47 protein-coding genes and 1 tRNA gene are annotated in these 44519 nt (G+C 57.9%); 27 read left to right on the plus strand and 21 right to left on the minus strand.

The window, feature by feature from the left end; genetic code table 11:
- Nucleotides 1–70: 70 nt before the first annotated feature.
- From ACI48D_RS08625 to ACI48D_RS08650, 6 genes are all read right to left on the minus strand, one after another.
- Nucleotides 71–1063, minus strand: coding sequence for a hypothetical protein (locus ACI48D_RS08625; protein ID WP_435570810.1), 993 nt, complete (start codon nt 1061–1063; stop codon nt 71–73).
- On the minus strand, nt 1060–1932 hold the full coding sequence (locus tag ACI48D_RS08630) for an ABC transporter ATP-binding protein (RefSeq protein WP_435570811.1): 873 nt from the start codon (nt 1930–1932) through the stop codon (nt 1060–1062). The genes ACI48D_RS08625 and ACI48D_RS08630 overlap by 4 nt, the downstream gene beginning before the upstream one ends.
- Nucleotides 1929–2309: a GntR family transcriptional regulator gene (locus ACI48D_RS08635; protein WP_435570812.1), complete on the minus strand. Its 381-nt coding sequence runs from the start codon at nt 2307–2309 to the stop codon at nt 1929–1931. The genes ACI48D_RS08630 and ACI48D_RS08635 overlap by 4 nt, the downstream gene beginning before the upstream one ends.
- A gap of 168 nt (nt 2310–2477) precedes the next feature.
- Nucleotides 2478–3242, minus strand: coding sequence for a UDP-2,3-diacylglucosamine diphosphatase (locus ACI48D_RS08640; RefSeq protein ID WP_435570813.1), 765 nt, complete (start codon nt 3240–3242; stop codon nt 2478–2480).
- 51 nt (nt 3243–3293) lie between these two features.
- Entirely contained in the window at nt 3294–3785 is a 492-nt protein-coding gene (locus tag ACI48D_RS08645) for a peptidylprolyl isomerase (RefSeq protein ID WP_435570814.1), read from the minus strand.
- A 52-nt stretch (nt 3786–3837) separates the two neighbouring features.
- Nucleotides 3838–4431, minus strand: a complete 594-nt coding sequence (locus ACI48D_RS08650; RefSeq protein WP_435570815.1) for a peptidylprolyl isomerase — start codon at nt 4429–4431, stop codon at nt 3838–3840.
- Between the two features lie 250 nt (nt 4432–4681).
- Here ACI48D_RS08650 and cysS point away from each other — a divergent pair, with 250 nt between their 5' ends.
- The 7 genes from cysS to ACI48D_RS08685 all read left to right on the plus strand — a co-directional run bounded on the left by cysS (nt 4682) and on the right by ACI48D_RS08685 (nt 12240).
- Complete coding sequence (cysS, locus tag ACI48D_RS08655; RefSeq protein WP_435570816.1) at nt 4682–6079, plus strand: cysteine--tRNA ligase; 1398 nt, start codon at nt 4682–4684, stop codon at nt 6077–6079.
- 15 nt (nt 6080–6094) lie between these two features.
- Nucleotides 6095–6751: a DNA-3-methyladenine glycosylase family protein gene (locus ACI48D_RS08660; protein WP_435570817.1), complete on the plus strand. Its 657-nt coding sequence runs from the start codon at nt 6095–6097 to the stop codon at nt 6749–6751.
- Between the two features lie 59 nt (nt 6752–6810).
- Nucleotides 6811–7788 carry an acetyl-CoA carboxylase carboxyltransferase subunit alpha gene (locus ACI48D_RS08665; protein WP_435570818.1) on the plus strand — a complete coding sequence of 326 codons (978 nt, stop codon included), beginning with the start codon at nt 6811–6813 and terminating at the stop codon, nt 7786–7788.
- A gap of 8 nt (nt 7789–7796) precedes the next feature.
- Nucleotides 7797–9194, plus strand: a complete 1398-nt coding sequence (gene tilS, locus ACI48D_RS08670) for a tRNA lysidine(34) synthetase TilS (RefSeq protein WP_435570819.1) — start codon at nt 7797–7799, stop codon at nt 9192–9194.
- Nucleotides 9195–9323: 129 nt separating this feature from the next.
- The gene (locus ACI48D_RS08675; RefSeq protein ID WP_435570820.1) at nt 9324–10571 is read left to right on the plus strand and encodes an aspartate kinase; all 1248 of its coding nucleotides are present in this window, start codon (nt 9324–9326) and stop codon (nt 10569–10571) included.
- Between the two features lie 101 nt (nt 10572–10672).
- Nucleotides 10673–10766 (plus strand) — tRNA-Ser (locus ACI48D_RS08680).
- A 223-nt stretch (nt 10767–10989) separates the two neighbouring features.
- On the plus strand, nt 10990–12240 hold the full coding sequence (locus ACI48D_RS08685; protein ID WP_435570821.1) for a tyrosine-type recombinase/integrase: 1251 nt from the start codon (nt 10990–10992) through the stop codon (nt 12238–12240).
- 522 nt (nt 12241–12762) lie between these two features.
- Here ACI48D_RS08685 and ACI48D_RS08690 read toward each other — a convergent pair.
- Nucleotides 12763–13236 (minus strand): hypothetical protein, encoded by a 474-nt coding sequence (locus ACI48D_RS08690; RefSeq protein ID WP_435570822.1) that lies wholly within the window; start codon nt 13234–13236, stop codon nt 12763–12765.
- A 550-nt stretch (nt 13237–13786) separates the two neighbouring features.
- Here ACI48D_RS08690 and ACI48D_RS08695 point away from each other — a divergent pair.
- Entirely contained in the window at nt 13787–14617 is an 831-nt protein-coding gene (locus ACI48D_RS08695; RefSeq protein WP_435570823.1) for a DUF932 domain-containing protein, read from the plus strand.
- A gap of 139 nt (nt 14618–14756) precedes the next feature.
- Complete coding sequence (locus ACI48D_RS08700) at nt 14757–15011, plus strand: hypothetical protein (protein WP_435570824.1); 255 nt, start codon at nt 14757–14759, stop codon at nt 15009–15011.
- 653 nt (nt 15012–15664) lie between these two features.
- Here ACI48D_RS08700 and ACI48D_RS08705 read toward each other — a convergent pair.
- From ACI48D_RS08705 to ACI48D_RS08720, 4 genes are read right to left on the minus strand one after another with little or no spacing between them, the layout of a single operon-like run.
- Entirely contained in the window at nt 15665–15802 is a 138-nt protein-coding gene (locus ACI48D_RS08705; RefSeq protein WP_435570825.1) for a hypothetical protein, read from the minus strand.
- A gap of 19 nt (nt 15803–15821) precedes the next feature.
- On the minus strand, nt 15822–16304 hold the full coding sequence (locus tag ACI48D_RS08710; protein WP_435570826.1) for a hypothetical protein: 483 nt from the start codon (nt 16302–16304) through the stop codon (nt 15822–15824).
- Nucleotides 16304–17023, minus strand: a complete 720-nt coding sequence (locus ACI48D_RS08715) for a hypothetical protein (protein WP_435570827.1) — start codon at nt 17021–17023, stop codon at nt 16304–16306. Before ACI48D_RS08715 ends, ACI48D_RS08710 begins: the two co-directional genes overlap by 1 nt.
- A 10-nt stretch (nt 17024–17033) precedes the next feature.
- Entirely contained in the window at nt 17034–17438 is a 405-nt protein-coding gene (locus ACI48D_RS08720; RefSeq protein WP_435570828.1) for a hypothetical protein, read from the minus strand.
- Between the two features lie 388 nt (nt 17439–17826).
- Between ACI48D_RS08720 and ACI48D_RS08725 the strand changes: the two genes are divergently transcribed.
- The 18 genes from ACI48D_RS08725 (at nt 17827) to ACI48D_RS08810 (ending at nt 31297) form a co-directional block, all read left to right on the plus strand.
- A complete protein-coding gene (locus ACI48D_RS08725; RefSeq protein WP_435570829.1) occupies nt 17827–18189 on the plus strand; it encodes a plasmid mobilization protein in 363 nt (120 codons plus the stop codon).
- The gene (locus ACI48D_RS08730) at nt 18179–21436 is read left to right on the plus strand and encodes an LPD7 domain-containing protein (RefSeq protein ID WP_435570855.1); all 3258 of its coding nucleotides are present in this window, start codon (nt 18179–18181) and stop codon (nt 21434–21436) included. The genes ACI48D_RS08725 and ACI48D_RS08730 overlap by 11 nt, the downstream gene beginning before the upstream one ends.
- Before the next feature lie 683 nt (nt 21437–22119).
- Nucleotides 22120–22278, plus strand: a complete 159-nt coding sequence (locus ACI48D_RS08735) for a tyrosine-type recombinase/integrase (protein WP_435570856.1) — start codon at nt 22120–22122, stop codon at nt 22276–22278.
- A 17-nt stretch (nt 22279–22295) separates the two neighbouring features.
- On the plus strand, nt 22296–23222 hold the full coding sequence (locus ACI48D_RS08740) for a hypothetical protein (protein WP_435570830.1): 927 nt from the start codon (nt 22296–22298) through the stop codon (nt 23220–23222).
- Between the two features lie 912 nt (nt 23223–24134).
- Nucleotides 24135–24722, plus strand: a complete 588-nt coding sequence (locus ACI48D_RS08745; RefSeq protein WP_435570831.1) for a hypothetical protein — start codon at nt 24135–24137, stop codon at nt 24720–24722.
- A 14-nt stretch (nt 24723–24736) separates the two neighbouring features.
- Nucleotides 24737–24946 (plus strand): hypothetical protein, encoded by a 210-nt coding sequence (locus ACI48D_RS08750; protein ID WP_435570832.1) that lies wholly within the window; start codon nt 24737–24739, stop codon nt 24944–24946.
- Between the two features lie 37 nt (nt 24947–24983).
- Nucleotides 24984–25751: a hypothetical protein gene (locus tag ACI48D_RS08755; protein ID WP_435570833.1), complete on the plus strand. Its 768-nt coding sequence runs from the start codon at nt 24984–24986 to the stop codon at nt 25749–25751.
- 21 nt (nt 25752–25772) lie between these two features.
- A complete protein-coding gene (locus ACI48D_RS08760) occupies nt 25773–26375 on the plus strand; it encodes a hypothetical protein (protein WP_435570834.1) in 603 nt (200 codons plus the stop codon).
- 14 nt (nt 26376–26389) lie between these two features.
- Nucleotides 26390–26851 (plus strand): hypothetical protein, encoded by a 462-nt coding sequence (locus ACI48D_RS08765; RefSeq protein WP_435570835.1) that lies wholly within the window; start codon nt 26390–26392, stop codon nt 26849–26851.
- A 246-nt stretch (nt 26852–27097) separates the two neighbouring features.
- Entirely contained in the window at nt 27098–27412 is a 315-nt protein-coding gene (locus tag ACI48D_RS08770; RefSeq protein WP_435570836.1) for a hypothetical protein, read from the plus strand.
- 277 nt (nt 27413–27689) lie between these two features.
- Entirely contained in the window at nt 27690–28289 is a 600-nt protein-coding gene (locus ACI48D_RS08775; protein ID WP_435570837.1) for a flagellar basal body-associated FliL family protein, read from the plus strand.
- Nucleotides 28290–28309: 20 nt separating this feature from the next.
- Nucleotides 28310–28744 carry a hypothetical protein gene (locus tag ACI48D_RS08780; protein ID WP_435570838.1) on the plus strand — a complete coding sequence of 145 codons (435 nt, stop codon included), beginning with the start codon at nt 28310–28312 and terminating at the stop codon, nt 28742–28744.
- Between the two features lie 89 nt (nt 28745–28833).
- The gene (locus ACI48D_RS08785; RefSeq protein WP_435570839.1) at nt 28834–29055 is read left to right on the plus strand and encodes a hypothetical protein; all 222 of its coding nucleotides are present in this window, start codon (nt 28834–28836) and stop codon (nt 29053–29055) included.
- 416 nt (nt 29056–29471) lie between these two features.
- Nucleotides 29472–29684 (plus strand): hypothetical protein, encoded by a 213-nt coding sequence (locus tag ACI48D_RS08790; protein WP_435570840.1) that lies wholly within the window; start codon nt 29472–29474, stop codon nt 29682–29684.
- A 33-nt stretch (nt 29685–29717) separates the two neighbouring features.
- Nucleotides 29718–30071, plus strand: a complete 354-nt coding sequence (locus ACI48D_RS08795) for a hypothetical protein (protein ID WP_435570841.1) — start codon at nt 29718–29720, stop codon at nt 30069–30071.
- Nucleotides 30072–30090: 19 nt separating this feature from the next.
- Nucleotides 30091–30504 (plus strand): hypothetical protein, encoded by a 414-nt coding sequence (locus ACI48D_RS08800; RefSeq protein WP_435570842.1) that lies wholly within the window; start codon nt 30091–30093, stop codon nt 30502–30504.
- A 25-nt stretch (nt 30505–30529) separates the two neighbouring features.
- Nucleotides 30530–30958 carry a hypothetical protein gene (locus ACI48D_RS08805; RefSeq protein WP_435570843.1) on the plus strand — a complete coding sequence of 143 codons (429 nt, stop codon included), beginning with the start codon at nt 30530–30532 and terminating at the stop codon, nt 30956–30958.
- A 12-nt stretch (nt 30959–30970) separates the two neighbouring features.
- On the plus strand, nt 30971–31297 hold the full coding sequence (locus tag ACI48D_RS08810) for a hypothetical protein (RefSeq protein WP_435570844.1): 327 nt from the start codon (nt 30971–30973) through the stop codon (nt 31295–31297).
- Between the two features lie 68 nt (nt 31298–31365).
- Here the strand turns inward: ACI48D_RS08810 and ACI48D_RS08815 are convergent, their stop codons facing one another.
- From ACI48D_RS08815 to ACI48D_RS08860, 10 genes are all read right to left on the minus strand, one after another.
- Nucleotides 31366–33048 carry an LPD7 domain-containing protein gene (locus ACI48D_RS08815; protein ID WP_435570845.1) on the minus strand — a complete coding sequence of 561 codons (1683 nt, stop codon included), beginning with the start codon at nt 33046–33048 and terminating at the stop codon, nt 31366–31368.
- A 14-nt stretch (nt 33049–33062) separates the two neighbouring features.
- Nucleotides 33063–34955: a type IV secretory system conjugative DNA transfer family protein gene (locus ACI48D_RS08820; RefSeq protein ID WP_435570846.1), complete on the minus strand. Its 1893-nt coding sequence runs from the start codon at nt 34953–34955 to the stop codon at nt 33063–33065.
- Nucleotides 34948–36003 carry a P-type DNA transfer ATPase VirB11 gene (gene virB11 / locus ACI48D_RS08825; protein WP_435570847.1) on the minus strand — a complete coding sequence of 352 codons (1056 nt, stop codon included), beginning with the start codon at nt 36001–36003 and terminating at the stop codon, nt 34948–34950. Before virB11 ends, ACI48D_RS08820 begins: the two co-directional genes overlap by 8 nt.
- The gene (virB10, locus tag ACI48D_RS08830) at nt 35984–37285 is read right to left on the minus strand and encodes a type IV secretion system protein VirB10 (protein ID WP_435570848.1); all 1302 of its coding nucleotides are present in this window, start codon (nt 37283–37285) and stop codon (nt 35984–35986) included. Before virB10 ends, virB11 begins: the two co-directional genes overlap by 20 nt.
- On the minus strand, nt 37285–38145 hold the full coding sequence (locus ACI48D_RS08835; RefSeq protein ID WP_435570849.1) for a TrbG/VirB9 family P-type conjugative transfer protein: 861 nt from the start codon (nt 38143–38145) through the stop codon (nt 37285–37287). The genes virB10 and ACI48D_RS08835 overlap by 1 nt, the downstream gene beginning before the upstream one ends.
- Nucleotides 38142–38960 carry a virB8 family protein gene (locus tag ACI48D_RS08840; protein WP_435570850.1) on the minus strand — a complete coding sequence of 273 codons (819 nt, stop codon included), beginning with the start codon at nt 38958–38960 and terminating at the stop codon, nt 38142–38144. Before ACI48D_RS08840 ends, ACI48D_RS08835 begins: the two co-directional genes overlap by 4 nt.
- A gap of 138 nt (nt 38961–39098) precedes the next feature.
- On the minus strand, nt 39099–39929 hold the full coding sequence (locus ACI48D_RS08845) for a type IV secretion system protein (protein ID WP_435570851.1): 831 nt from the start codon (nt 39927–39929) through the stop codon (nt 39099–39101).
- Nucleotides 39930–40072: 143 nt separating this feature from the next.
- Entirely contained in the window at nt 40073–40741 is a 669-nt protein-coding gene (virB5, locus tag ACI48D_RS08850; RefSeq protein WP_435570852.1) for a P-type DNA transfer protein VirB5, read from the minus strand.
- A gap of 233 nt (nt 40742–40974) precedes the next feature.
- Nucleotides 40975–42180 carry an IS701 family transposase gene (locus ACI48D_RS08855; protein WP_435570853.1) on the minus strand — a complete coding sequence of 402 codons (1206 nt, stop codon included), beginning with the start codon at nt 42178–42180 and terminating at the stop codon, nt 40975–40977.
- Between the two features lie 74 nt (nt 42181–42254).
- Entirely contained in the window at nt 42255–44369 is a 2115-nt protein-coding gene (locus tag ACI48D_RS08860) for a transporter (protein WP_435570854.1), read from the minus strand.
- Between the last annotated feature and the right edge of the window lie 150 nt (nt 44370–44519).

Below are 44519 nucleotides of genomic sequence, written 5' to 3' on the forward strand. Positions count from 1 at the left end.
GGCGCCGGCGCCGCCGCTCCACAGTGCCAGGGCCAGCAGCGGGAAGGAGAGGGCGGTGCGCATGCCTGCCTCAGCCCTCGTCGCGCCAGCGGCGCAGGCGGATCGCGCCGAAGATCATGGCGGCGCCGAACAGTGCGCCGATCCAGGCCCTGGCCGTGGCAAGGGTCATCCAGGAAGCCGCGAACAGGGCCTGCATGTCGGGGCCGTGCGCGTTCTGGTGCATTTCCGGTGGGATGCCGTGGGTAAAGCTGAACCAGATCCCGGGCACGATACCGGCGAGCAGGCGGGCCACGACTTCCTGGGCGACCGGCATGATGTTCAGGGGCGTGCCGGAGAAGTTCTCCAGCGTGTAGCTGATCCACTTTATCAGCAGCAGGGCGATCAGTGGCACCCCGATGGCCCACAGGAAGGGCTTGGTCTTGGCCCAGCTCGACACCAGCAGCAGCCAGCCGATGGTCGGCAGCGCCCACACCACGTAGACCGGCAGCAGGGCGATCAGGCGCAAGGGCTGGAGGTACAGGTCCGGCTGGACGGCGATGGCGCCGGCCATGTTAATACCGCCGACCGCCAGCCCGATGCAGCCGATCAGCAGCAGGGCCAGCGAGGCGGCGACCGCCAGCCCGATGGTGATGACGGGCGCCACGCACAGGGCGGTGATGGCCTTCGACAGCACGGTCACGCCATCCGAGAGCGGCAGCGACTTCCAGAACAGGATGCTGCGGTCGCGGCGCTCGTCGTACAGCGCGCCGAGGCAGTAGAAGAACACGACGGCGACCAGGATCAGGAACAAGGGCGCGCCGGCCACGATGTACATGCCGCTGGCGATCTTCGCCATCATCGCCCGGGCTTCGCCTGGCATCGCGGCGGCAAACGCGCCGTGGCTCATGGTCTGGCCGTTGATGTGGACGAAGCCGGGCGTGCCGTGCGCGGCCAGGCCGTAGAGCATCGAGCCGCCGACGAGCAGCACCAGCAGTGCCGCCACGATCGCCGGCGCCCAGAACATCGATCCCTTGTGCTCCCAGAATTCGCGGCGGAGCAGCCATTTCATGGTCATGGCATTCATGCGTAAGTTCCTTTCATGGTCGCCACGAACAGGTCGGCGACGCTGGGGTTGCGGGTTTCGCCGAGGGCGGCCAGCTGCTGGCGCGAGGCGCCGCCGGGCGCGCCCGAATCGAACAGCATCACAGCCTTGCCGAACACGGTGCGGCGGTCGATCGGCTGCAGCGCGTTGGCGGCGCTGATCTTGTCGTGCGAGACCATCACCTCGACGTAGCGCTCGCCGATCTCGTCCATCGAGGCGGCCAGCACGATCTTGCCGTCGCGGATGAACATCAGGTCGGTCAGGATGTGCTCGACTTCCTCGACCTGGTGGGTGGTGATGACGATGGTCTTGTGCTCGTCAAAATAGTCTTCCAGCAGGTTCTGGTAGAACTGCTTGCGGTAGATGATGTCCAGGCCCAGCGTGGGCTCGTCCAGCACCAGCAGCTTGGCGTCGATGGCCATCACCAGCGCCAGGTGCAGCTGCACGATCATGCCCTTCGACATCTCCTTGACCTTCATGCTCGGCTTCAGCTTGGTATTCGCGATGTAGCGCTCGGCCTTCTCGCGGTTGAAGCGCGGATGCACGCCCTGCACGAAGTCGATCGCATCCTTCACGCGCATCCAGCGCGGCAGGATCGCGACGTCGGCGATGAAGCAGACGTCCTGCATCAGGTCGTCGCGCTGGGTGCGCGGATCGAAGCCCAGCACGCTCAATTGGCCGTCGAAGGGAATCAGGCCCAGCGCCGCCTTCAGGGTGGTGGTCTTGCCCGAACCGTTCGGGCCGATCAGGCCGACGATGCGACCGGCGGGGATCTCGAAGTCGATGCCGTCGACGGCGACGCGCTTGCCGTAACGCTTCGCCAGGCCCCTGGCGGAAAGGACGGTGCTCATTTCTGGCCTCCGTTTCCGCGGCCCGGTGGCTGGTCGCGCATCAACAGGTCGACATTCAGGCCGAGGCGGCGGATCCGTTCCAGCATCGCCGGCCATTCCTCGCGCAGGAAGCGTTCGCGCTCGCTTGCCAGCAGTTTTTCGCTGGCGCCTTCAGTGACATACATGCCGATCCCCCTTCGTTTTTCCACTAAGTTGTCGTCGACCAGTTCCTGGTAAGCCTTCGAAACCGTGATCGGGTTCAGCTGGTACTCGGCGGCAACCTGGCGCACCGAGGGCAGCGGGTCGCCGGCCTTGAGCGCGCCGTCGAGCATCATGCCGATCACTTTCTCCTTCAATTGCCGATAGATCGGCGAGTTGTCATTCCAGCCGATGGTCATTGCCGGCTCCTCTTCGTTGCGGTGCAGATTGGTTAACCATGCCTGCCTCTTCGTTGATGGATGTTGCGTTGGTGAGGTATTGCTGTGGTGGTGTAGTAAAGTACAACACCAGGCTTCAAAGTGTCAACACAGAATGCGAACGGGCTGGTTCAGGGGGAGGGAAGGTGCCTACAATGCCTGGCCGTCGAGGCCATGGCGGGTGATGCGGCCGTCCGCATCGATCGCGATCCAGCCGCCGCGCGGAGCTTCGGCGTCGAGCTCCCAGTCGGGCAGCACGTAGCGGCGGCGGCCGCTGACGGGATCGTGGTGCAGGGCGGGGCGGTGGGTGTGGCCGTGGAGGATGATGTCGGTACCGCTGGCCTCATGCAGGGCGCTCACGGCATCCGTGGTGACGTCCATGATCTCGTAGGACTTTTCGCCGTGCGCCTGGCGGCTGCCTTCGCGCAGTCCGGCGATGATGGCCTTGCGCTGTGCCAGCGGCATGGCGAGGAATTGCTGCTGCCAGGCCGGGTCGCGCACCTGGGCGCGGAAGGCCATGTAGTTGAGGTCGCCCGTGCACTGGGCGTCGCCGTGCGTGAGTGTCATGGCTTGCTTGCCGATGACGACGACGTGCGGGTCCGGCAGCAGGCTCAGTCTGGCGGCGCGGGCGAAGTCCTGGCCGACCAGGAAGTCGCGGTTGCCTGCCATCCAGTACACGGCCACGCCGGCATCGGAGAGGGCGCGCAGGGCGTCGACGATGCGCTGGTGGAAGGGCGTGGCGAGGTCGTCGTCGCCGGCCCAGTATTCGAAGATGTCGCCGAGCAGGTAGAGCGCCTCGGCCTTTGACGCGCGCTCGGCCAGGAAGCGGAAGAATGCCTCGGCCGTGCGTGGATGCGATTCCTGCAGGTGCAGGTCGGAAATGAAAAGCGCAAGCGTGCGCGTGGGACTGTTCATCGGATTAACGGTGGACGGGTCCCACGCGCCTTGCTTGAGTGACTTGCTTAATTAGACGATTTCGGCTTTCTCGATGATCACTGCCTCGGTCGGCACGTCCGAGTGCATGCCCGAGCGGCCGGTCTTGACGGTGTTGATCTGGTCGACCACGTCCTGGCCTTCGACGACCTTGCCGAACACGGCATAGCCCCAGCCGTCCTGGCCCGGGTAGTTCAGGAAGTCGTTGTTCTTGGTGTTGATGAAGAACTGGGCCGAGGCCGAGTGCGGGGCCATGGTGCGGGCCATCGCAACGGTGTACTTGTCGTTCTTCAGGCCGTTCTTGGCTTCGTTCTCGACGGTCTTGTCGGCCGGCTTTTGCGACATGTTCGGCTCGAAGCCGCCGCCCTGGATCATGAAGTCCTTGATCACGCGGTGGAAGATCGTGTTGTTGAAGTGACCCTGGTTGACGTATTCCACGAAGTTGGCAACGGTCTTCGGCGCCTTCGCGTCGTCGAGTTCGATCTTGATGTTGCCCTTGTTGGTGGTCATGAGTACGGTCGTCATGGTGTTTTCCCTTGTCGCTTATTGTTAAAAATTCGGTTAAGAGTTCGCTATTTTACTTCGCTTTGACGATGGTCGCGGACTGGATCACGACAGGCTTCACCGGCACGTTCTCCATGCCGCGCACGTCGTCCACGAGCACGCCCTTGATCTTGTCGACCACTTCCTTGCCTTTCACGACCTTGCCGAACACCGTGTAGCCCGAGCCGTTCATGTTCGGGAAGTCCAGGCCCGGGTTGTCGACCACGTTGATGAAGAACTGCGAGGTGGCCGTATCCGGGTCCGATTCGCGCGCCATCGCGACGGTATAGGCAGCGTTCGACAAGCCATTGTTCGATTCGTTCTTGATCGGCGGACGGGTCTTGCGACCGTGCAGCTGGGCGTCCATGCCGCCGGCCTGGATCATGAAGCCGTCGATCACGCGGTGGAAGATCGTGCCTTTGTAGAATCCGGATTTGACGTACTGGAGGAAGTTGTCGACGGTCTTGGGCGCTTTTTCGTGGTCCAGTTCCAGCACGATCTCGCCCATCGAGGTTTTCAGCGAGACCTGCGGCTCGGCCGCCCAGGCCGCCGTCGACAGCAGGATGGCGCCGGCGGCGGCCGCAACGCGGGTCAGCAGGCGGGTGCGGGACGGGTTCATGATGTGCATCGTGGCTTCCTCTCTGTGGATACAACGCAAAGTGATGTCAAGGGTTTTGCAGAAAAATAAACCTGTGGCATATGCGGCCAGTCAGGATTTTATCAATGCTATACTTTGCGACGGACTGTTGATTTTATCAAACCACCATGCTTGGTAGCTTGAACAGTCCTGACGGTCGCGACTTGGGTCACTTTCCCTGCACGCTGCCCTGCAGCGATGCGTCCGAGCGTCAAGCTCCAACCATCCAGAACACCATCCGATGAGCCAATTAAAGATTTACAACACGCTCGCGCGTGACAAGCAGGTATTCGTTCCCCTCCAACCCGGCAAGATCAACATGTACGTGTGCGGGATGACGGTCTACGATTACTGCCACGTCGGTCACGCCCGGATGATGATGGCATTCGACGTCATCTACCGCTGGTTCAAGGCCTCGGGTTACGAGGTCAAGTATGTCCGCAACATCACCGACATCGACGACAAGATCATCAAGCGCGCGGTCGAGAACGGCGAGACCATGTCCCAGCTGACCACCCGCTTCATCAAGGCGATGGACGAGGACACTGCTGCTTTAGGGATCCTGCCGCCGGACTTCGCGCCGCGCGCCACCGAGCACGTGCCGCACATGCTGTCGATTATCGAAAAGCTCGAAGACAAGGGCCTGGCCTACCAGGGCGATGACGGCGACGTGAACTACGCCGTGCGCGAGTTTCCCGGCTACGGCAAGCTGTCCGGCAAGTCGCTGGACGACCTGCGCGCCGGCGAGCGCGTCGACATCAACACCGGCAAGCGCGACCCGCTCGACTTTGTGCTGTGGAAAGCCGGCAAGGATGCCGAGCCGGCGGAAGCCAAATGGGACTCGAGGTGGGGCATCGGCCGCCCGGGCTGGCACATCGAGTGCTCGGCCATGTCCTGCGCGCTGCTGGGCGAGCATTTCGACATCCACGGCGGCGGCGCCGACCTGCAGTTCCCGCACCACGAGAACGAGATCGCGCAATCGGAAGGCGCCTTCGGCCCGCCGATGGCCAACTACTGGATCCACAACGGCTTCGTGCGGGTCGATAACGAGAAGATGTCCAAATCGCTGGGCAATTTCTTCACGATCCGCGATGTGCTGAAGAAATACGATGCCGAAGTCATTCGCTTCTTCATCCTGCGTGCCCACTACCGCAGTCCGCTGAATTACTCGGATGCCCACATCGACGATGCCAAGGGCGCGCTGACCCGCCTGTACACGGCCCTGGCCGGTGTCGACCTCGGCAATGAAACGCCGGCGGTCGACTGGGACGAAGCGCACGCGCTCCGCTTCCGCGAAGCGATGGATGACGACTTCAATACCCCGCTGGCGGTGGCCGAGCTGTTCGACCTGGCCAGCGAAGTGAATCGTACAAAGTCGGTCACGGATGCGCGCCAGCTGAAGGCCCTGGCCGGCGTGCTGGGCCTGCTCGAGCGTTCGCCCCAGCAATTCCTGCAGGCCGGCACCCCGGGCGAAGGAGGCATGGACGAAGTGTCGATCGTCGACGCCATCGCGCGCCGCGCCGCCGCCAAGAAGGCACGCAACTTCGCCGAGGCCGATGCCATCCGCGCCGAATTGACGGCGGCCGGTATCGTGCTCGAAGACAAGCCCGACGGCACGACCAACTGGCGCCGCGCCTGAGGGCCTGGAACCGGAATGGCACTTTCCAAGGACCTCATGGGCGCGGCCCCGATATTGCCCGACGTTCCTCCCTACTGGGCGGAGGCGAAGGCCGAGCTCATGCGGCGAGACCGCATCATGAACAAGCTGATCCCGCAGTTCGACGAGATGCACCTGCGCGGCCATCCGGATCCGTTCACGACCCTGGCCCGCTCGATCGTCGGCCAGCAGGTCACGGTCAAGGCGGCGGAAGGCGCCTGGGGCAAGCTGCGCGAGCTGTGCCCGAAGATGACGCCTTCCCAGGTGATCAAGGCGGGTCCGGAGCAGCTGTCCGCCTGCGGCCTGTCCAAGCGCAAGACCGAATACATCCTCGACCTGGCCGACCATTTCAAGGCCAAGCGCGTGCATGCCGACCAGTGGTCGGAAATGGATGACGAAGCGGTGATCGCCGAACTGGTGCGAATCCGCGGCATCACCCGCTGGACAGCGGAGATGTTTTTGATATTTAATCTGCTCAGGCCGAACGTCCTGCCCCTCGACGATGCCGGCCTGATCCAGGGTATCAGCCAGAATTATTTCTCGGGCGAACCCGTCTCGCGCAGCGATGCGCGCGAGGTGGCGGCGAACTGGGAACCCTGGCGAACGGTTGCCACATGGTATTTATGGCGTAGTTTGGACCCGATTACGGGTTAAAATACGCCTTTGCTGCCGCAACCCAGCTGTGCGGGGCCACAAGAATAACCGGAGTTACGATGAGTAAAACAACTTTCCTCAGTTTTGAACAGCCGATCGCCGAGCTCGATTCCAAAATTGAAGAGCTTCGATTCGTGCAGGACGACTCGGCAGTCGACATCTCGGAAGAGATCGACCGCCTGGCCAAGAAGAGCCAGCAACTGACGAAAGACATCTATGCCAAGCTGACGCCATGGCAGGTCTCCCAGATCGCGCGCCACCCGCAACGTCCGTACACGATGGACTACGTGAACGCGATCTTCACCGACTTCCATGAGCTGCACGGCGACCGCAGCTTCGCCGACGACCAGTCCATCATCGGCGGCCTGGCCCGTTTCAACGGCCAGTCCTGCATGGTGATCGGCCACCAGAAGGGCCGCGACACGAAGGAACGCGCGATGCGCAACTTCGGCATGCCGAAACCCGAAGGCTATCGCAAGGCGATGCGCCTGATGAAGCTGGCCGAAAAGTTCAACCTGCCGATCTTCACCTTCGTGGATACGCCCGGCGCCTTCCCGGGCATCGACGCCGAAGAGCGCGGCCAGTCCGAAGCGATCGGCCATAACCTGTACGTCATGGCCGAGCTGAAAGTGCCGCTGATCGCCACCATCATCGGCGAAGGCGGTTCGGGCGGCGCGCTGGCGATCGCCGTCGGCGACGCCGTGCTGATGCTGCAGTACGCGACCTACTCGGTGATCTCGCCGGAAGGCTGCGCGTCGATCCTGTGGAAGACCTCGGAGCGCGCGGCCGAAGCCGCCGACGCCCTCGGCCTGACTGCCCACCGCCTGAAGGCCATCGGCCTGATCGACAAGATCGTCAGCGAACCGCTGGGCGGCGCCCACCGTGACCCGGCCCAGATGGCCCAGTCCCTGAAACGGGCGCTGGCCGACACCCTGCGCCAGTTCCAGGGCATGAAAACCAAGGATCTGCTGGAGGCCCGTCACGCCAAGCTGATGGCCTACGGCAAATTCAAGGAATTGACCCCGCGCGAAGAGTGAGTTCCCGCATGGCCGCCTCCGCGGCGGTTTCATTCGCGCAGGCGTTCGACGCACTGCGCGCAGAATATTCCCCATCCCGGCTCGCGGTCGCCCTCAGCGGCGGCCTCGATTCCATGGTGCTGCTGCACCTGGCCGGCGACGCCGCGCGCGCCGCCGGCCTGCCGCTGTTCGCCTTCCACGTGCACCACGGCCTGAGCCCGAATGCCGATGCCTGGCGCGCGCATTGCGCCGCTGCTTGTGCGGCACTCGGCGTGGCTTTCGACGATCGTGCGGTTACGGTCGAGAGGGGGAAAAGCGGGGTGGAAGCGGCGGCCCGCAAGCAGCGCTACGCCGCGCTGGGCGATATGTGCCGCACACACGGCGTGGACCTGCTGCTCACCGCCCACCACCTCGACGACCAGGCCGAAACCGTGCTGCTGCAGCTGCTGCGCGGCTCCGGCCCGGCCGGCCTGTCCGGCATGGAGGCATCGAACCGTGCGCCGACCCTGCTTGGCGACGCCCGGCTCGTGATGGCCCGGCCGCTGCTCGGCATCGCCCGCGCCGAACTCGAAGCGCTTGCGCAGGAGCGCCACATCGCCTGGGTCGAGGACGAATCCAACAGCGATCCGCGCTACGCCCGCAACGCCTTGCGCCACCAGGTGATGCCGGTGCTGGCCCAGGCCTTCCCGGGCTTCCAGCGCCGCCTCGCGCGCAGCGGCGCGCACGCGCAGTCCGCCCAGCGCCTGCTGGACGAACTGGCGGAACAGGACCTGGCCGCCTGCCTGGTGGACGATGCGATCGACCTGTCACGCCTGCGCCTGCTGAGCGCGGACCGCATCAACAACCTGCTGCGCCACTGGTTCTCGACACGGGGCCTAGGCATGCCGTCAACCGCCTGGCTGGAACAGATGGTGGCGCAGCTGCTGTCGGCGCGCGGCGATGCGCAGCCGCTGGTGTCGCATCCGGAAATCGACGCGCGTCGCCATCGCGACCGCCTGTATCTGGTGCCGAAGCAGCCGATGCTAGCCGGCCTGCGCGACCCGGACGACGAAGGCATCATCGTCCGGCATGCGCAGGCTTTCACCTGGCGCGGTGAAGCCAGCATCGCCTTTCCGGACTACGGCGGCGTGCTGCATTTCGATGTCGCCAGCCACGGGCTCGATCCGGCCTGGCTGAAGGGCAGAAGCCTGGAAATCGATTTCCGCAAAGGCGGGGAGCGGCTGAAGCTGGCGCCGAACCGCCCGACCCGCGGCCTGAAGCAATTGTTCCAGGCCGCCGACGTGCCGGTGTGGGAACGCTCGCGCCTGCCCATCGTCAGCAGCGGCTTCGATCTGCTGTTTGCCGCCGGGCTGGGAACGGATTGCCGCTTCGCCGCCGAAGGGGAAGGGCGCATCGCCCTGCGCTGGGAAGGAAGTGCTGCGGCATAATATGCCCTTTTCGCATTACCATATTCCGATTAGGTATAGGTTTCGCATATCAACGGCTTGTGATTTTGCACCGCAGCATGTAGAGTTTAAGACGCCTTCTAATTTTTACAAGCGGAAACCCCCACTGTCATGGCTTTAATAGTCCACAAATACGGCGGTACGTCGATGGGATCGACGGACCGCATCAAGAACGTCGCGGCCCGCGTCGCCAAATGGCACGATGCCGGCCACCAGATCGTCGTTGTCCCCTCGGCAATGTCCGGCGAGACCAACCGCCTGATCGGCCTGGCGAAAGAGATCATGGCGCAGCCGGATCCGCGCGAACTGGACATGATCGCCTCGACCGGTGAACAGGTTTCCGTCGGCCTACTGGCGATGGCGCTGCTGGCACGCGGCAAGGACGCCGTGTCCTACACCGGCTGGCAGGTGGGCATCCGCACCGACTCCGCCTTCACCAAGGCGCGCATCCAGTCGATCGACGACACCCGCGTGCGCGCCGACCTCGAAGCCGGCAAGATCGTGATCATCACGGGCTTCCAGGGCATGGACGAAGACGGCAATATCTCGACCCTGGGCCGCGGCGGCTCGGACACCTCGGCGGTGGCGATCGCGGCGGCCATGAAGGCCGACGAATGCCTGATCTACACCGACGTCGACGGCGTCTACACGACCGACCCGCGCGTGGTGGACGAGGCGCGGCGCCTGCAGAAGATCACCTTCGAGGAAATGCTGGAACTGGCGTCGCTGGGTTCGAAGGTGCTGCAGACCCGCTCCGTCGAATTCGCCGGCAACTACCGCGTTCCGACGCGCGTGCTGTCGTCGCTGACCGATCCCCTGATGCCGCTCGAGGAAGAAGCCAATTCTGGTACCCTGATTTCGTTTGAGGAAGAAAGCAATATGGAACAAGCCGTCATCTCCGGCATCGCCTTCCACCGCGATGAAGCCAAAATCACTGTCCTCGGCGTGCCGGACAAGCCGGGCGTCGCCTACCACATCCTCGGCCCGGTCTCGGAGGCGAACATCGAGGTCGACATGATCATACAGAATGTGTCGGTAGACGGTAAAACCGATTTCACGTTCACCGTGTCGCGCAACGACTACCAGCGCGCCCTGAGCGTGCTGGAAGCGAACAAGGCAGAACTGGGCTTCACCCGCCTGCTGGGCGACGCCAAGGTGTCGAAGGTGTCGGCGGTCGGCGTCGGCATGCGCAGCCACGTCGGCGTGGCCTCGCAGATGTTCCGCACGCTGGCGGAAGAGGGCATCAACATCATGATGATCTCGACCTCCGAGATCAAGATTTCTGTGCTGATCGACGAAAAATACATGGAGCTGGCGGTACGCGCCCTGCATAAAGCGTTTGATCTGGAGAAAGCTTAACTTTATCGCATATTTTTGGCTGCGCTTCCTTGACGAAATGGGGTGCGGCCATTAAGATGCTTGCACTCAGCGACAACGAGCAACACTGTTAAGAGCTGACTGGAGGCGTGGCCGAGTGGCCGAAGGCACTTCCCTGCTAAGGAAGCATACGGGCTTAAACCTGTATCGTGGGTTCGAATCCCACCGCCTCCGCCAGATTGTAGTTTGCTGAGCTTCAGCAAACGCCGAAAACCCCCGATTCTCATACTGAGGTCGGGGGTTTTTTGCGTCCGGCAGAGTCCGCTTGAGTCCGGCTGAGTCCATGTTTTTAAGGGTAGGGGTAAGGGTAGGCGGGAAGACCCTCTGCAACTTCTACCCTTAAAACCAGCCGGACCCCGCTCGTACCCCTTACGTCTGCAACCAGTCGAGAGGAGGTCGTATGCCACGGTTAGCCACACCACTCAGTGATGCCCAGGTCAAGCGCGCCAAAGCCGGCGCGAAGCTCGTCAAGCTGTTCGACGGTCACGGCCTTTACCTTGAAGTGCAACCTAGCGGTGCCAAATTCTGGCGGTTCCGGTACCGCCAAGCCAACGGGAAGGAAACCACGATTACTTTCGGGCCATATCCCGAGGTAAGCCTGGCGGACGCCAGGGACAAGCGTTCGGAGGCTCGACGCCTGCTTCTCGAAGGTATGGATCCCATCCAGAAACGAGAGCAGGCGCGACGGGAGAGTGTGCGCGCGATCGAATATACGTTCCGTAAAGTCGCGATGGAATGGCTCGAACTGAAGCAGAAGTCGTGGACGCCAGCCTATGCAACGAATGTCACGCGCCGCCTGGAAATGGATGTGTTTCCCGACATAGGCAGGCTTCCTATCGATGAGGTGACGCATCGTGATCTGATCGACGTCTTCCGCAAGACCGAAGCGCGTGGCGCGCACGAAATCGCGAAGCGCAACAAGGCGATTTGCCGGCAGATCTTCAGCTATGCGATTCAGACCGGCGTAGCAACGCGAAATCTACTGATCGACATGAACGATGTGCTGCAGCCTGTCTCAACTAACAATTTTCCTGCGATTGCTACCGACGAACTGCCGCAGTTCCTGGAGGTGCTGCGAAGTAACGAAGCTTGTATGCAGCCGATAACACGGATCGGCTTGCGACTGTTGATGTTGGTGTTCGTACGGACGAGTGAACTCATCGAAACTCCATGGAGTGAGATCGAAGAGGGCAAGGCTGACTGGACGATCCCGTGGTGTCGCATGAAACTGGGCAGGCGCCGGCTTAACCCGATCAAAAAAGATCATTTCGTGCCGCTTTCCCGGCAGTCGCTCGAGCTCTTGGCTCAGCTGCGAAAGATCACTGGAGGGGGCAAGTATCTCTTCCCCAATATGCGCGATCCTCAGCGGCCGATGAGCAATAACGCTTTTTTGAAAGCCATTGAAAGGATGGGCTATAAAGGCGATATGTCGGGGCATGGTTTCAGGGCGCTGGCGATGAGTACGATCAAGGAGAAGTTGGGGTATCGGCACGAAGTGGTAGACAGGCAGCTCGCCCATGTCCACGGAGATAAGATCGCGCGGGCGTATGATCGAGCTGAGTTTATCGATGAGAGACGGGTGATGATGCAGGATTGGGCTGACTACATTGACAGTCTAACTTTGCCCAAACGTAAGACCGGCATAGGCTGAATTGTTTGTAGGCTGTGAGAAGTTATTTGCAGCTATTCAAGGTATCGGAGGTGTAGGCAAATGCGTGCGGGACCTATACGATAATCTGCGTGGTCCAGTCGCGAAAGATACGCAGCTGGGGCATTTTCGCGGCCGCGAAACCCGCGTCCACGAAAACAGGGATGCCCCTCAAGCTCGCGCATCTGCGCTCGGTCGCTACGTGACTGGCCGCCCGGGGTGGCCACCCCTCAGGGCCACCGCTTGCCGAACCCGAAAAGCAACACCCGCGAAGCGCTGCGCGCTACGCAACCCCAACGCCAAGCGCTTGCGCGCTAGGCTAACCCTACGTCGGAGCGACCGCACGGGGCTGCCTAGAGCTTGAGTTGGTCGGCATCATGTGGGAATGGCGCTGGTCGACCGTATCCCGGCGCAACCGAGCGGCCCAGGCGAGTAAGCGTTTGTGAAGGCGGTTCGGCCAAACGCTCTCACGTCGATCCTCTTGAGCGCTCGACATGAATGTCTGCGTCGACTAAATCTGGCGGCTCAGGTCGGTCGCCCCGGCTCTAGGTTCTCTATTGCCTCATCGCCAGTCGTCGATTCCCCCTGTACTGGCGCCGAAGGGCGTGCCAAATCTTCCTCGCGAATTGGTCCTGTGACCGCCTGTACGAAGGCTTCACGAACGCGACGTGCAACGTCACCCCCGGCCCGACATTCCCTAGTGATGATCTCGTGGAGGTTTACGTTTGGGACAGCCAAGGCGAGGCGGAAAAGGTCGTCGTCGTTTTGCAACGGGTTCCAAACACTTGTGCGGGCATTCCGTTCGCTGCGATATAGAAGACCGCTCGGGTGCGGGAACGATCGGGGCATGTACATCAAATAAGTGATGCCGGCCGCTTTTGCCGCCAGTTCAAGTCGCTTTTGTTCAAGTAACTCAATCCGTTTTCGTTCGGAATAGGAAAGGGCTGTCATCTCCATTTTTTTCCTCGCTCGCGCCACTGCGCTCAGGTTAAAAATCATTTGTCTTTCGCCGCTGACTAGGCAGCGTAGCTATTCGGCGTCGCGCATGCCCATTACGAAAATCGAGTATCTCTCTAAGAATCCCCGGTAGGCATTTATCAAGTCACTAACTACTTCTAAGCCCGGCACTTCTATTGGTCCAGTCCATCAACGTCGCGGGCCGGACGCTCTTGAGGAGCGCCGCGAGGCCGGGGTGCCGCCCTGAACGGCCGGCAGGCCGCTAAAGAAAAAGATCGGCCCGCTGGCGCGCCCCTTCGATTTTTCATGCGCGCGTCGATTTGGTCTTCAGAGCCCGTTTTCAATCTTTCTAGTGCAGTCAAATATTCGGATAAGGCGGTTATGTCAAATATGTGGCGGGGAATTAGTGTATCAGGACGGTATAAAAAGAAGGCGAAAAGGTTAAGGTCATTCGACTATCGTCAACGATATTATTTAATTGGATATTAAAATTACCCTATAAGGTTGAGATTCAAGGAATTTAAAGAGTTTGGCTGAAGGCCTGTCGAGAATGACAAGCACTTTTATCTACTTAAGCTAAAGGAGATTTTCCATGGCACTCGCTACTCGTTTTGGACGTAATCACACTTCCATTCGTTCGCAAAATCCTCTCAGTAACGAAGAAATCAAAGCGGTCACGCCGTCCATTTTCGCAGCCGAGAAACATGGCAGCCGCTCGGAACGGTACACGTATATTCCGACGATCGAGGTTCTGGAAGGGCTGCGCCGTGAAGGGTTCCAGCCCTTTATGGCATGCCAGGCCCGTTGTCGGGACGAGGGGAAGCGTGAACATACAAAGCATATGTTGCGCCTGCGTCGTGCTGATCACATCGTCAGTGGCGAGGCTAACGAAATCATCTTGCTGAACAGCCATGACGGGACCAGCAGCTACCAAATGCTCGCCGGCACGTTCCGCTTTGTGTGCTGTAACGGCATGGTGTGCGGCGACACCCTCAACGACTTCCGCGTACCCCACAAAGGCAACATCGTGGACAACGTTATCGAAGGTGCCTTTCGCGTGGTCGAGGATTTCGAGTTGATTAACGGACAGGTCGACGGCATGAAATCGTTGACCCTGAACGACGCCGAACAACAGGCTTTTGCGCATTCTGCGCTGGCCCTTAAATACGACCCGGAGGCCGGCGGCGCACCGATCACCGAACAGCAGATCCTGGAGCCGAAGCGTCGCGAGGACGTCGGCAACGACCTTTGGCGGACCTTCAATCGGGTTCAGGAGCGCATGTTGCAGGGTGGGGTGCGTGGGCGCACAACAAACGGCCGCCGCGTGACCACGCGTCCCGTGACCGGAATCGACAGCGATATCAAGCTTAACCGTGCGCTGTGGGTCCTCGCCGAACATATGAAGAAGTTGAAAGCTGAATAGCGAGAAGGCGGAGGGGCTTGGGCCCCTCTTTGATGGAATATCGATCAACTTTCCAGTAATCGCACTTGGGGGCACCATGAGGATTTCAAGACTAGTCATTCCGCAGCGAACCGACGCGCTGATCGCGATCGCTACCCACATGAGCGCTCTGCCGATCGGCGTATTGACGGAAGCGAGGCGGGCCGAAATCGTGCGCAACCTGTTTGACCCGATGCTTTTGCTCATCGAGGCGCTGCAGCTGGCGTCTCAATCGGGGCCCGAGGAAGAGGCAGTGGTCATGCACTTCCTTGGCGCACTGCATGCGCAGTCGGAACTGACGAAACGCAACCAGTACGTCCAGCAGCTGCTCGGAAACCTGCAGGCTTATCGTCCGCCAGGGCATGCCGCAAGCTAGTTCAGCCGTAAGATTAGCGAAGGGCTCAAGGCGAGCCGGCATGATCAAAGCCGATCAAGGACTGGCCGGTCGGCAGGAAAAGGGGAGACACCTCACGCTCGTCTTTCCACCGGATGCTAACGGAAAGCGACCGCGGCAATATATCGGTAGAGATCCCATAAAGGTCCCAAAACCGCTTGACGCCCTAGATCGGACCGCTGAGCATGACTGGCTCCGCGAACGATTGCATCGCCTGAGTACCCAGTCGCTTACGGCGTCCCGGAACGTTTCCAAGGCATTCCGTGCGCTGGCAAACAAACGGTGTTAGGCCCATTCAGCGGCGCGCCTCAACCTTGCCGCCGTTCGCCTCAGCCACCCAGCGTTTGCGTAACGAGGTTAGGCACAGTCAAAAATTATCTGGTCGCGATCGCGTAACCAATGCTCGTCAGCCACAACAGCCAAAAAGCTGCTGCGAGATAATTCCACGGGCGCGGGATGCCGAACGCCGGCATTATGACATTGGCGCCGAATGAACCCGCACCGCACGCTACGCGAGCCGCTGTCTGTACACACCGGAAGACCGTTCTCATGATGACTCCTTTAGTGCGCGCCTGCGCGCGTGATGTCGCGTCGATCAGCCCCCGGCTGAATTGATTGTCACCGGTGACCAGGCCTCAGCGGCGCGTGAAAACGTCATCAAATACCTTGTCGTGCTTCTTCTGCACTTCTTTATCGTGACGGTCCAAGACGAGATAGCCCACGACCGACGAGAGCAAAGCGGCGATGATTGCCAAAAGTGCTGTCTTGCGCATGGTTCCCCCCAAGTAAGCGTTACTTGTACAGCATGACGCCCAGGACGATCATTGCCGCGACCATACCACCGATAACGGACTGCACAATTGCGATGGCCCAGCTTCCTGATCTGGATCGCTTGCAAGCTGCCTTGAGCTGCGCGGTATCCCCCATGATGGCCGAGGCCGACTTTTCAACTTCGCCATGTAGAGCGTCACGCGCCGCCCTGAAAATCTCCGCTTTGGCTTCCGTCGCGGCCTTGAGGGCTGCCGCCATGTGCGCTTGGTCGACGCGGCCAGCCAACTCATTCGCCGCAGTCAATATCTGCTGGTGGATACTCTCCAAGGCGCCGAGTTTGGCTTCGAGCTCGGCATTGCTTTGTGTCCATTGTTCCCGTGAAGTCGCGAGCAGGTCTGCTACAACGACCTCGTTCAACGCGACCAGAGCGAAAACGGGGTCACTGCTATCCAAGCGGATACCAGTCTTCTCAAAGATGGCCACCTGCAGCTGGTGAAGGTCCATTACCACTCGACTCTCTCAAGCTTGTTGAACACGTCCCGAACGACCGTATTCAGCCGGCTACGCTCCAGCAGGTTGAACTTCGGACTTTGCATGATTTCTTTTAGCGTCAGACGTTCCTTATTCATACGCCGGACGTCATCGCCGAAAGTATCACTCGTGCGGCCATGCAGAAGGATTACGCCTTTTACGTTACCAGCATGTTTTGCGAAAGCTTCCGATTCAACAAAATTGCCAGTATCACCCCAAGCCGCGTTTTCATTCAACCACAGTACCATCGGACACGAAGTTTGACGCGCCAGGGAAATAAAACCGGCTGTCGTATCCCGCAAGTTGTCACCTCCGCCTATAATCGTATGGACATAAACATTCTTGCCTGAATTTATTAGCATGCTTAGGAAATCGCTTTCCATTAGATATGACATCAAAGGCGAAAACGTATTTGCACCCGTATCAACGACGATGTTCTGTTTGCTCTCAAAGATCTCCAGCAACATACGGTCGAATAACTTTCGATCAATCGTTCGGTCTTTCCTCATCACGTCGACCGGTTTGACGCTTAGACCCTTATATGAATAGAAACTTGCGTTCTCTTGGTCGGCGTCATACCCGTCCATCGTTCCCGGTGCGATTTCTTCGATCCATTGCGCAAGCAGCGCAGACGCGAACGTTTTACCGATGCCGCCTTTGCCTTGCAGGTTGAAATGGACACTGTTTTTCATGGCATCTTTCCTAATGATTGTTTCCGGTCTTGTCGTGCTTGAATTGAGTCTGGTCCGCCTGATCTCTCTGTTCCTTGGCCAGTCTGCGTAACTTTTCAGCCTGCGATTCCGTTTTTCCGCTGTCGCTGTTTGTAGTAGTGCACCCTCGGTGGGTCGATGCGTGTACGCCGAGATTCTGAACAAGACCCGCCGGTATCAAACCCTCCTGGCTATTGCTCGAGACAGAGAGGTGGCGTTTTATGAATTTGCGAACATTTTCACGCGACACGATCACATCATTTTTTGCAAGCCAATCACGAATCTGCAAGTCTGTATAACCTCTCTGTTTCAACTCGCGGATATCGTTCTTGAACCTTTGCAACCTTGATCGTCTTTGGCGTGGTGCGGTATCGCGGGCAAAGGCTTCAGTATCCATGTTTCATTCTGGCAGGTTGTTGCATAACAGTTGTGCTGATGGGCACTAAGTGACGAGCATTGCTAGCAATTCATTTGCAAGCTCGTGCAACCTTGTGCAACCCTCGTGCAACCATAATAGGCTAATCAAGAAGAGTTAATATCGACTCGGCGCAAAGCCGGCATTGGATGCAACCATATGCAACCTAGAATGCAACCTTAGGAATAACGCGATTGACCGAGCTCAGGCACGATAGATATGTTAACCGAATCCCTTCGGGACCCGGTTAGCATATCCATGTGCCAAAGGGGACACCCCTTTGAAACCCCCGCGTCCTACGGACGTCGGGCGCCGGCCGGGAGCCGGCTCGGTGAAATTCGCGATGCGTCCGATATTGGAGGACTGTGACATGGCCCGAAAACCAAAAGGCGAAAGCCCACTGACCAAACCATATGGCTTCCGCTTGCCACAAGACGAAGCAGAAGACCTAGACGCCAGAATCGCGGCCTTCGGCGGCTCAGCATCGGAATTTCTTCGCGATTTCGTATTAAAGAGTCGCACGATTGTGATTGCAAAGCCTAAAGCCAGTCCAGAAAAGAAGAGGGTGCAGTTTGTCTTCAATAAGGTTGGCCGCAATCTGAATCAGATCGCCCACGTTCTCAATGCAGCGAACCTTACCAACCGACTGACAGATCAATTGTTCCGTCAGGCCGTCCAGGGTTTGGAGGACATCGCTATGTACCTAAAGGCAGCGCTTGATCATGCTGATTAGAGTGCGCGGCGGCCGAGGAGGGATTAAAGAATACCTTGAGAGCGGCCATAAACAGGGGCGAGAATTCCAGCGCGACGAGCTGGACGAGCGGATCATCCTATTTGGTGACCTGGAATTCACTCAGCAGCTTATCGATAGCGTTGAGAGTCAGGGGGATCGTTATCTGCACCTAACACTGTCCTTCAAAGAAGATGAGATCTCGAATGAGACCTTGCGGGCCATTAGTGAAGAATTCCGTCTATTCATGTTTTCTGCGTACATGGATGATGAGTATAATTTTTACGCCGAGGCACACCTACCGAAGATCAAGAGCTATGAAAGCCAGCTAACAGGCGAGGTTATCGAGCGGAAGCCGCATATCCACATCGTTATCCCAAAGGTCAATCTTCGCAGTGGTGGTGTGCTGAATCCGTTTGGGCTGCTGGAGCTCAGTAAAAGACATGTCGATGCATTTCAGGAACACATCAACAATATATATGGCCTAGCCAGCCCGAAAGACAACCGCCGCATCCATTTCACGGACATGAGCGATATGATCCAGCGATACAAGGAGTACGATAATTTCGCTGGGGTGAGTAAGGACCTGAAGAGAGCCATCCTTGATGCCGTCGTGGAGCGGAACGTTACCAGTTATGACGACTTCGAAAAGTTGGTCAGTGAGTTCGGTACGACGAGGATCCGTAACGCGGGTCGCGGTAACGAATACCTCAACGTGAAGCCGAACGGGGCGGCCAAGGGGGTGAATCTCAAGGACTACCCGTTCAGCCGGCAATTTATCGAGCTGCCTGCCGGCGAAAAGCAGCGCGTCCTGTCTGCCGAGATTCAGCGCAATTACGAGATCCAAGGCGAGGCGCGGAAGGACTCGACCAACATCGTGACCACCTTGGACGAGTGGCACCGGTTCCGCGCCAAGGAAATCAAGTATGTCAACAGCGGGAACAAGAAGCTGTACCGGGACTATCGCGCAGCGTCTCCAGAAGGGCGAGAACAGATCCTGTCCGCGCTTGCGGCCAGGTTCTATGACAAGTATCCAGAGCCTTGGATCGAGCCCGAGGCATTTGCCGGTAAGAATCCTTTTGATCCGCGCTACAAGTTCAAACAGCTGGCTGACGTTCCGACCCAGCTGCCGCTGTTCGACGAGGTAGTACGCGAGCCAAGCGATGAGCCACGGCAGCCTGTCGGTCGGGCAGTCATTCGGCCGAAAGGCCTTGAAGGGCAGGGTAGCGCTGGCGTGTACTCCGCGGCCCTGCCACATCCGCAGCGGCAACAGGAGCCGCTCGTGCTCTCCGCTTTTGAACAGACGTACGCGCTCAGGATGGACGGAGCCGCGCTGGTCCAGGATCTCAAAATGAAGGCGTATGGCGGCAAGAACCCGGTTGGCCACGACCATGGCATTGTGGACCATGCAGGGAGACTGGACGGATTGACGGACGACCCAAGCCGGCAGCGGGCGGACGCGCAGCTCGCGGCCTTTGAACAGTCGCACACCCTCAGCCAGATGCACTCGGTGCCGCCCGGCCATGCCGCAGTTGCGACGCCGGCGCCCACTTTTGACCACTTGAACCAGGAGCTACGCCATGAACGACAACGATATGCAGGGAAAAACCCCATTGGCCACGAGTACGGCTACAAGCAACCACATTGGAGCGAGCGAAACCCCATCGAAGACGCGTCAGGAAAGCCAGCAGAGCGCCGATGGAGCGGGACTGGAGGATATGGAGCTGGAGACGGGACGCGAGGCACTGGGAGGCCAGGGCAGGCCGGAAGGAGTCGGCGCGGTCAACTCGCCGGTAATCCAGATCGGGAGTACGACATTGACTCACTTATCAGCGTCGAAAAGACCCGTACCGTCGACCGTCTGCGAAGCTTGCCCGGCGGCCGTATGGTACGCCAGGACCGAAAAGGTGCAGTGTTATTGCCGGCTCATGCACTTGATCAGCTGGGAAACTGGCCAAGCGGATCCAATCACAATCTGCGACGGTCCCGCCATCGCCAGCCAGTAAAAGAGGGGACGGGCCGCGTCAGCGACTCCGTGGTCAGTCAGTTGGCCCGCGACTTCGGGGAGCGGCAGCGCAGCGTAGCGGCCGGAGCGCTTGCGGAATTCCAGGAGATCAAGCAACAGTTAGATGCAAGGCGCTTGCTGGCCGAGCTCTCGCACTCACATGGCATCATCGTTGAGAAGTACGAGGTATCGACTGCAGCGGACGGGAGCGCACGGATACGCGCTAGCAATCGTCACCTGAATGTGGCCGACTTTTTGACCAAGGAAGTGCGCTTACCATGGACCGAGGCGGCGACGATCCTCCGGTACTCCTATGGGCGCCAGCTGGACCGGAACCAGACCAGTTCGCCGCGTGTCCCTCCCGACCGCACGCTATGGCGGCAGTTTCAGGACCAGCGTCGTGGACGCGGCGGCTTGCGTAGCCAGCTCGCCGTACAGCTGGCCAGTGAAAAAGCGCGGCGCGAAGTCATCAAGGAGCAGCTAGTCGAGGCCAAACGTGCGGCAGCCGCGCTGCCCGCCGCCCAGCGCAAGGCGGCGCTGTCGATCGCGCGAACGGAAGCTATTGCCGCCGAAAGCACGCTTCGATCATCCATACGAGCCGAGCGTGCTCCGTTCCGCCTGCCAGTGGCCGACCAGTATCGCATGTTCCTGCAGGAGCGCGCACAGGATGGACGCGCCGCCGCACTCGCAGAGTTGAGGCGACGATCGCGCAGTGCTCCCTCGCGCCGAGATCCGTCCGTCAATCAGATCCTGGCCGCTGAGGCAAATCATGAGTCTAACTCCTTGTTCTATCACGGTCGGCAAGTGCGCTACCGCGTTCACCTGAACGGCGATGTGGTCTATTCCCTTGGCGGGCGCCCGATCATTCAGGACAAGGGCGACAGTGTATTGCTGCTGCAAGCCGACCATCTCTCCATCGAGACCGCGTTGCAGCTCGCGCATGCGAAGTTCGGCACCAACCTCAAGTTGTCGGGGCCGGTCGAGTTTCAGGAACGGGCGGCAAGGATTGCTGCCGAGGCAGGCTTGAACGTGCGGTTCGACAACCAGCTTGCCGAGGAAGTCAGGGAATTGCGCGCGTCTGAGATGGCAACGCAGCGAACTACAAGACGTCGCGTCATCGAGACTCAGACAAAGCCGAAGCTTGGCATTGGCGGGGATACCGGCAATGCCGTGCAGCCAGGCCGTGGCGTACTGCACAGACCATCGCCGGGGCGGTCGTTAGATGATGATGAAATCGAGCTGTAGCCCGCACGTAGGCCAGCTGCAGGACCAGCGGCCATCGATTTCGTACAAGTCTGGGACTGCATAGAGAAGCATGTACGACATGCTTTTCCGAGGACCTGGCTTAGCAGCTTGCCAACAGGAACGTTTGGATATACTCTGTTCAACATCTTCCTCTGAATAGATTATGTAAAAGGCGTAAAACGAATGGCAAAAGCGCCCTACATTGAAGAAGGCAGACTGCGTCACTTACTCAAGGTCGCCGCGATCTCGGGCGAGTCACCCTTGCGAAACGTCGCACTCCTAACGACTGTGTACGGTACCGGGATGATGCTCACCGAGATTGCACGGATGCCGGTTCGCGCATACCTGAACGGTGATGGCTCTGTCCGGGTGAAGTCCTGCGTTGCCGGCGCGATCGCATACAACGAAAGGAACGCCCGATTTACTGGTCCAATGACAAGGTTGTGAAAGCGATTGACGCCTACTTGGCATATCGAGTCGTCCATCGCCATCAGCTCACACCTATGGCCACTGAGTATCGAGGCTTGGACCCGCATGGGCCGATCTTCCTTACCGGAGATGGTGAACCATACAAACTAATCGAACGCCGCACTAGCAGCGGTAGTGCCAGTTATTCGTGCGACTCTCTGAGTCAACTCTTTCGCAAGCTTCACCTTCAGGCTGGTATCGAAGGCGCAAGTGCAATGTCCGGACGAAGAACGTTCGCTGTTCGCCTAGCGAATAAAGGTTTCGATCTTCGTCATATCAACGAGCTACTAGGTCATGAAACGTTGACTGCAACGAAGCGTTTGATCGACGCTGACCCTGTACGTCTTGGCGCAATCGTAGCACGCGTCATCTGACTATTCGAACAAAGACAATGAAATTTTCTCATCGGTTTGGATTTGATCCTTCGCGCCAAGCGGGACCTATTGTAGAGGATGCACCTGATTGGTTGCGAAAAGAGTACCTTCTCCGTATTGTTGACAAGTTAACGTACATTGATCTGGACAGCAGACAAAAAAATGAGGAGAACCGGCCCCTAGGGGTAAAACAACTCAATGAACGTTTGTCGATCGAATCGAAACGCGAAATGCAGAACGATGACTGGGACTCTTGGACTTGCATCGATGGACTTCATGCGACGGTAATGGCTGGCACTTGGTATCAATTTTATGATTGTGTTGAGGTGGTGGGGGAGGCGCTGCGCGAAGCTGAGCCCAGATATCGTAGTGACGATGAGGCCAGCGAAATTTTTAATGCTTCACGCGAGCATGAGCGGTTCAAATACCCTGCGTACCGTGATGCTGTAAATGCATTGTTCGATAAGCACAATGTCAGTTGGAAGCTGAACGGCCAGGGTAATCTTGAGAATGCACTTCCAAAAGGTCTTTCGAACCGTATCGACGCCCTAGAAGAAAAACTCACTGACGAGTTCACGCCCGCCCGTGTACATTTCGCTAAAGCGCGTGCTTATGTGCTCGGCACACACAAAGACCCTGAGAATTCGATCAAAGAGTCAATAAGTGCATTGGAAAGCGTTTGCCGAGTGTTCTACCCAAAGTCGTCGAGCCTGGGCAAGGCCTTAGGCCAAATGCGATCAGATGGCACTGCCCCAGCTCGGCTAATTACTGCTTTCGAGCGCTTTTATGAATACGCAAATGATGAGCCAGGCGTGCGCCATGGCGATCGGTACGCGCCCGCGGCCCAACTGTTAGATGCTGAATTGTCCTTGCATCTTGCTGTCGCGTTGATTCGCTACGTCATGGAAACGAAGAAAAACAATACTGACACTCACTCCTCATAGACATCAAGGGAAAAATTATGGGACAGCATGAACTTACGGCTCTCTCGTTCGCGTCGCTCACCGCGGAGCGTTGGGATAGCTTTCCGGAAATTGCGACGATTTCAAAACAGATTGGTGAGGCAATTCTTGCTCAGAGTGAGGTGAGCGAGGATAAGGTCGGCTTGTATACTCCACCGGACGAGATTCGGGAGGTAAAGCTAACAGTTGCCGCGTTAGATCAAATTAGGTGCATGTGGAATGGGCATCGTGAACCTGGGCGCCGTTCTCCACCGACAGTGCCTCTCCGCTACTTCGTAACCGGTTTCGGCCAAGCAGATGGCAAGAGTTGGGCGAACGTGGAAGTGCATCCCGGGATCACCAATTGGGAAGCACCTTAACGTAGGAAAAGGGCAATGGATAAGGTTTCGATCATGCAGACGATCACGTTCGCAATCGCCGTCCTTGGGGCTGTGCTGGGTGTCATAAATACCTGGATTGGCCTGGACAAATCGTGCGTGAAACTCAAGGTAGCGCCGGCTCATGCGATTCCGGTCGGCGGCACCGACCCTCGGCTTCAGCTTTGTCTGACGATCGCGAATTTGAGTTCATTTGCGGTAACGATCGATGACGCTGGACTCCTCTACACCCGTTCCACAAGCCGTGGAAGCTTGATCCAACCGGTGGTCGGTGATGGTGGTACGTGGCCGCGAAGGTTGGAACCACGGTCGTCGGTGACATTGTACGCTCATCGTCCTGGACCAAATGGTGGGCGTCGCATCAGGGCAGCTTATGCTAGGACAGCCTGTGGAGTTACTAAAACGGGGAACAGTCCAGCGCTTCGACAGATCGCTGCTGGCAAGGCCAACTTCTAACGGAAAACATGAACGCTAATCGAAGCACCTACACCGATCGATTCTTCCCCCGTTTGCGAAAATGGATACGTTAAAACCCGTCAACGTCGCCGGCGCGACCATCGTTGTACAGGTCTGCCTACTTACAATCATTGCGCTCGCGATCTTCATGGAGCACGAGAGCGAAACGGTAGCCCAACGCAGCCACAAGCAACAGGCCTATGGCCTGACTCTCGTGTTGGCAATCCTCACAATCATATCTGTAGCCCTATCGGCCGAGTTCTATCAAGTCTGGTCACCCCTCATGGGAGACGTTCAGCTGCCGACAGTGAGCCGTTCGAGCGCATTCATGATCGTCTTCCTGCTCGACATCTTCGCAACGATGCTTCTTATCCGATGGACCGGGGGTACTCGCAATAGCCCATTCACTTCTATGCTCTTTCTGATACCGGCGCTGGCCATCTTCCTGCGCGAACCGCCGGTTAAGTTCATAATTTACGCTTTGATCGTTGGCGTGTATTACTACGTAACTTGCTCTGTGCGCTCGAACAGTCCCCGGCCCGGCTTCGACTACCGCGATGGTTCACTCCAATTCCATCGAGTCGTGAATATTGGGTGTCTGGCTCTGGCCATGCTGACTGGCTACATCACTCGTCCAGTGCCGCTTTAAGCGAACGGAAAAATATGAAGAAAGTTATTTTGTTACTGCTTCTCAGCATGTGGTTAGTCGCATGCGACGAGTCGCCTGAAGCAAAACAAATGCGCGTTGCCGAACGCGCCGTGGACATGTGTCACGAAAATCTGAAAAATGAGACTGACGCGGACGCGAAGGCCATCATCGAGGGCAGCTGCAGAGTTCTAGAGGCTGAATACGAAAAGTTGAAGCATAAGTAAATCAGTCGCATAGAGACCACGTCCAAGGAAAACACGTATGAACAGTGCAAAACGGCTTTACGATCTATTTTACGAAGCGAAATCGAGCCGCTCCCAAGAGGCATCCTATAAGTTATGGATCAAGATCTTTCAGCTGGACGGTGAACCAGCGGAGCAGCATGAGGATATTGGTTCATCTTGCATGACCGCTATACGCGAGGAACTCGAGGGGGTTTCCGCGACGCTCGAAGATCGTGGAGTCCCTGCTGAACTGTTCCGTGGTGGCCTCGATGCATTGCGTGCGATTGTCTCCCCTACACAATTTTCGGCAGGGTGGAATCACTTGGCGGATAGAGTAGGGCAGGAACACCTCATGATGCTTCGTTGGGCAGACTGGGCTCTCGACGGAAGCGAATGCGAAATCAGCCAGGACGAGCGCACCAAGTTGATCGAAGATCTCGACAGCTTAATTGCAGAATTCGAGGCGTCTTCCATACCCCGATTCACCAAAGAATTAATGCTGCGGCATCTAAATTCGGTTCGGAAGTCCCTGCGTGTTTATCGGGCTCGCGGTATTGATTCAGTGCATGCGGCTCTAAATGAGACCATTGGTGCGATGTCGACGCGCACCTCCCAGGTCTCGGCCGACCTCAATCATGCTGATCCTGATGCAAAAAGTATTTTTGGCAAAGCAGCCGACATGATAAACAGGGTAGTTGTTGTAGCTGAGAAAGCTCAAAAAATACAAAAAGGTATCGATGCAGGCATACAAGTAGCTCACCAGGTGGAAAAGATTTGGGCCGCATTGCCAGGTATGGGTAGCTGAATCAATGACCAAGGAAAACTGTTGAAAATGCGTCTTGCAATCATTGCTATAGCAGCCAGCCTGACCGCTTGCTCTCAAAAATCCGAACCATCTGTCTCTGCACCTGCTGCCGCCCCGGCTCTCACGGCAACCGAGGCACCGAAGCCAGCACCGGACCAGCAGCAGCTTACGGCCGCGGCCAACGAAGCGTCGAAGCCATTTAAAGCGCAGGAGATGTCGGCGGCAGAAGAGAAGCGCGTTATCCGGGCTGTCCAGAACCAGCAGACAGCTGACGGTGCGTCGGTGCTGCAAGTGCTGCAGCACGCGCAAAAAATGCGCCCTCAGGAGTTCAAGCTTGGTGAGTTCTCCGTCCTCTATACAACGGACGGCAAGCCATCGTCAGTCGGAGTGTGCTACTGGATTGGGTCGAAACGCTTGGTCGGTGATCAGTACTGCGATATCGCGTACGACATATCCGCCGACGGACAAGCCTTTACGCCGTCGGTCGGCTCAGCGCCGCCCGCGGTGGTAAAGGAGATGACCATCACCAAACTTGACCAAGGTCGGGATGCATTCTTACGAAGCGTCGACGAGCACTACGAGAGCGACTGTACCGATTTTCAAACACAGAAGAAGATCTGCTAGGTCCAAGGAAAGAAATGGCATTTCAAAATATTGATCGAACGGCGCTCGACCGGGCACGTGAGCGTGGATTCACCTATACAGTTGTCGACACCATGGCGCACGACTGGTTCGAAATGGTATTCCGTATCGAATTCGGCACGCAGGTTGCGCAAGGTTTCGACGCGCTAGAGATCAAAGGTTTGCTTGAAGCGCTGCAACGCTTCAGTGGCTCTCAACGAACGACAATCTGGATTGACATCCAGACCGACATCATCCACGAGGCCCTAATCGAAGCGATCGAGCGCTCTTGGTACTTCGAGCCAAATCTGTATGTAAGTTTTAAGCATATGGCCTCGCATGCACCCGCACCTCCGTTACCTGATCGGCTTCAGGCGGCTGTAGAAAAAGTAGCTTCTGGACGTCGAATGTGGCATCCAGTTCTATGTACCGAAGTCCGGGCGCGTCCCTCGTTAAGCCACAGATCAGGGGAATCGTAGGAAAATAACTTGGCGCTGCAAGGTGCCCCGAATCGGCCGGGAGCCGAGGAGAAAGCAGAATGTATATAACCTTCGTGAACGGTCTTCCGGTACTACACAATGCGCCACCCGGCGTGACACTCGCAAGTAAGGCCTTTTCCGTAGTCTTCGACACGGACAGCAATCAACAACTTGTCCCAGGCTCTGGGAAAATTACGGTCGACATTCGCCATCCTACCGGTAACACGCAGTCGATCATAGTGCGCCTTGGTTGAGTCAACCGGAAAGCCATTCCCGAAAATCAACAGAGTACGTTATGGAAAAATTGAAATAAAGATGAAGTCGGGCGAGATCGTGTCGTTGAATGTACGAGGCATGCTGGGTACTCCTCCAGCTGGAACAGAGGCCGTGTACGTTCTTCTAGGAGAAGATGGGAAGCAGAAGCCCGAGTACTTCTCAGCCACAGACGAAAAGCACGTCGAATTTGGCATTTTCGACTGTGTTGAAGTTGTGGACGGCAAAGCCTTTGCATACCGGTTTTATGAGCGAAAGCGTTTGGACGAAATTGGGGATGTGGTTTAGCTCAATCCACCAAGGAAAAAAGCGATGTCACAGTACACAATGCACTTTCAAAAATATCCGGGGGATCACGCCGAATAGTTCCGCCGCGTTCGCGGCATCGCAACCAAAGTGGTATTGCTCGGGAATCCGGCCGGCTTCGAAACGCAGATCGCAGCATTGAGGGATTCCGGCATTGAAATCGAAGACCGGACTGAGCCTGCAATTGCTGAGATCGCAAACGCCGCGATCCAGAAGGCTAAGGCCGCAAGCTAACTCCCAAGGAAAAGGGAACCAACCAATGAACAGTCGTACCAAAATCTCGATGATTGTCATGTGCGGAGCAGGTGCGATTGCCGCAATTGGACTGATGAGCTACACCCCTGAACGCGCAGCGCGTTACGAAAAACAGCGACGTGTTGAAGCTGCGTGTGACCAAATGATGAGCGACTCAGCACCAGGTGATGAGCGAAGGCTAACACGTTCTATCTGCGACAAACTGAAGGCAAAGGTCGAAGCTGAACGCTACGCAGTTGCTACCGTTCCAGTAAAAGAGGAGCCGGCAACATCCAAATTGCCAGGAGGAGCCCTGCTGGTTACGGTAGAACCATTCGTCGTTAATCTCGCTCAAGAGGGGCGCGAGTACTACCTGCAGACACAGTTCAACCTAAAGGTTCAAACGCCGACTCAGGTCACACTCCTCAATCGAAACATGAGTCGAATTCGCAGCCGCGTGTTGCTTCTGTTATCAGGAACAAAAGCTTCTGAGATCGCCTCAACTGACGGTCAAAAATCGCTAGCAGACAGGATTATTGCCGTGATAAATGAGCCGTTCCCTGGAGAGTCCGGTCAGCCACTCGTGACCGACTTAGTGTTTACCTCGTTCAAAATTCAAGACTGATCTGAAGACCCCGGAAAATTATGGCATTCGATCCTTCAACCTTACTGGACGTATCGCATCTTGTAACTTTTGTCGGCGGTGCGATCCTCGGTGCAGCTGGACAGTATCTCGGTGATCGCTTCACGGATTCCCGCCGCGCCAAGGAGCAGGTGGCGCATATTAAGAAAAAGTTCAAGAACTTGCAGGAACAGATGCCAGAGCTACTACAGGAAATGAAGGCAGACCTTCAGGCTGAGGGAGCGTCCATGATTCGTGAGTTCGTTTTGCTCCCGAACGCGCGCGTGACGTTCAATCACGGCAAGCCACGCTTTCAGTATTACGCCGAAATCCACCCGCACCTCCAGACACAAGTTGACTTGATTCGCGATGCTGGTTTCGTGGACGAACTTGATTCTACGAGCGTTCCTATGTACCGGATGCACGAGCACTTCGTAGAAGCGCTGAACAAGAATTGAACTAGGAAGGTCTCGGAAAACAATCCCGCGCCGACCTGGCGCCCCGACTGCGGGCACGAAGCCCGACCATAGAACTATGAGGTAAAAATATGATTGACCCGGACCGTGCAGGTGAGCTGATTATCCCTATGGTAGGTGCTGGTGGCATCATGCTCTATCTTCTGCATGTCGCTGTGAAGACCGGCTGGCTCGAAACCTTCCTTAAAAATCTCGACAAGCCGTCCAGCGATGCAATCAAAAAGCAGTCCGACGAAATGCGCGCTGACATGGATCGTAACGTCGCTGACCGTAAGGCCCGTCAGGACCGCTAATCGCCTCGGAAAAGGCCCTGCAGCACCCAGCGCCCGAAGCCCGCCATGAGCGGGCAGCGGCATTGAGAGGGTCGGGCGCAGTGTCCGGCCAGATAGGACACTAATTTGCCAAGCTACTCTTACGAAAAAGTCACGACAGAAGTTCGCCATCACATCGAGCAGGTGGCGGGAACTGTCCGCGAACATATCGCAGAAGGTGAGCACGAGCAGGCTCAGAATCTTGCGGCCAGCTTGTAGGTTGCCTTCCGCCTGTGGGAACGCATCACGCGCAGCGACCAACAGGACGGCGACGCGTGGACACTAGAGAGCACGATTGAAAAACTGGAAGAAGAAGCGCGCGAAGCTCCTTCGGCCTAACCCTCGGAAAACGACATAAACCGTTTGGCAGAAACGTGACGAGTCACGAAAAGAAAAAAATGGCCACATACGATCAAATCCGCGACGACGTCCAGGAGAATCACGGGCGTTATGTGCAGAACTGCTGGATCGCCCATGCGAAGGAACAGAACGGCTTGCCGGTGAAGGCTGCGCACAACCGTCAATCCAAGGACCGGCGTGTGGAGCCGTGTCTGGGGGACGTCAAGCCACTGATCGAAGCGACGATGCCCCGCTTCGGCATGATCCGATAGGAAAACACGGGAAATCCCGGCTGGAGAAATCGTATGGGCTTCGTGATGGGTTCACTCTTAATATTTATCCTCTCGTTCCCGATCGCCATCGCCCTGGTTCGTCCATTGTTCGCCTTGCTGTACCCTCGACGGAAGACACCGGCCTTGTCTAAAACGGTTGAGGTAACGGCGGGTTGGGTTGTGGTTGCGCTCCCCCCAGCGGTAGTTTATACGCTGATCTTCCAATGGATTTTTGGCAACGCGATCAAGACGGCTTTAGCAAAGTGGTTCCCCCACGTGCCTGCCTACGTCGAGCCAGCTGCAGCCTTCGGCTTCATCTATGCCGTGGTGACATCTGTATGCGCACTCGTAATCTTGTCCTCAGATTCTGCCGCATCGGAGCGGTAAGAACGGAACGGAAAACCCCATGAACAAAAATAGCAAACTCGGATTTGACTTGATCGCCAACAGCGTCGATGAGGCACAACCCCTTTTATACAGAATTACCGTGGTGCCAGCACCAGGTGCCGACCTACTCACGATCTACGTCGGCCAAACCATCAACGGTTCAAAGCGCCCGTTTGAGCGATATGACGCCAATGTTCGTAACATGCTGGAAGGGAAGCGACCGCTTAATGGAAAAGGGTTTCGTCCTGTTCACCACGACCTCCGCGCTGCACACCAAGCCGGGCACAAAATCTGCATCGAGCTTGTCAGGAACGTAGACCTTACGGCGGAGGACATCTTGAGCGCTGAACGACAGCTACAAGCGCGGTATGGAGTCGAACCGGTTGGACGGACTGAGCTGCGCGTGCTGCAAGACGACGGGGCACCTATCTAGGTCGCTGGGTCTCGAGGGGAAAGTGATGATCGATATTGGTTTGCTTAATCATCTCGCCGATAAATGTCGCCAAGGGCTACAAAGCTTGGCGAACAAGCCCGGCTCGATGTTCATGAATTTTCCGAACGGGTCATGTGGCCCTGCGGCCGAGTTGGTTGGACGGGTCTTAAAGGAAGAGACCGGGTACGATGGCGTGTACGTGTGCGGGGCTGGGCATGCTCGACTGGTTCCGAGTCAAACGCACGCTTGGTATGAGGTCGGCAAGTACATCATCGACATCACATACGATCAGTTTGAGGACACTGGACTGTCTGGCTGGGTCTTTTCGAGAGGAGCCGGGTGGCATGCAGAGTTTGAAGACTTGGACGCACGGGATGGATTCTGTATGCCATCCGGATGGCCCTGCTATCCATTTGATGGATACCTGGCGATTAAGTCGGCTCTGGCCGCGTGAAGAAGGAAAACAATGTTAGAAGTCGAATGGGAACCGTGCACCGGCTGTGACTATGATTATCAGAAGGCCGAGGTCACTAAGCTTGCATGCGATGAAACTCAGGTGACAGTTCAATTCAAAGGCTGGAGCACGGGCAATGGCCAGCACTACCAAGGTGTCGTCAGGCTACCCCTTAGCATGACGAACCAGCCGGCATTCGGTACATGCAAGCTCGGCGATAAGGATGCTCCGTTTCGATTGGTCGGTGCATTCATGAACGAGGAATTTACCCGCTACGAGGGAATTTGGCATGAAGACCCGGACTATACCGCGACGTTCTCATTCGACGCTAAGGCCTGACGCTAGTTGACTAGGAAAAGGAACGCTGACCAGGTGGCAGCGCCCCTTCCGGTTCGCGTTCGCAAAAATTAGCCGACGCGTTCGAGTTCAGGCACAAACGTCGGCTCAGGCCTGGACGGTTCGGCCCGTTGCGCGACCTGTGGGGTCGGGAGTTTCAAATCGTCCTTCTCAACCGCTTCGGTGAACCTGCTGACGATCTCGCGGCGAACTTCGGCCGGATACTTCGAAAGCTCAGCGTCAAGCACCTTGTAGGCGGCATCGACCTTCAATTGCTCGTCGGACGAAAGTTCGCGCATAACCACCAGGCCGGCCGGTTTTGCTTCCCACACGTTGCGGCGGGCCGCCATCTCTTCCTTGCCAACGACCTTGCCGGCGCCATCGCGCACGTTCGCGTCCACCGTCACCGGCTCCCAGCCTTTGCGCTCAAGCGAGACCGCGTCGCCGGCCTGAAACTGGCCTTCAACCATCGCGCGCTCCAGATCCTTGCCCCACACCGTGCGTTCGCCAGCCTGCGTCTGCAGCGTGACAAAGTAGCTCGGTTTTTCGTCCGCATCATGATTGAAGTTATCGCGGCCGTGGGTCACGAGGCGGCCGACGATCGGAGCGTCCTTTCCCTGGGTTGCCTCCGCATCGAGAGCTTCATGCTCGACGTTTTGTTCGGGCGCGGCTGCCTGCTTCGCCATCGGCGCGGACAGGGGAGTGGGCAATCCCTGGCCCACCGCTGCCTTTTCGCCCTTGGCCAAGATGGCAACCGCCAGCTCGGTGTCGGCACGTTCCGGGACTGGAACCTTGGCCTCGACTTCACGCTCAATGGTGACCGCGATGTTGTTGGCGGGCTGCGGCGCTGAGCCGGCTTCGATGCCAACGCCGCGATCTTTCTTGGCTTGGTCCAGCAGCCGCAAGTCTTGCTCGGACGGCTGGTAACCCGACGTGCTTATACCGCGAGACTCGGCCTGGAGCCAGGCCATCTGTCGGAAATTCTGCGTGCCGGTCAAATGGATGCGTTTCCATTTCTTGGCAGCCGTCACGTCGACCATGTGCGCAATCACGGCACTGTCTTCCAATGATGTGGACAGCTTCTTTCCGTGGTCCTCGAAAAGGACCTTGTCCGAGCCCTTTTCATAGAATCGGCCGCCCTTGACGGTGTAGACATCGGCAACGTGCGACGGCAGGTCGTAGCCGGTCTTCTTCAGGATAGGCTTGCTTGCCGTGTTGGCGGCGTCCTTGTTGTCGACTTCCTTGTCGAGCGCAACCGGCTGTCCTTGGGGCTGCTCCGCGGTCACTTTGGCGGGTTCTTGCCGGCCGGGTTCTTTTAATGTCACGTCCGCCACAGGAGACGCCATCTGCCGTTCCCCAGCGGACGGCCGCGCAATCGCCACTGTGTCGACCAGCGGCAGCTTTTCGAAGAAGCTCTCGAGCACGACTTCGCCCTTGCCCTTCCTGTAGCCGCTATCCTTTTCAATTGGCGCGATTTCGCGTCCGACGTCGACCTCGTTGAACAGGTTCGACTTGGCATGCACGTGAAGCCGGTTCGCTTTTTCGTTGACTAGGACGTCCTTGTTCGCCTTGTACAGCTGTTCGGCTTCCTTCATGACCGCCTGAAAGTCTCCTTCTGAATGCAGGACGTAGCGCTTCTGGTCCCTCACGTATAGCCGCATCAGTTCGGCTGCTGCCGGCGCTTGGCGTCGCCCAACCGTGGCGTGCACCTGACCGGGCTTCTCCAGTTCATCTATTGCTTCGATGCTGTTCATGAGCCATCTCCAAGTTATGCTGCTTCAGCCAATTTCACATCAACGTTCCCAGGTGTTGCCGGCACAATGTACGAGGCGAAGTCGAAGCCGATGATCTCACCGATGGCCTTCAGAATTTCCGCTTTGTTGAGGATGTCGTCAGGAGCAACCGTTGCCACTTCGTCCTGAGTCAGCGGACGGGTGCGGTGCTGGACTACTACGATCTGCAGATGCGGAACCTCAGGCGGCGGCAGCCCAGCGCGGGCTTTGAAGTCCGGATCTTTGAAATACATGATCTTGTCCGCAAAGATCGGTTTGCAGTTCTCCATCGAGATGATCAGCTTGTCGACGCCCATTTCTTTCAGTTCCTGCGGCAGCATTAATGCCCGCTGGTGCGGGCTGTCGCTGGAGTTCACGCCCGCTTTGCCGGCGGTGCGCGACACCGAACGGGATTTGACGGTCTCGTAGCCGAGGGCTTCCGAGTATTCCTTGGCGTCGTCGTGGTTTTTGGGCTGGTACATGAGGTTGACCGCGCAGTTGGTCAGAATCGTCTCGGCTCCTTTCTCACCGTACCCAGTGCCCAACAATTCATTGCCGATCAGCTGGCCTTTGTTTTGATAGATCAGCAGCAGCCGCATGTTGTACGCTGCCATGTAGGCAATCGCTTTTGGAATGATCTGGATGCGGCCGAGTGCAGGGAACTCGTCGCCGATCAGCGCACATTGGTACTTCAACGACGCATCATGCTCGGGCAAGGTGCGGGCATTTTCATTGATGAGTTGGCTGAAAAACACATTCATCAAGGTGCTGTACTTCATCAGGTCCTCGGCTGTCATTCCAAGGTAGACCGACATCTTCTTACGGCGCACCTGGCGTAAGTCAAAGTCATTACCCGATGTCGCCGCTGCGATGCGTGGGTCGCGGAAAATGTCCAGCGGCGCCTGGAGCGTGCTCAGTATGTTCGAGCGGGTCTTGTCCGGTTGCTTGGAGTAGGTGCGCAGGGCATCGACGCATTCAGGCGAAAGGCGTAGCGCAGCGCGGTTCGACTCCTCACGTTTCTTGATCGCCGCCTCGATCCATTCATGAAGGCCGGAGCCATCTGCCGGCGTGGTCAGGCGCAGCAAGTTTGCCATTGTCAGCGGTTCGTCTGGGGTTTCCAGCAAATAGAGCGTCAGGCCCAGGAACAGCGTCCGCGCGTTGTCGTCAAAAAAGGCGTTTTTCCCGCCAAGAGGCCACCACATGGCGGCGATGCTTTGTACGTCACCGATCCGGAATTCGTACTCGGACCGAATGTAAGAAAGCATATTCCAGCGGTGCGACCGCAAATCTGCATTTGTAGGGGCGAACAGGTAGCATTGCTGCCCGTGTCGCGCACGGAAGCCAGCAGTAATCGTCCAGTTCTCCAGCTTGATGTCGGTACAAACGACAGAGTGTGGGTATGTGAGCAAGTTAGGGATGACGCACCCGACACCCTTGAAGTTTCGAGTCGGTGCCCGTAGCGCTACAAACTGCTGGCCCGAAAAGAATAGGAACCGACCATTCTTTTTCCCGAGAACAAAGGCCGGCCACTTGGCTCTCTCATCACCGAGCAGCCCGGCCTGATGTACCTCCGACATGGTGGCAAAACGTGCGTTGCCGAAGAGTTCGCGCTTCGATCCGCTGAGCAAGCCGACGAGAACGAGTACAAGTGGTACGCCTGGCGTCAGGATCGCCACGACCCAACCGGCGACCAAAGTCAGTTTCACCTGCTTGATGGAGCCGTAGGAGATCCAATAGTCGTGGAGGGTGGATAGCGATACGATATCGGCCGGTAAGTGCTGCAGCTGTGCGAAGACACGACCGCCGGCATACAGGCCGACAGCCGCCAGACCTGCGAGCACGAGCAGGGCTATGCCGAGGTCGACCAGCTTCCGGGTGGTCTTAGACATTGCGATCTCCCCGCATGACTTTTGCGCGTCTGACCGGGTCGTAATACAGCGCCGTCATTCGCGTCCGCGAAAATTGCACCGTGACGTCGATCGAGGTCGTGACGTCTCGCACGATGTTGTCCCAGCCGAGAGTAAGCCCGACTTCGCTCTGCTTGATGAGCGTTGCGATCCGGTGGTATGCCTCCAACGGACTATTCGCGTGCACAGTCGTTAGTGAACCAGGGTGCGCGGTGTTGAGAGCTGCCACGTAGTCGAACGCTTCATCGCCTTTCAGTTCGGTCAAGAAGATGCGATCCGGCTTCGCGCGCATGCAGCACGCCAGCGCGTCTTTGGGCGACACGAAATCGCTGTAGAACAGATGAACAGCGTTCTCGTGCAGTGGGAGACTCAGTTCATGCACGTCTTCAATGGTGATGAGCCGGGTCTTGGCTGGCACCAGGTCGCAGAGCGCCTTCATGAAGGTGGTCTTCCCGCTGCCGGTAGTACCGGAAATGCAGATCGAAAGCTTGTGGTCAATGCACAGCTGGAAGAAGCGCTTCATATCGCGCGCTTCCTTGGCGGCCAGGATCTCGAGCTCGTAGTCCTGCAGTCTCACGTCCTCCGGTACCTGGCGGAACATCGACACATCCCGAAACCCGGAGAGGCGGCCTGATTCGACATACTGATCGAGGGAGAAGCGCGCATCGAATCCAACACGGAATGTCAGCGACACGGTTCCTTCGGTGCAGGCAGGGGGAATCATGACCTGCCCGCGTTGGCCATCCGGCAGGCGGACGCGCTTGATCGGCGATCGCAGATCCAACGGTGTGCCGCCGTGATAGATCGAAGCCGCGTTAGCCAGCTCGCGTAGCAAGTGCAGCGTGCACTGCGGTACCTCGTGCCTGACCCACCCGTCAAGCGTGTCAGTGAACACGACGCCAGGCCGGTTGACCGCGACATCCGTGACGCCCGGCTGGTCCAGGAAGCGCTGGATGCCGGCCTGCTTGAGTTTTTCGCGCACCGTTACGCTCTTGTCGTACGTGGTGAAATTAGTAGCGGACAAGTTCATACACCCTCCCGAAATCTACGTCGCGCGCGAGGAAGATATTGATGGCCGAGCCTTGCAGGCTGTACCCGGTCGGCGGAATGTTGAGGGTCTTGTCGAGTGCTTTGCTGGCCAGGTCCTGGCCGACACCGGCGGTGGTCGTGAGCCGGATCGTGTTCTCGCCGCTGTTGTTGGTCGCGTTGACCGCAGCCTGGCCGGCGTCGCTGATGAGACTAAGCATGATCGCGGCACCGAAGCGTTCCCGGAAGTGTGTGTCGACGTACGCCGGCAAACCCGAGGCGCCGAGAGCATCGGTAGCCAGCGAATTGATGTCGATGACGACGTTGTGAGGCGGCGGCGTGACGATCCTGTTCCAGAGGACCGGCATGACTTCCTGGCCAAGCTGGAGGGGCTGCTGGCGTTCGCCCAGAACCTGGCTGCCACGTTCGATCAGCAAGGTCGTGCCGTTGGCCGAGTACACGTCTTTTGACACTACGCATGTGGCCTGTCCGGGATTCGTGCTGACGATGTAGGTCTGCTGGCCGCACTGAATTGTCGTCCCCGCCAACAGCATCAGATCTAGGTTGCGGTACCGGGTAGCCGACGTTGCGCGAATCTCCGTCGGCTTGAGCTGCTCTCCTAATGCGCTCGTGCGTAGCGCAGCACTTGGCAGTTCCGAAAGCTGTGGCCGCTGCGGTGTGACACCCGGTGCAGTGTTCCGCGTGGCGCTGACACCCTTTGTCCCTCCGACCACCAGCAGATCCGCCGTCAACTCGCGTTGTTCCGGAGTTTCCGAAGGCGGCTGCGTCGTCATTGGTGAGGCGCCGGCATTCCCGCCCACGTAATTGTTCGGCGCGGACCTTACAGGGCCGCCGGTGCCGATATTTTTCGTATCCACGAGATTAGTGCCTGCGCCGCGGTTCCGGTTCGCTGTATCGAGAGCTGCTGCGGGCGGTGGCAGTCCCGCTGGCATCTGATGCACCGGCATCGTCGTTGCTTCCTCGGTCTTGATGCGCTTCTTCAACGAATCGAAGTCCGGTGTTGTGTCGTTACCCGTTGTCGGCCTCGTTTTAGCTTGCGCAGCAACTTGTTCGGCCTTACGCTCCTTCAATCGCTGCATGAAGGCCGCCGCACCGACCGCGAGCACCACGATCATGACGACCATGCCGACAATGATCGCGAGGCGAAATAGGGTACTGGTCTTGCGCTTCGTGTTCAGTTGCGGAATGTCCCGGTCGGCCTTGTCCACTTCCGCTGGCTTGGCCGCTCCGCCCGAAGGGGCAGGGTTGATGGCGTTCGTGTTCATTAGGTGTCCTTCGTCAAGCGGACAGTACGGGGAAGGGTGGTGCCAGCCCGATCGAGTGCACCGTTCGGGTTGAAGCCGTCATTGCGAATTGCCATCACGGCTTTTCCGTAGCGAAGAACGAATTGAGCTGCGGTCTCGTGAATCACCATCGTCCCGGTGTCAGAATCCATGTGGAAGTTGGTCAGCGCCTCTTTGCCGTCAGGGAGCAGCTTGTAGACGACCGGGAGCTCCCTGGTGGAATCGAAGCGCATGTAGGTGAAGCGGCCATCGTCCTCGACCAGGCTTGGCGAAAGCGATTTTTCGCCGCGCTTCATGTAATTCCGATTGCGGATGCGCGCTCCGGCGGCATCGCCATCGGCTGCGTTGCCGGCGATCTGCTGCAGCCGCTCCGTCACGGCCTCATGCTTCGTAGCCTCGGCCTGGGACTGCCTCGCTTGGGTATCCGGATATTCAAAGCGCAGGATCATCGTTGGGGCAACGTGCATATCCTTTTTCACCGAGATGAGTTCAAATGCGTACGTGCGCTTGGTCGTAACGACGATCAACTTGGTATCGGGCTGGGTGGCCATTGGCTTCAACATGATCTTGTTGGCTTTTGGCCCGACCTGCCAGGCTTTGGAATCTCCCATGCCGACCATGCCTTCCGGCGTGTCGACAATCTGCTCGTCGCTTTCGAACTCGATGAGCGTGGGGTTACCGATGCCGGTGTAGATCGGGACGACCCGGTCGGGGCTGTAGGCGACAACCTGAATGCGCGGATCACGCCCCTGGCTTGGGTCGTGTGGCGCGATCACTTGGCCGGCGTAGGCCAGCGCGAAAGTCGTGGCAAACAAGACGGCTACGATTGTCTTGGCTTTCATTGTTCGCTCCCATTGCAGCTAGTCGGCCCGAGGTAGCTGCCAGGCGCCGGCAGCATCATCGAGGTTTTGGTGATGTCCCGTACGCCGTGGTAGCTCGTGACCTTGAATCCGGCCGGATTGACGCCCCGGTCGCGATCGTCCATCGGCATATCCTCGTACTTGTACGCGATCGCTGCCTGGCAATACACGGTGGTTGGCTTGTCACCATTCGACGGGATGTACTTCTTCGAGAACGACACGAGTGCTGTATTGCCCACGAACGACACCGTGCCGGCGGTCGCGATGACCCGCACCTTGTCACTGAAGATCTTCACGGGCGAAAACCTGTTGGTCTCGGTGTTCTGAGCCCTATAGATCGTTACTTCTTCCGGGCTCGACAAGAGCACCGTGGCGTTGAACAGGTCCTGTATGGTTTCCCAATCGTAGGATTCGCGGAATCCAACATAGCGGCGCAGATTGAACAGGTCGGTCGCCCGCGTCAGCTTGATCTTAGCGTCGGCCAGGGTGCGCAGTTGCCGGATCTCGCCCGTTTCGTTGTTCACCAGGAGAATGCCGGGCGGATTCGGCTTGTTGGTCAGCACGACCACGCCGCAGGTAATGGCCGTGATGGCCTGCAGTACCGCCGTGCCGCCGACACACCGCCAAGCCAGCTTGCGCGACGCATTGGCTTGGTTGACCTTGGACTGCTCGAATTCCATTGCTTGCTTGAGATACCAGCTTCCAAGCTGGTCGAGACGGAGCTTCCCTGCGTCTCCGGTCCCGGATGCAACGCGGGCTGGGTCCCGCCGCCCGCGCAGTTTGTCGATGATGGACATGTCAATTACTCCTTCACGGGAGACGGCTGACTCACTGGAGTCCAGGCACCCGAGGGCTGAGGTGCTTTTGGCGCACTCCCGCAACCAACCAAAAGCGCGACACATGCAATCTTCAAGATCAGGCTTTTCATTGTTTCCTCACTTTTGTTCAGGGGTCAGTGCGCCGCCTTCCAGACCTTTTTGCTCGATCGTGTTTGTCCCGGTTTTGCCGGGTTCGATCCTCGGCAAACTGGACGGCCTGGGCAGTTTGCGGACCATGGTGGAGATACCGATACCGCCTGCGAGCGCGGCGGCCAGGCTGGGGAGATTCAGGGACACGAAGACCATCACGCAGCAGGTCAGGATGCAGGCGAAAATGTCGACCAACGCGAAATCCTTTGGCACCAAGGTCGAGACAAACTGAATTTCGATCTGCGCCGCAAACGAAAACAGCATCACCAGGAATGCGTAGCTCAGGCACTGTGCGGTCCAGTTTTTGAATAAGTCACGCGAAGCCGGAAACATCGCGGCCGCGATAAAGAACGGTCCGACCGCTACCAGGATTCCCACCGCCACTTTTGACAGGATGATGTAGCCGATCGCAATTACCATGAATATCGACGTTGGAACGCTCAGAATGAAAATCGTCAATGCAGCGAAAATGGCCTGCTTGATGCCATCCGCCTTGTCGTACATGTCGAGGAAGCTGTCGAGAAAGGCGCTTGCCATTTGATCGAGAGCGGCGGCCGAGTTGTATTTGGAGCTGACGGTTCCCGTAAGGTCCTCCCCAAGGCCGCTGACGAGCGGGGTCACGTAGAGCTTGTACATGTCAATGTTCAGCCCGAAGACGATAATCGCTCCCCACCCGGCCATCCTGAGAAGGAAGTCGAGGATCGGCTCGCTCTCGCCACCGCGCATGTAATCAACAAGAATCAGCATGACGTAGATGGCGAAACACACGGCCAGCAGAGGGCTGATCAAGGTGATCATGTTCGCGGTCCCGTTCAACAAAACCCCTGATACAGCTTGGTCGAACAGGTCATACACTTTTGTAAAAGGCGCGAAAGGCATGATCGGTCCTTGATTGTCGTAGTTGATGCCGCCGATCTCAACGGGCGACTAAGCCTAAGCAGTTACCGCTTAGTGAACACCGAATCGAATTCGCGGTTGCGTTGCTCAGTCGCAAGCTGGGCCTCGATTCGCTGCAATTCGAGCGCAAGGTTCAAGCGGTTCTGCTCGGCCTGGATCATCGCGTTCTCCGCGGCCATGCGGTTTTGCAGGTCAGCAGTGGCCTTCATGTCGCCGGTGGCGTTCGCCTGCTTCATCAGGTCGTTGATGTTGTTGACGCGGGCAAGGGTAGCGTCGTAGGCCTGCATTGTCATAGCCTTGTTCGCGGCAAGCACGTTGAGCTGTCGCCTACGCCCAGCGGTTGCGTTTGGGTCGAATCCTTCGGCCGAGTAGATGGCCGCTACCTTGCCGCTCAAGCCCTTGAGGTTCCCGTACTTCACCTGGTCGTAGATCGGAGCCCACTGGTCCGGAAGGTAAGCGCGCAGCGCTGGGTTGTTGAGGATCTCACCCAGGCCACGTGGGCCGGTCATGGCGTCGACCTGGCTCTTCAGGTGAGTGATCGACTGGACCATTTGTTCGTATTGCTTGGCCCACTGTGCCATCGTCTGAGCCTGATTGATCGCAGCCGGGATGTCGGAATTGACGTTCACCGTCCATTGCGCTTGAGCGCCCGACGCCAGGAACATCGCCATCGCAGCAGTCGCACGACAGCCAATCGTCTGTACTCGTTTCATTGTTAAGGTCCTTTGGTTAATTTTTCGCAGGCGCGAAAAGAGGTTATTGCTCCGGCAATGGCCCGCTTAGTACTACAGTTGTAGTTTCTTGATAGCGGCGCGCCTTAGGTAATGGTATGCGCGGGCGATGGCCTGATGTCGTCGTCGCCACAGCGACCATTGAATGACGGCCTCGAAGTACGGTGCACAAGCCCAGGCCAATTGCCACAGCAGCTTGCGAATTTCCGAAACGGTTAATGCGATATATGTGGTAGCCGCTGTGCTTTCCACGGTCTCATCGTCTGGCTGCGATGCTTTTTTTTGATGTCACTCGGGTCGATCGCATGCGCATGCAGCGCCGCCAAGAAGGCATGGGCAAACAGCGACAACGTGATATGTCGATACCAGCCATGCCAGCTGCGCACTTCGTATTGATCCAGCCCGACTTCTCCCTTGGCCGCTTCGAAGCATTCCTCAATGGTCCAGCGCACGCCGGCAACCCGCACTAGTGCGTCGAGTGGCGTGCCACGGGGGGCGTAGCATACGTAATAGGCCAACTTGCCGTCGCCGAGGCTGCGACGTAACAGCAATGAACGCTGGCCGGGCATCTTCCACGACAGCAGGGGAATGCTGGCCCATTCATACCATCGCGGCCCCTTGGCGCCTACGCCTGCCGACAGCCGTTGCCACTGTAGATCCGGAGTAGCTTCGACCAGCTTGGCGACCGTCGACGCCCCTCGCATGCCGGGCCAAACATACTGATTGCTTGCCACGGCCAGGACAAAATGCAGATTCTCTTGCTCGAGCCAGACGCGCAAATGTCGGTCGTCGCCGTAGACTTCGTCACCGGTGATCCAGGCAAAGGGCATTTTCGCTTTCACGGCACGCTCGATCATCCGGCGCGCCAATTCCGGTTTGGTCGCAAATTCCACTGACGCCGGCACCTTGGCCATTGTCCGTCGTGGGATGTCGTCGGCCCAACTGCGCGGCAAATACAATTCGCGATCCATCAGCGCATGTCCATATCGACCGGCATAGGACAAAAATACACCGATCTGGCAATTTTCGATTCGCCCGGCCGTGCCACTATATTGGCGCTGCACACCTGCCGAAGACTGGCCCTTTTTCAAGAACCCAGTCTCGTCAACGACAAGCACCCCATCATCATCCCCCAGTTCCTGAGCCAGGTAATCGACCAGGTCATCCCGCAGTGCGTCGCAGTTCCAATGAGCCCGGTCCAGCAGGTGCTGTACGCTGTACGGCATGGCATGCGCGGCTGCTTCGGCCAATTGCCAGCTATTCTTGCGTTCGATTGTGCTGAGCAGGCCGATCAAATAATCGAGAGCGCGTTCGCGCATCTCGCGCCGTCCAAAGCGGTAGCCGATATAGGCGAACAAATCCTCCAGTTCCCCCAGCCATGAACTCCGATACCCTTTGTATTGCTCGACTACGGTATCCATGTCGCACCTCCAACCTGTATCCATGCGTCAGACACGGATCATTGATGGAATTTCAAAAAATTACAACTGTAGTATTAGGCACGCCGCTTCTTACCTTTGCGGCGCTCCTGGAAAATTGGCATCCAGACTTCCGGATCGGTCCCGACTTCTTCCACCACGGCGTTGAAAATGGCCACGTTTTCCGTGTTGCCGGACAGGACCGCGATCGCGTCATCCATGCCGAACAAGTCGAGCTTGGCGAAGCAGGATTGGTTGCCTTGCTTGATCAGAAACGTGCGCGAAGCCAGGTCGAGCTCTTTCAGTTTGTCGAACTCCTTTTGGGTAAGCCCGCAACGCTTGTAGCTTTCGAATTCCGCGTGAGGATTGGGGAGGAAAATCTTGGTCGGCGTCTGATCGCGGATGGCATCGAAGATGTCCGTGTTGATGGCGTCTTCAGGCGACTGCGAGGCCAACACAAGGAATTCATCACGCTTCCGGCCTGTTTTTAGTGCATCGAAAATCATCCTGGCAGTGCTCGCGTAGCGGGCCGGTACGTGAAACTCTTCGACGACGGTCGCCAATAAGCCGCCCTTGCGCTGCATGAGCTTTTTCAGATGGAACAGGTAGGCAAGTACCGGCTCCGTAGGCTCATAGCCGACCTTGAGGAAGTCGGAGACGTCGAACCCGACAATGCGCTCGCTGGTAATGTCGATATTCCCGCCGCCTGCGTTATCGAGCGCCCAAGCGAAGCGGCCGTCGCGCGCATGGCACCAGATCGCCAAGCGCTGTGCCAGGCAGTTGCCGCCAACGTCCGGAATGTTCTCGAGTAGCCGGCTGAACTGGCGTAACTCGACAGGCAAGCCAAGCACTGCGTCCACCGCAGTCTTGATCTGACCTTTCTCTTCGGCAGACATCTTGCCCTCGTTATCGCGGCCGCAGGTCGTGACCAGGTCGTACAGGAACTCGCGGTTTTCCTCGGTGTCCGGCAACTGGAACGGAGCCAAGCCGGTGGGCTCGCCTGCGCGGATCGTGAAGTACACGCCGCCCTTGGCGACGATGAAAATTTTCAGACCCTCATCCTTATCGAGTGCAAAGATTCCATTGTCGAACCGCTCCAGGAACCCGACAGCTGTCGTTTCGAGTGTGGTTTTTCCGGCGCCGGTGGCGCCCAGGATCATCGTGTTTCCGGCGAGCTTCTCGCCAGTGTTGTCCTCCCCGACTTTCGAATAGTGGAAGTTGAAGCTGTAGAGCGACTCCGACACGGTCTGTAGGGGCATGACTGCCGAGCCGTCTCCAATCGGGTTGCCGGTGGACTTTCCGGTTGAGTAGTTGTGCATCCCGAAGGCGGCTGCCAGGTTTCGACTTGCCTTTGGCTGCGGACGCGGCCGCAGTTTGGCGCCGGGGATATGCGACAGGTAAGTGATCGGCGCCGACAGCGCCGCCTTGACGAAGCGCGCACTGCAATCCGTAAGCGAGCAAGTTTCGACCACGATACCGTCCTTGATCGCTTTGTCCACTGTCTGACCATAGACCGTAAGTGCGCCGTGATAATCGCCAAAGGCCAGCTCGCCCGAAGTGATGTAGCCCAGTGCCTGGGTAAGCTCGTTCTTCTGATGCTCGGCTTTGTCCTGCACCGACTCAAGCTTGTTGAGCTGTCGTTTGATCGCTTCCTGCGCCTCGTGCGTTCCGAGGCACACGAAGCTTTGGGTCAGTGTGAATTCTGCCGGCAGGGACAGCAGCTTGTCGAACAGCCCGCTTTTCGTGTCCGGAAAATCCTTCAGGTCGTAGGACACGGCAAAGCGTGTCCGATCCTTGGCTCGGATCTCCTGCACCTCATAGCCCCAATGCAGCCAGGAGCTCGGAATGATTTCGCAGGCCGGGGCAGACGACACCGGAATCTCTTCCTCGATCCCGTTCAGAAGGCAGCCGAGGAACTGGTACACCTGCGAGTACATCATCCCGTTCTTTTCGTAGGCGACCAGTTGTTCGGGATCGTAGTACTGCAATGCCTGCATCAATTGCTTGCCGATGTCCTCCAGCTCGGCCGCACCCTCGATCGCATCGTCATGCTTGAGTAGGACTGACACGTAAAAGGTGTTCTCGAAGAAGCTGCCGGTGTTGAAGCGGGCGAGATAAGCGGCCGAGAACCGTCGCATGAACTCCGATTTGAAGGTATAGCGGCTCGCGAACTGGACTTTCTGGCGACGCATCGTCGTCCAGAACGCGAGGCGGTTGCCCTTCGATTTGAACCGCCCCGGGAATCGTGGAGGCTGGTTGGTTTAAGTTAATACGGTTTCATCGGCAGCGATCTTGAGCTGCCGGTAGTAGTTTGCCTCAGCTTCAGCGGGCGGTATATAGCC

The organism is Massilia sp. LXY-6 (genome assembly GCF_051233485.1).
Classification (GTDB): domain Bacteria; phylum Pseudomonadota; class Gammaproteobacteria; order Burkholderiales; family Burkholderiaceae_D; genus Telluria.

Excerpts from the sequence above, each read along its gene's own strand:
- ACI48D_RS08625 (WP_435570810.1), bottom strand. The coding sequence starts at position 1,063 with ATGAATGCCATGACCATGAAATGGCTGCTCCGCCGCGAATTCTGGGAG.
- ACI48D_RS08630 (WP_435570811.1), bottom strand. The coding sequence starts at position 1,932 with ATGAGCACCGTCCTTTCCGCCAGGGGCCTGGCGAAGCGTTACGGCAAG.
- ACI48D_RS08635 (WP_435570812.1), bottom strand. The coding sequence starts at position 2,309 with ATGACCATCGGCTGGAATGACAACTCGCCGATCTATCGGCAATTGAAG.
- ACI48D_RS08640 (WP_435570813.1), bottom strand. The coding sequence starts at position 3,242 with ATGAACAGTCCCACGCGCACGCTTGCGCTTTTCATTTCCGACCTGCAC.
- ACI48D_RS08645 (WP_435570814.1), bottom strand. The coding sequence starts at position 3,785 with ATGACGACCGTACTCATGACCACCAACAAGGGCAACATCAAGATCGAA.
- ACI48D_RS08650 (WP_435570815.1), bottom strand. The coding sequence starts at position 4,431 with ATGCACATCATGAACCCGTCCCGCACCCGCCTGCTGACCCGCGTTGCG.
- cysS (WP_435570816.1), top strand. The coding sequence starts at position 4,682 with ATGAGCCAATTAAAGATTTACAACACGCTCGCGCGTGACAAGCAGGTA.
- ACI48D_RS08660 (WP_435570817.1), top strand. The coding sequence starts at position 6,095 with ATGGCACTTTCCAAGGACCTCATGGGCGCGGCCCCGATATTGCCCGAC.
- ACI48D_RS08665 (WP_435570818.1), top strand. The coding sequence starts at position 6,811 with ATGAGTAAAACAACTTTCCTCAGTTTTGAACAGCCGATCGCCGAGCTC.
- tilS (WP_435570819.1), top strand. The coding sequence starts at position 7,797 with ATGGCCGCCTCCGCGGCGGTTTCATTCGCGCAGGCGTTCGACGCACTG.
- ACI48D_RS08675 (WP_435570820.1), top strand. The coding sequence starts at position 9,324 with ATGGCTTTAATAGTCCACAAATACGGCGGTACGTCGATGGGATCGACG.
- ACI48D_RS08685 (WP_435570821.1), top strand. The coding sequence starts at position 10,990 with ATGCCACGGTTAGCCACACCACTCAGTGATGCCCAGGTCAAGCGCGCC.
- ACI48D_RS08690 (WP_435570822.1), bottom strand. The coding sequence starts at position 13,236 with ATGATTTTTAACCTGAGCGCAGTGGCGCGAGCGAGGAAAAAAATGGAG.
- ACI48D_RS08695 (WP_435570823.1), top strand. The coding sequence starts at position 13,787 with ATGGCACTCGCTACTCGTTTTGGACGTAATCACACTTCCATTCGTTCG.
- ACI48D_RS08700 (WP_435570824.1), top strand. The coding sequence starts at position 14,757 with ATGAGCGCTCTGCCGATCGGCGTATTGACGGAAGCGAGGCGGGCCGAA.
- ACI48D_RS08705 (WP_435570825.1), bottom strand. The coding sequence starts at position 15,802 with ATGCGCAAGACAGCACTTTTGGCAATCATCGCCGCTTTGCTCTCGTCG.
- ACI48D_RS08710 (WP_435570826.1), bottom strand. The coding sequence starts at position 16,304 with ATGGACCTTCACCAGCTGCAGGTGGCCATCTTTGAGAAGACTGGTATC.
- ACI48D_RS08715 (WP_435570827.1), bottom strand. The coding sequence starts at position 17,023 with ATGAAAAACAGTGTCCATTTCAACCTGCAAGGCAAAGGCGGCATCGGT.
- ACI48D_RS08720 (WP_435570828.1), bottom strand. The coding sequence starts at position 17,438 with ATGGATACTGAAGCCTTTGCCCGCGATACCGCACCACGCCAAAGACGA.
- ACI48D_RS08725 (WP_435570829.1), top strand. The coding sequence starts at position 17,827 with ATGGCCCGAAAACCAAAAGGCGAAAGCCCACTGACCAAACCATATGGC.
- ACI48D_RS08730 (WP_435570855.1), top strand. The coding sequence starts at position 18,179 with ATGCTGATTAGAGTGCGCGGCGGCCGAGGAGGGATTAAAGAATACCTT.
- ACI48D_RS08735 (WP_435570856.1), top strand. The coding sequence starts at position 22,120 with ATGTCCGGACGAAGAACGTTCGCTGTTCGCCTAGCGAATAAAGGTTTC.
- ACI48D_RS08740 (WP_435570830.1), top strand. The coding sequence starts at position 22,296 with ATGAAATTTTCTCATCGGTTTGGATTTGATCCTTCGCGCCAAGCGGGA.
- ACI48D_RS08745 (WP_435570831.1), top strand. The coding sequence starts at position 24,135 with ATGGATACGTTAAAACCCGTCAACGTCGCCGGCGCGACCATCGTTGTA.
- ACI48D_RS08750 (WP_435570832.1), top strand. The coding sequence starts at position 24,737 with ATGAAGAAAGTTATTTTGTTACTGCTTCTCAGCATGTGGTTAGTCGCA.
- ACI48D_RS08755 (WP_435570833.1), top strand. The coding sequence starts at position 24,984 with ATGAACAGTGCAAAACGGCTTTACGATCTATTTTACGAAGCGAAATCG.
- ACI48D_RS08765 (WP_435570835.1), top strand. The coding sequence starts at position 26,390 with ATGGCATTTCAAAATATTGATCGAACGGCGCTCGACCGGGCACGTGAG.
- ACI48D_RS08775 (WP_435570837.1), top strand. The coding sequence starts at position 27,690 with ATGAACAGTCGTACCAAAATCTCGATGATTGTCATGTGCGGAGCAGGT.
- ACI48D_RS08780 (WP_435570838.1), top strand. The coding sequence starts at position 28,310 with ATGGCATTCGATCCTTCAACCTTACTGGACGTATCGCATCTTGTAACT.
- ACI48D_RS08785 (WP_435570839.1), top strand. The coding sequence starts at position 28,834 with ATGATTGACCCGGACCGTGCAGGTGAGCTGATTATCCCTATGGTAGGT.
- ACI48D_RS08790 (WP_435570840.1), top strand. The coding sequence starts at position 29,472 with ATGGCCACATACGATCAAATCCGCGACGACGTCCAGGAGAATCACGGG.
- ACI48D_RS08795 (WP_435570841.1), top strand. The coding sequence starts at position 29,718 with ATGGGCTTCGTGATGGGTTCACTCTTAATATTTATCCTCTCGTTCCCG.
- ACI48D_RS08800 (WP_435570842.1), top strand. The coding sequence starts at position 30,091 with ATGAACAAAAATAGCAAACTCGGATTTGACTTGATCGCCAACAGCGTC.
- ACI48D_RS08805 (WP_435570843.1), top strand. The coding sequence starts at position 30,530 with ATGATCGATATTGGTTTGCTTAATCATCTCGCCGATAAATGTCGCCAA.
- ACI48D_RS08810 (WP_435570844.1), top strand. The coding sequence starts at position 30,971 with ATGTTAGAAGTCGAATGGGAACCGTGCACCGGCTGTGACTATGATTAT.
- ACI48D_RS08815 (WP_435570845.1), bottom strand. The coding sequence starts at position 33,048 with ATGAACAGCATCGAAGCAATAGATGAACTGGAGAAGCCCGGTCAGGTG.
- ACI48D_RS08820 (WP_435570846.1), bottom strand. The coding sequence starts at position 34,955 with ATGTCTAAGACCACCCGGAAGCTGGTCGACCTCGGCATAGCCCTGCTC.
- virB11 (WP_435570847.1), bottom strand. The coding sequence starts at position 36,003 with ATGAACTTGTCCGCTACTAATTTCACCACGTACGACAAGAGCGTAACG.
- virB10 (WP_435570848.1), bottom strand. The coding sequence starts at position 37,285 with ATGAACACGAACGCCATCAACCCTGCCCCTTCGGGCGGAGCGGCCAAG.
- ACI48D_RS08835 (WP_435570849.1), bottom strand. The coding sequence starts at position 38,145 with ATGAAAGCCAAGACAATCGTAGCCGTCTTGTTTGCCACGACTTTCGCG.
- ACI48D_RS08840 (WP_435570850.1), bottom strand. The coding sequence starts at position 38,960 with ATGTCCATCATCGACAAACTGCGCGGGCGGCGGGACCCAGCCCGCGTT.
- ACI48D_RS08845 (WP_435570851.1), bottom strand. The coding sequence starts at position 39,929 with ATGATCACCTTGATCAGCCCTCTGCTGGCCGTGTGTTTCGCCATCTAC.
- virB5 (WP_435570852.1), bottom strand. The coding sequence starts at position 40,741 with ATGAAACGAGTACAGACGATTGGCTGTCGTGCGACTGCTGCGATGGCG.
- ACI48D_RS08855 (WP_435570853.1), bottom strand. The coding sequence starts at position 42,180 with ATGGATACCGTAGTCGAGCAATACAAAGGGTATCGGAGTTCATGGCTG.
- ACI48D_RS08860 (WP_435570854.1), bottom strand. The coding sequence starts at position 44,369 with ATGCGTCGCCAGAAAGTCCAGTTCGCGAGCCGCTATACCTTCAAATCG.